38 protein-coding genes and 1 pseudogene (1 of these 39 running past the window's edge) are annotated in these 57,671 nt (G+C 70.7%); 27 read left to right on the top strand and 12 right to left on the bottom strand.

Going from position 1 to position 57,671, the window contains the following annotated elements:
* From Ahu01nite_RS51095 to Ahu01nite_RS45780, 9 genes and pseudogenes are all read left to right on the top strand, one after another.
* Positions 1–2,943, top strand: a pseudogene (locus Ahu01nite_RS51095) (SDR family NAD(P)-dependent oxidoreductase) (its annotated part extends 11,316 nt beyond the left edge of the window); the annotation flags it as partial.
* A 108-nt stretch (positions 2,944–3,051) separates the two neighbouring features.
* On the top strand, positions 3,052–3,897 hold the full coding sequence (locus Ahu01nite_RS45815) for a hypothetical protein (protein WP_203843053.1): 846 nt from the start codon (positions 3,052–3,054) through the stop codon (positions 3,895–3,897).
* Complete coding sequence (locus Ahu01nite_RS45810) at positions 3,894–5,630, top strand: condensation domain-containing protein (RefSeq protein ID WP_203843052.1); 1,737 nt, start codon at positions 3,894–3,896, stop codon at positions 5,628–5,630. The genes Ahu01nite_RS45815 and Ahu01nite_RS45810 overlap by 4 nt, the downstream gene beginning before the upstream one ends.
* Complete coding sequence (locus Ahu01nite_RS45805) at positions 5,627–6,493, top strand: 3-hydroxyacyl-CoA dehydrogenase family protein (protein WP_203843051.1); 867 nt, start codon at positions 5,627–5,629, stop codon at positions 6,491–6,493. Before Ahu01nite_RS45810 ends, Ahu01nite_RS45805 begins: the two co-directional genes overlap by 4 nt.
* Positions 6,490–6,780, top strand: coding sequence for an acyl carrier protein (locus Ahu01nite_RS45800; protein WP_203843050.1), 291 nt, complete (start codon positions 6,490–6,492; stop codon positions 6,778–6,780). Before Ahu01nite_RS45805 ends, Ahu01nite_RS45800 begins: the two co-directional genes overlap by 4 nt.
* The gene (locus Ahu01nite_RS45795; RefSeq protein WP_203843049.1) at positions 6,773–7,882 is read left to right on the top strand and encodes an acyl-CoA dehydrogenase family protein; all 1,110 of its coding nucleotides are present in this window, start codon (positions 6,773–6,775) and stop codon (positions 7,880–7,882) included. The genes Ahu01nite_RS45800 and Ahu01nite_RS45795 overlap by 8 nt, the downstream gene beginning before the upstream one ends.
* Positions 7,883–7,894: 12 nt before the next feature.
* Entirely contained in the window at positions 7,895–8,998 is a 1,104-nt protein-coding gene (locus Ahu01nite_RS45790; RefSeq protein WP_203843048.1) for an HAD-IIIC family phosphatase, read from the top strand.
* An 83-nt stretch (positions 8,999–9,081) separates the two neighbouring features.
* Complete coding sequence (locus Ahu01nite_RS45785) at positions 9,082–21,531, top strand: type I polyketide synthase (RefSeq protein ID WP_203843047.1); 12,450 nt, start codon at positions 9,082–9,084, stop codon at positions 21,529–21,531.
* Positions 21,532–21,546: 15 nt separating this feature from the next.
* Positions 21,547–24,579 (top strand): non-ribosomal peptide synthetase, encoded by a 3,033-nt coding sequence (locus tag Ahu01nite_RS45780; RefSeq protein WP_203843046.1) that lies wholly within the window; start codon positions 21,547–21,549, stop codon positions 24,577–24,579.
* On the opposite strand, the gene Ahu01nite_RS45775 is transcribed toward Ahu01nite_RS45780, so the two are convergent.
* The 3 genes from Ahu01nite_RS45775 to Ahu01nite_RS45765 form a co-directional block, all read right to left on the bottom strand.
* Positions 24,557–25,207 carry an ABC transporter ATP-binding protein gene (locus Ahu01nite_RS45775; protein WP_203843045.1) on the bottom strand — a complete coding sequence of 217 codons (651 nt, stop codon included), beginning with the start codon at positions 25,205–25,207 and terminating at the stop codon, positions 24,557–24,559. The genes Ahu01nite_RS45780 and Ahu01nite_RS45775 overlap by 23 nt on opposite strands.
* A gap of 92 nt (positions 25,208–25,299) precedes the next feature.
* Entirely contained in the window at positions 25,300–25,959 is a 660-nt protein-coding gene (locus Ahu01nite_RS45770) for a LuxR C-terminal-related transcriptional regulator (RefSeq protein WP_203843044.1), read from the bottom strand.
* Complete coding sequence (locus Ahu01nite_RS45765; protein WP_203843043.1) at positions 25,944–27,269, bottom strand: sensor histidine kinase; 1,326 nt, start codon at positions 27,267–27,269, stop codon at positions 25,944–25,946. Before Ahu01nite_RS45765 ends, Ahu01nite_RS45770 begins: the two co-directional genes overlap by 16 nt.
* A gap of 429 nt (positions 27,270–27,698) precedes the next feature.
* Here Ahu01nite_RS45765 and Ahu01nite_RS45760 point away from each other — a divergent pair, with 429 nt between their 5' ends.
* The 3 genes from Ahu01nite_RS45760 to Ahu01nite_RS45750 all read left to right on the top strand — a co-directional run bounded on the left by Ahu01nite_RS45760 (position 27,699) and on the right by Ahu01nite_RS45750 (position 33,752).
* Positions 27,699–29,933 (top strand): MMPL family transporter, encoded by a 2,235-nt coding sequence (locus Ahu01nite_RS45760; RefSeq protein ID WP_203843042.1) that lies wholly within the window; start codon positions 27,699–27,701, stop codon positions 29,931–29,933.
* Between the two features lie 166 nt (positions 29,934–30,099).
* The gene (locus Ahu01nite_RS45755) at positions 30,100–31,881 is read left to right on the top strand and encodes an ABC transporter ATP-binding protein (protein ID WP_203843041.1); all 1,782 of its coding nucleotides are present in this window, start codon (positions 30,100–30,102) and stop codon (positions 31,879–31,881) included.
* On the top strand, positions 31,878–33,752 hold the full coding sequence (locus Ahu01nite_RS45750) for an ABC transporter ATP-binding protein (protein ID WP_203843040.1): 1,875 nt from the start codon (positions 31,878–31,880) through the stop codon (positions 33,750–33,752). Before Ahu01nite_RS45755 ends, Ahu01nite_RS45750 begins: the two co-directional genes overlap by 4 nt.
* An 81-nt stretch (positions 33,753–33,833) precedes the next feature.
* Here Ahu01nite_RS45750 and Ahu01nite_RS45745 read toward each other — a convergent pair whose 3' ends face one another.
* Positions 33,834–35,009 carry a ParB/RepB/Spo0J family partition protein gene (locus tag Ahu01nite_RS45745; RefSeq protein WP_203843039.1) on the bottom strand — a complete coding sequence of 392 codons (1,176 nt, stop codon included), beginning with the start codon at positions 35,007–35,009 and terminating at the stop codon, positions 33,834–33,836.
* 859 nt (positions 35,010–35,868) lie between these two features.
* On the opposite strand from Ahu01nite_RS45745, the gene Ahu01nite_RS45740 reads away from it, so the two are divergent.
* The 4 genes from Ahu01nite_RS45740 to Ahu01nite_RS45725 all read left to right on the top strand — a co-directional run bounded on the left by Ahu01nite_RS45740 (position 35,869) and on the right by Ahu01nite_RS45725 (position 38,796).
* Positions 35,869–36,078, top strand: coding sequence for a DUF5988 family protein (locus tag Ahu01nite_RS45740; RefSeq protein ID WP_203843038.1), 210 nt, complete (start codon positions 35,869–35,871; stop codon positions 36,076–36,078).
* Positions 36,079–36,171: 93 nt separating this feature from the next.
* Positions 36,172–36,999, top strand: a complete 828-nt coding sequence (locus Ahu01nite_RS45735; RefSeq protein WP_203843037.1) for an alpha/beta hydrolase — start codon at positions 36,172–36,174, stop codon at positions 36,997–36,999.
* 67 nt (positions 37,000–37,066) lie between these two features.
* A complete protein-coding gene (locus Ahu01nite_RS45730; protein ID WP_203843036.1) occupies positions 37,067–37,588 on the top strand; it encodes a CGNR zinc finger domain-containing protein in 522 nt (173 codons plus the stop codon).
* Positions 37,585–38,796 (top strand): MFS transporter, encoded by a 1,212-nt coding sequence (locus Ahu01nite_RS45725; protein WP_203843035.1) that lies wholly within the window; start codon positions 37,585–37,587, stop codon positions 38,794–38,796. The genes Ahu01nite_RS45730 and Ahu01nite_RS45725 overlap by 4 nt, the downstream gene beginning before the upstream one ends.
* Here Ahu01nite_RS45725 and Ahu01nite_RS45720 read toward each other — a convergent pair.
* Entirely contained in the window at positions 38,771–39,478 is a 708-nt protein-coding gene (locus tag Ahu01nite_RS45720) for a TetR/AcrR family transcriptional regulator (protein ID WP_203843034.1), read from the bottom strand. The genes Ahu01nite_RS45725 and Ahu01nite_RS45720 overlap by 26 nt on opposite strands.
* Before the next feature lie 143 nt (positions 39,479–39,621).
* On the opposite strand from Ahu01nite_RS45720, the gene Ahu01nite_RS45715 reads away from it, so the two are divergent.
* From Ahu01nite_RS45715 to Ahu01nite_RS45705, 3 genes are all read left to right on the top strand, one after another.
* The gene (locus tag Ahu01nite_RS45715; RefSeq protein WP_203843033.1) at positions 39,622–39,903 is read left to right on the top strand and encodes a hypothetical protein; all 282 of its coding nucleotides are present in this window, start codon (positions 39,622–39,624) and stop codon (positions 39,901–39,903) included.
* Positions 39,900–41,018, top strand: coding sequence for an FAD-dependent oxidoreductase (locus Ahu01nite_RS45710; protein WP_203843032.1), 1,119 nt, complete (start codon positions 39,900–39,902; stop codon positions 41,016–41,018). The genes Ahu01nite_RS45715 and Ahu01nite_RS45710 overlap by 4 nt, the downstream gene beginning before the upstream one ends.
* A 154-nt stretch (positions 41,019–41,172) precedes the next feature.
* Positions 41,173–41,409, top strand: coding sequence for a hypothetical protein (locus Ahu01nite_RS45705; protein ID WP_203843031.1), 237 nt, complete (start codon positions 41,173–41,175; stop codon positions 41,407–41,409).
* Here Ahu01nite_RS45705 and Ahu01nite_RS45700 read toward each other — a convergent pair.
* The gene (locus Ahu01nite_RS45700) at positions 41,402–42,550 is read right to left on the bottom strand and encodes an acyl-CoA dehydrogenase family protein (protein WP_203843030.1); all 1,149 of its coding nucleotides are present in this window, start codon (positions 42,548–42,550) and stop codon (positions 41,402–41,404) included. The two genes, Ahu01nite_RS45705 and Ahu01nite_RS45700, sit on opposite strands and share 8 nt — an antisense overlap.
* A gap of 94 nt (positions 42,551–42,644) precedes the next feature.
* Here Ahu01nite_RS45700 and Ahu01nite_RS45695 point away from each other — a divergent pair, with 94 nt between their 5' ends.
* From Ahu01nite_RS45695 to Ahu01nite_RS45670, 6 genes are all read left to right on the top strand, one after another.
* Entirely contained in the window at positions 42,645–43,478 is an 834-nt protein-coding gene (locus Ahu01nite_RS45695; RefSeq protein ID WP_203843029.1) for a helix-turn-helix domain-containing protein, read from the top strand.
* A gap of 149 nt (positions 43,479–43,627) precedes the next feature.
* Complete coding sequence (locus Ahu01nite_RS45690; RefSeq protein ID WP_203843028.1) at positions 43,628–44,770, top strand: DUF1996 domain-containing protein; 1,143 nt, start codon at positions 43,628–43,630, stop codon at positions 44,768–44,770.
* 89 nt (positions 44,771–44,859) lie between these two features.
* A complete protein-coding gene (locus Ahu01nite_RS45685) occupies positions 44,860–46,194 on the top strand; it encodes a jacalin-like lectin (protein WP_203843027.1) in 1,335 nt (444 codons plus the stop codon).
* Positions 46,195–46,213: 19 nt separating this feature from the next.
* On the top strand, positions 46,214–46,972 hold the full coding sequence (locus Ahu01nite_RS45680) for a thioesterase II family protein (protein ID WP_203843026.1): 759 nt from the start codon (positions 46,214–46,216) through the stop codon (positions 46,970–46,972).
* Positions 46,973–47,029: 57 nt separating this feature from the next.
* The gene (locus tag Ahu01nite_RS45675) at positions 47,030–47,365 is read left to right on the top strand and encodes a hypothetical protein (protein ID WP_203843025.1); all 336 of its coding nucleotides are present in this window, start codon (positions 47,030–47,032) and stop codon (positions 47,363–47,365) included.
* A 46-nt stretch (positions 47,366–47,411) separates the two neighbouring features.
* Positions 47,412–48,341, top strand: a complete 930-nt coding sequence (locus tag Ahu01nite_RS45670; RefSeq protein WP_239159672.1) for a LysR family transcriptional regulator — start codon at positions 47,412–47,414, stop codon at positions 48,339–48,341.
* A gap of 17 nt (positions 48,342–48,358) precedes the next feature.
* Here Ahu01nite_RS45670 and Ahu01nite_RS45665 read toward each other — a convergent pair whose 3' ends face one another.
* Entirely contained in the window at positions 48,359–48,943 is a 585-nt protein-coding gene (locus Ahu01nite_RS45665) for a TetR/AcrR family transcriptional regulator (protein ID WP_203843023.1), read from the bottom strand.
* Positions 48,944–49,056: 113 nt separating this feature from the next.
* On the opposite strand from Ahu01nite_RS45665, the gene Ahu01nite_RS45660 reads away from it, so the two are divergent.
* Positions 49,057–49,791, top strand: coding sequence for an SDR family NAD(P)-dependent oxidoreductase (locus tag Ahu01nite_RS45660; protein ID WP_203843022.1), 735 nt, complete (start codon positions 49,057–49,059; stop codon positions 49,789–49,791).
* 23 nt (positions 49,792–49,814) lie between these two features.
* Complete coding sequence (locus tag Ahu01nite_RS45655; RefSeq protein WP_203843021.1) at positions 49,815–50,438, top strand: NADPH-dependent F420 reductase; 624 nt, start codon at positions 49,815–49,817, stop codon at positions 50,436–50,438.
* 113 nt (positions 50,439–50,551) lie between these two features.
* On the opposite strand, the gene Ahu01nite_RS45650 is transcribed toward Ahu01nite_RS45655, so the two are convergent.
* From Ahu01nite_RS45650 to Ahu01nite_RS45630, 5 genes are all read right to left on the bottom strand, one after another.
* Positions 50,552–51,202 (bottom strand): response regulator, encoded by a 651-nt coding sequence (locus Ahu01nite_RS45650; protein ID WP_203843020.1) that lies wholly within the window; start codon positions 51,200–51,202, stop codon positions 50,552–50,554.
* Positions 51,199–52,476, bottom strand: coding sequence for a sensor histidine kinase (locus Ahu01nite_RS45645; RefSeq protein WP_239159671.1), 1,278 nt, complete (start codon positions 52,474–52,476; stop codon positions 51,199–51,201). The genes Ahu01nite_RS45650 and Ahu01nite_RS45645 overlap by 4 nt, the downstream gene beginning before the upstream one ends.
* A gap of 2 nt (positions 52,477–52,478) precedes the next feature.
* Positions 52,479–53,219 (bottom strand): ABC transporter permease, encoded by a 741-nt coding sequence (locus Ahu01nite_RS45640; RefSeq protein ID WP_203843019.1) that lies wholly within the window; start codon positions 53,217–53,219, stop codon positions 52,479–52,481.
* Positions 53,220–53,221: 2 nt separating this feature from the next.
* Positions 53,222–54,157 (bottom strand): ABC transporter ATP-binding protein, encoded by a 936-nt coding sequence (locus tag Ahu01nite_RS45635; protein ID WP_203843018.1) that lies wholly within the window; start codon positions 54,155–54,157, stop codon positions 53,222–53,224.
* A 110-nt stretch (positions 54,158–54,267) separates the two neighbouring features.
* Positions 54,268–57,671, bottom strand: a 3,404-nt coding sequence (locus tag Ahu01nite_RS45630) for an RHS repeat-associated core domain-containing protein (protein WP_275411840.1), incomplete at its 5' end; no start/stop codon positions are given.

Below are 57,671 nucleotides of genomic sequence, written 5' to 3'. Positions count from 1 at the left end.
CTCGTGTTCGACTACCCCAGCCCGGTCGTGCTGGCCACCCACCTGCGGTCGCAGCTGATCGGAGAGCTGCCCGCCGCGGCGGTGCCGGCGACCCCGGCGCTGGCACTCGCCGACGATCCGATCGCGATCGTCGGGATGAGCTGCCGCTTCCCGGGCGGCGTGACGGGCCCGGAGGACCTGTGGCGCCTGCTCGACGCGGGGGAGGACGCCATCTCCGAGTTCCCCGCCGACCGTGGCTGGGACCTCGAGGCCCTCTACAACCCGGACGCCACCAACCAGGGCACCTCGTACACGCAGTCGGGCGGGTTCGTCACGGACGCCAGCGCGTTCGACGCCGGCTTCTTCGAGATCAGCCCCCGCGAGGCGCTCGCCATGGACCCGCAGCAGCGGCTGCTCCTGGAACTCTCCTGGGAGGCGTTCGAACGGGCCGGCATCGACCCGGCGACGCTGCGCGGCAGCCAGACCGGCGCGTTCGTGGGCGGTTACACCTCCGGGTACGAGCAGGGCGTCATCGCCGACGGCACCGAGGTCGGCGGGCACCTGATGACCGGCGTCGCGACCAGCATCCTGTCGGGCCGGCTGTCGTACGCGTTCGGCCTGGAAGGCCCGGCGATGACGGTCGACACGGCCTGCTCGTCGGCGCTGGTCGCCCTGCACCTCGCCGCGCAGGCGCTGCAGGCCGGCGAATGCTCGCTCGCGCTGGTCGGCGGCGTGACCGTCATGGCGACCCCGGGCACGTTCATCGAGTTCTCCCGCCAGCGCGGGCTGTCGACGGACGGGCGCTGCAAGGCGTTCTCGGCCGATGCCGATGGCACCGGGTTCTCCGAGGGCGCCGGCATGCTCGTCGTGGAGCGGCTGTCGCAGGCCCGCCGCAACGGCCACCAGGTCCTCGCGGTGCTGAGGGGCAGCGCGCTCAACCAGGACGGTGCCTCCAACGGCCTGACCGCCCCGAACGGCCCCGCGCAGCAGCGGGTGATCCGCTCGGCGCTCGCGAACGCGCGGCTCTCGGCCGGTGACGTGGACGTCGTCGAGGCGCACGGGACCGGCACGACGCTGGGTGACCCGATCGAGGCACAGGCGCTGCTGGCGACGTACGGTCAGGACCGTCCGGAGGATCAGCCGCTGTGGCTCGGCTCGGTCAAGTCGAACATCGGGCACACCCAGGCCGCGGCCGGTGTCGCCGGTGTCATCAAGATGGTGCTGGCGTTGCGGCACGGCCGGATCCCGCAGACATTGCACGCGGACGAGCCGTCGCCGCACGTGGACTGGACCGCCGGGGACGTCCGGCTGCTGACGGAATCCGTGCCGTGGCCCGCCACCGGACGGCCGCGGCGGGCGGGTGTGTCCTCGTTCGGCATCAGCGGCACGAACGCCCACGTCATCGTGGAAGAGGCACCACCGGTTGCCGAGCCGGGCGGCCCCGCACCGCAGCCGCGGCCGCAGGTGGTGGCGTGGACGCTGTCGGCCCGCACCGACCAGGCCCTGCAGGCGCAGGCGACCCGGTTGCGCGAATTCCTCGTCGAGCGACCGGAGCTGGACCCTCTCGACGTCGCCCTGTCGCTGGCCACCACGCGGACGGTGTTCAACCGCCGGGCGGTCGTGCTGGGTGGCGACCGGGCCGGCCTGCTCGGTGAGCTGGCCGTGATGTCGGCGGGTGTGGCGGCGAAGGACGTGGTGACCGGCACCGCGGCGGGGGAGCAGAAGCTCGCGTTCGTGTTCCCCGGCAGCGACGCCGGGTGGCCCGGCTCGGTGGCGTCCCTGCTGGACGATTCGCCCGTGTTCGCGGCGCGGATGGCCGAGTGCGAACAGGCGCTCGCGCCGCTCGTGGACTGGTCGCTCACCGAGGTGCTGCGGGGCCCGGCCGTCGAGCGGGTCGAGGTGCTGCAGCCCGTGCTGTGGGCGGTCCTCGTCTCGCTGGCGGCCATGTGGCGGGCGGCGGGCGTACACCCCGCCGCGGTCGCGGGTGACGGTCCCGGCGAGGTGGCTGCCGCACAGGTGGCCGGCATCCTCACCCCCGCCGACGCCGCCCGGATCGCCGTCTCCCTGGCCAGCGGCTCGGAGCTCACGGGCATCCGGGTCAGGCCGGGCACGATTGCGATGTACTCCACCCGGGACGCCGCCCCGGTCGGCGACGCCGAGCTGGATGCCGCCTGGTGGCTCGGCGCCGGGGACGACCCGCAGTGGACCGAGACCGTGCTGGCGCTGGCCGGCGCGGGCATCGGCGGCTATGTCGAGCTCAGCCCGGAACCGGTGCTGAGCGACCGCATCGCCAAGGTGCTCGCCGACCACGCACCGGACGGGGCCACCCGGACGGTGACCGGAGCCCTGGACCGCGCCGGTACCGGCCTGCAGGCGTTCCTGACCAGCCTGGCCACGGTCCACGTCCAGGGCACCACCGTGGACTGGGCCGCCGTGCTCGCCGGGGGACGCAAGGTCGACCTTCCCACGTACGCGTTCCAGCGCCAGCGCTACTGGCCGACGATCCCCGTACAGCGCCCCTCCTCCTCCGACCGGGAACGAAAGTTCTGGGCCGCCGTGGACGGCGGGGACATGTCCGCCCTCGCCGGACTGCTCGGGCTGGCCGGGCACTTGAACGAGGACACGCCGCTCGGCACGGTCCTGGCGAAGCTCTCGCAGTGGCGCGGGCAGGAGCCCGGCACACCGGCGGAGGCCACCGAGGCGCCCGGAGCCCGCGAATGGATGCGTCAGCTGGACGGGCTCGACCCCGCCGAACAGCAGGAACTGATGCGCCGGCTGGTCCGTGAGGGCATCGCCGAGATGCTCGGATACGACTCGCTCGACTGGGTTCCCGGCGACGGTGACGTGTTCGAGATGGGCATGACCTCCATGCTGGCCGTTCAACTGAGAGAAAGCATCAGCGAACGGACCGGCGTAAACTTGCCCGAGGGTTTCATCTATGACTTCTATTCACCGGTCGCCATCGCGGACTTCCTCTGGGCGCAATTGTCGGCGGCGCTTCCCCACAACGATTCCCCGGCTGTCTGACAGTCATGTGCCGCGCCTTTCGATTCTTTACGATGGGATGAATCAGTGCCGAATCCGAACTCCTGGAGCGTCATCTCCGCGCCCGAGTCGAACCGTATTGTGCTGGCCGTCGACTTTCCCGCGGCCGGCCGGAACGAAGCCGGTTTCGGCGAGCTCGCGGCCAAAATGGGAACGGCCTGGTCCGGCCTGGGTTTCCTGCAGACCGTCCCGCCGCCGGTGCGGGTGACCGAGCGGCCGTCCGGTGACTTCTACACCGAGCACTGGATGCGCGACGGCGAGTGGGAGAAGTACGAGGTGGTGGCCGTGCTCGGCTACTGCGTCGGCAGCGTCTACGCCGCGGAGGTCGCGGGCCGGCTCGCCGCGTTCCAGAGCACCGAGCCGCGGGTGATCCTGTTCGACCCGCAGCTCACCGACAGCCAGCTGCTCGCCATGGAGATGCACAAGATGATCGGCATGGCCGGTCCGATCTTCACCGCCGCCGAGGCGGAGAGTGCCCGGCAGAGCGCCACCCGGATCGTCGAGACGCACTCCGGCGGCCTGTTCGACGCCGCCATCGAGATCGTCGGGCTCTACCGCGAGATGGCCGCGATCGCGTTCAAGCGGATCGGCCTCGCCGAGTCCCGCCTCGACGAGGTGGTCCAGCTGTTCGAGTCGTACATGACCTGGCTGGCAGCCGCCGCGCAGGTCGACCCGACGGAGATCTGGAAGCGATCGCTCGCGATCACGTCGACCGACTTCGCGCTGATGGAGAGCCGCGGCGACACCACCGTGGTGAACGCCGCCAAGGTGATCGGCAGCAGGTTCGCGCTCGAGGTCGGCCACGCTGATCTGATGCGCTCGGACTCGGCGGTCGCGGTCCTGGAGGAACACGCCGAATTCCCGGCGTCATGAGCGTAGCCGTCGCGTCGGGTAAGGAAAAAGCGCTGTGGCTGCTCGAGCGGATCGTCCCCGGCACCGGGATCAACAATCTCGGGCTCGCCTTTCAGGTGACCGGCCGGCTGAATCCTCAGGCGTTGCGCGCCGCGCTGACCATTCTGCTTGCCCGGCACGAGGTGCTCCGGACGGTATTTGAGTCCACCGGCGGCGCGGAATTGTCCAAGCGAATCGTCGGCACGGGCGAGTTCGAGGTGCAGATCGAGCCGCTGGGAACCGATCTGACCACATTTGCCGACCGGCCTTTCCCGTTCACCGGCGAGCCTTTGCTGCGGGCGGGGCATGCCAGCCGTACCGACGGTGACGTTTTCTGTGTCGTCGTGCATCACCTAACGTTCGACATGGTCTCCATGGCCCTTTTCATGCGGGAATTCATTCCCGTTTACGACGCGATCTGCGGTGGGCTGCCCATTCCCGCCGCGGCGTCGGCGCAGCCGGTCACCGAGACCGCGCCACGGCCGGCGGACCTCACCTACTGGCGCGAGACGCTGCGCGGTTACACACCGGGCAACCTCGACCTGTGGTGCGGCGCCCCGCGTGGCCGGCAACCCGTGATGAGCGGCGGGAACGCACGCCGCGCGCTCTCCCCGGAGGCCCAGCGGGCACTGTCGAGCCTGCAGCGCGTGGCGCGGGCGCCCGTGGCCGCGGTGCTCCTCGCCGCCTACAGCGCCCTGCTCGCGTCGCACGGCGCCGGGCCCGACCTCGTCATCGGCTCCCCGGTCGACGTCCGGGGCACCAACCCGGCGGGCATCGGCTATCACGTCAACGTGGTCCCGCTGCGGATCCAGGTCGACCTGGCCGCCGGTTTCCGGGTGCTGACCCGCCAGGCCCGCGACGCGTTCCTCGGCGCGATGGCACACGCCGACGTGTCCGTGGACGACCTCACCGGTGAGCTTCCCGGTGTCGGGTCCGCGTGGCAGTCCGCGCTCTTCCAGCACCTGTTCAACTACCTGCCGGCGGCGTCGCTGGGCGAGTTGTCCGTCGACGGCATGCCGGCCCGGCTGCTGACCGTCGACAACCCGTACAGCAAGTTCGACCTCGAACTGGTCGGTACGCCCTCGATGTCGGAGATCTGGTTCCGCTACGCCCGCGACGTGCTGAGCGAGGCGGACGTCGAGGCGTTGCAGCGCCGGTTCGACGCGCTGCTGGTCGCCGCCGCCGCGGACGCCGACCGGCCGCTGCTCGAATACGCGGGCTGGAGTGACCTGGACCGCGAGATCGTCGACAAGGCCGCCGTGGACGCCCCGCGGAGCTACGTCGTCGCACCCGACGGCAGGGAGCTCCCGCCCGGGCTTCGTGGTGAACTGTGCCTGGCCGGCCCCGCGGATGCCCCGGACCGGCTCCACCACACCGGGGAACAGGCCCGCAGGCTCCCCGACGGCACGATCGAGCGGCTGGCCCCGCCCGGCCCCGGCACCCACGGCGACCCGGCTGCCGAGCCGGCACCGGCGCCCGACGACGACCTCGTGCAGGACCTGATCGAGGTGTGGCACCAGCTCCTGAACACCGAGGTGACCGCCCGTACGAGCTTCTTCGAAGCCGGTGGTCACTCGTTGCTGGCGGCAGTACTGGCGCAGAGGATCGAGGATCTCACCGGGATACCGATCGCCCTGCCCGACATTTTCGAGAACCCCACCCCGGCCGCGCTCGCCGCGAAGCTGCGGGAAACAGACCCAGGGAAGAGACCATGACTACTGATTTCGGGGAGCACCGCCTCGCCGTCGTCGGGGCCGGCGTGATGGGTACGAACATCTCGGCACTGGCCCTCGGCCACGGGGTACCCGTCGTCCTGGTGGACGTCGACGAATCCGTGCTGGAAGCCGCCCGGTCCACCGTCAAGCAGAAGCTGCGGCACGCCCAGCTGATGGGCGTGCTCCCGGCCGGCCGCACACCGGGCACGCTGACGACCACCCTGTCGCTCGATGACATCGCCGACGCCACCACCGTGGTCGAGGCGGTCACGGAGGTCGCCGAGGCCAAGGAGAAGGTGCTCAGCGCGGCGTCGAAACTCGTGCGCCCCGGCACCATCCTGATCTCCAACACGTCCTGCATCCCGATCGACGAGATGGCCGAGTGGGTCGAGCGTCCCGCGGATCTCGTCGGGGTGCACTTCATGAACCCGTCGTACCTGATCAAGATGGTCGAGGTGATCCGCGGGCCGCGTACCGATCCCGCTCTGGTCACGGCCGTGACCGACCTGCTGAGCGTGCTCGGCCGGCAGTCGATCGTCATCAACGACTCGGCCGGTTTCGTGATCAACCGGCTCCTGCACCCGCTCATCAATACGGCGGCCATGCTCGTGCAGGAGGGCGTCGCCTCGGTGGAGGACGTGGACGGCCTGCTCGAAGGGTGCCTCGGGCACTCGACCGGGCCGCTGGCCACCGGTGACCTGATCGGCCTGGACAACCTGGTCGACTCGCTTAACGTGCTCTACGAACGCCGCGGCGACGAGAGCTGCAACCCCTGCGACCTGCTGCTGCAGAAGGTGCGGGACGGCCACCTGGGCCGTAAGTCCGGAGAAGGTTTCTACAACTACGCAAAGGGCGCGTCATGACGGCGGAATCGACGACCTCGGCGGCCACCGCCGAGACCATCCGGCACGAACTGCTCGGCTTCCTCGCCGAACGCATCAAGACCACGGTGGAGCCGGAGCAGGACCTCTTCAGCTCCGGCCTGGTGTCCTCGATGTTCGCCATGCAGCTCGTCGTGCACCTCGAGGAGGCCTACGACATCGCGATCGTCGGCCCCGACCTCAAGCTCGACAGCTTCCGCACGGTCGAGTCGATGACCGCGCTGGTGCTGCGGCTCAAGGACGCCGACGACCCGGCCGGCGATGCCTGAGCCACTCGCCGACGAGCGCGCCTTCCTCGGCGAGCTCATCGGCGACCGGGCGGGTGCCTGGGACCTGGCGGGGGAGTTGCCGCTCGATCTGCTCCACAAGGCCGGCGCCCGCGGGCTGCTGTGCGCGCAGGTCCCGGCCTCGTTCGGCGGGCTCGGGGCGACCAGCCAGGACAACGGCGAATTCACGGCGTACGCCGGCAGCCTCGACAGCTCCCTGCGCAGCATCATGACGTCGCAGGGCATCGTGGCGTACACCGTCCAGCGGTTCGGTGACCGCGCCCAGCGCCGGCACTACCTCGCGGAGCTGACCAGCGGGAAGCTGGCCGGGGTCGGGTTCAGCGAGCCGGGCGCCGGCAGTGACCTGTCCTCGATGGAGACCAGCATCGAGCCGGACGGCGACGGGTTCGTCGTCAACGGCGAGAAGAAGTGGCTCACCGGCGCCCGCTACGCCGACTACCTGCTGATCCTGGGCCGCAACGGTGACGCCGCCGCGGCGGCCATGATCCCGGTGGACTCGCCGGGCCTGGAGATCGACCTGGTGGCCGATCCGATGGGCTGCCGGGCCGCCGGGCACGCGAACGTCCGCTTCACCGGCATCCGGCTCCCCGCGTCGGCCGTGCTGGGCGGCGGGGGACAGTCCCTGCCGATGCTGTTCACCACGGCCCTGTCGTACGGCCGGATGTCCATCGCCTGGGGCTGTGCCGGCATCATCCGGGCCTGTCTGCAGGCCGCGGGCACGCACACCAGGAACCGGACCCAGGGCGGGGTGGCGCTCGCCGAGCACCAGCTCGTCCGGCGGCACCTGGCCGAGCTGCTCATCGCCGAACAGACGTCGACCCGGATCTGCGAACACGCGAGCCGCTCGTGGGATTCCGGGTCACCGGACATGGCCGTCATGGCGGTCCTGGCCAAGCACACCAGCGCCGGGCACGCCGCCGGCAGCGCGGCCACGGCCGTGCAACTGCTCGGGTCGGCCGGTGCCCAGGACGGGCACGTGGTGGCCCGGGCGTATCGCGACGCGAAGCTCATGGAGCTCATTGAGGGCAGCAACGAGATCTGCCAGCTCATCCTGGCCGAGCACGCGCTGTCCATCACGGGATGACGGGAGAACCCTGTGGCGGATAAACCGACCATCGTCAAATGCCTGGTGTGGGACCTCGACAACACGGTCTGGAACGGCACGCTGTCCGAGGACCCCTCGGTCGAGCTGCTGCCCGGGATCCGGGAGGCGGTCATCGAGCTCGATGCCCGCGGTGTCCTGCAGTCGGTCGCCAGCAAGAACGATTTCGACCTGGCCTGGGGGCACCTGGAGAAGCTGGGCCTGGCCGAGTACTTCGTGCACCCGCAGATCAGCTGGGGCCCGAAATCCGACGCGGTCACGACGATCGCCGAGCGGCTCAACTTCGCGCTGAGCACGATCGCGTTCATCGACGACCTGCCCACCGAGCGCGCCGAGGTGAACTACCACCTGCCCGAGGTGCGCTGCTACGCGTTCGATCAGGCGACCTCGCTGACCGGCCTGCCCGAGTTCAGCCCGGAGGTCGTGACCGTCGACGCCCGGCGGCGCCGCGAGATGTACCAGGCCGGTTTCCGCCGCGACGCCGAGAAGGACAACTTCAAGGGCGCCGACGAGGATTTCCTGCGCAGCCTGGACCTCGTCATGGCGATCAAACGGGCCGACGAGGACGACCTGTCCCGGGTCGAGGAACTGACGCTGCGGACCAGCCAGATGAACGCGACCGGGGTGCACTACTCCGACGCGACGCTGCGTGAGCTCCTGGCCGACCCCGGGCACGAGGTCCTCACCGTCACGCTCACCGACAAGTTCGGCCCGCACGGGGCGGTCGGCGTGCTGCTGCTGGGTTGCCACCGCGACGTGTGGAACCTCAAGCTGCTCGCCACCTCGTGCCGGGTGGTGACGTTCGGCGCCGGTTCGGTGCTGCTGAACTGGCTGATCGACCAGGCCGCGCAGGCCGGCGCGCACCTGGTCGCGGATTTCAAGCCGACCGACCGCAACCGGATGATGGACATCGCCTACCGGTTCGCCGGGTTCACCGGCGACCCCTGCGACTGCGTCGGCGGGCTCGACCCGCTGGCCGACGACCGCGTCCAGCGCCTGCACCTGGTGCCGGAGCGGCGTGACGGCGCCACCACCATGCAGGTCAGTTCGCCCGAACTGGCCGCCGATCTGGCCCTGCGCGTCAACGGCGTGGCCTGAGCACCTCCGCTCGATGTGCGCTGCCGCCCGGAAGCCCCCGTGGTCGTCCGGGTGGCAGCGCGTGACCAGGAAGGCGTTCCCGGATGGCGAACGAAGACAAACTTCGTGACTATCTGAAGCGGGTCACCACCGATCTGCACCAGACCCGTGAACGCCTGCGTGAGCTGGAGGACCAGCGGCAGGAGCCGATGGCGATCGTCGGCATGGGCTGCGCCTTCCCCGGTGGCGTGGCGTCGCCGGAGGACTTCTGGCGGTTGCTCGTGTCCGGCGACGACGCGGTGGGCCCTTTCCCGACGGATCGGGGCTGGCCCGCCGACGTGTTCGACCCGGACCCCGAGCTGTCCGGCAAGAGCTACACCGATCAGGGCGGATTTCTCTACGGCGCGGGGGATTTCGACGCGGAGTTCTTCGGGATCAGCCCGCGTGAGGCCCTGGCCATGGACCCGCAGCAGCGGCTTTTGCTGGAGACGTCCTGGCAGGCCCTGGAGGACGCGGGGATCGACCCGGAAAAGCTGCGGGGTTCGGCCACCGGTGTCTTCGCCGGCCTGATCTACCACGACTATCTTCAGTACGGCACCACGTCACCCGACGCCGAGGGCTACATGGGTACGGGTGGCTCCGGCGGTGTGGCATCGGGTCGCGTCGCGTACGCGCTGGGCCTCGAGGGTCCCGCGGTCACGATCGACACGGCGTGCTCGTCGTCCCTGGTGGCGCTGCATCTCGCCTGCCAGTCGCTGCGTAGTGGTGAGTCGGATCTGGCGCTCGCCGGTGGTGTGACGGTGATGTCGACGCCGGGCACCTTTGTGGACTTCTCCCGTCAGCGTGGTCTCGCCGCTGACGGTCGTTGTAAGGCGTACGCGGACGCTGCTGACGGTACGGGCTGGGGTGAGGGCGTCGGCGTACTCGTGGTCGAGCGTCTCTCCGACGCCCGCCGTAACGGCCATACCATCCTCGCCGTGGTCGCCGGCACCGCGATGAACCAGGACGGCGCGTCGAACGGTTTGACGGCGCCGAACGGTCCAGCGCAGCAGCGGGTGATCCGGTCGGCGTTGGCCAGTGCGGGGATCGGTGCGGACGGCGTCGACGTGGTCGAAGGACACGGCACCGGCACACGGCTCGGTGACCCGATCGAGGCGCAGGCGTTGCTGGCGACCTATGGTCAGGCTCGGCCGGAGGACGAGCCGGTGCTTTTGGGGTCGGTGAAGTCGAACATCGGGCACACCCAGGCGGCTGCGGGTGTTGCGGGCATCATCAAGATGGTCGCGGCGATGCGGCACGGTGTTGTTCCGGCGACGTTGCATGTGGACGCGCCGTCGAGTCACATCGACTGGGACGCCGGAAACGTACGTCTGGTCACCGAAACCACGCCCTGGCCGGACAGCGATCACCCCCGCCGGGCCGGGATCTCGTCGTTCGGTTTCTCGGGGACCAACGCGCACGTCATCATCGAGCAGGCACCCCCGGAAACACCCGTCGAGGCTTCCGGCACCGAGCCGCGGATCGTGCCCTGGACGGTGTCGGGCCGCTCGGCGGAGGGACTGACCGGGCAGGCGCGACAGCTGGCCGACTTCATCCGGAACCACCCGGACACCGGTACCGCGGACATCGGCTGGTCGCTGGCCACCACCCGCGCGGCGCTGGACCACCGAGCCACGATCGTGGGCGCCGACCAGGCTGAACTCCTCGCCGGGCTCGACGCGCTCGCTGATGCCCGCGAGACACCCTCGGTCGTCACCGGGATCGCCGGCAAGCCCGGCAAGGTCGGCTTCGTGTTCACCGGTCAGGGCGCCCAGCGCCTCGGCATGGGACAGCAACTTTACGACGCGTACCCGGTGTTCGCTGAGGCGTTCGACGCGGTCTGCGCCGGGCTGGACGAGCATCTGGACGGTTCGGTTGCCGCGGTGGTACGCGGTGAAGGTCGTCCGGAATGGATCGGCGGCGGGCAGATCGGCGAGACGGTGTGGGCCCAGTCCGCCCTGTTCGCGGTCGAGGTCGCGCTGTACCGCCTGCTCGAATCGTGGAACCTCACCCCGGCCGCGGTCGCCGGGCACTCCATCGGGGAACTGGCCGCCGCCCACGTGGCCGGGGTCTGGTCCCTCGGGGACGCCTGCGCGGTCGTCGCCGCCCGGGGCCGGCTCATGCAGCAACTCCCCACCGGCGGTGCCATGGTCGCCGTCGAGGCCGGCGAGGATGCTGTCACCGCCGCGCTGGCCGGGCGGCCCCGAGCCGCCATCGCCGCCGTCAACGGACCCCGCGCCGTGGTCGTCTCCGGCGCCGAGGACGACGTCGAAGCCGTCGCCCGGGAGCTCGCCGCGACCGGTGCGCGCACCCGGCGGCTGCAGGTCTCGCACGCGTTCCATTCGCCGCTGATGGACCCGATGCTCGACGAGTTCGCCCGCGTGGTCGCCGCCGTCAGCTACCGGGAACCGCAGCTCAGCATGGTCTCCGCCCGCACCGGGCAACCCGTCACCGCCGAGGTCACCGATCCCGCCTACTGGGTCGGGCACGTCCGCGACGCGGTCCGCTTCGCCGATGCCGTGCAGGCCCTGCGCGAGACCGGCATCCACACGTTCCTCGAGATCGGACCGGACGGGGTGCTGTCCGGCCTGGGCCCGCAGACCGCCACCACCGGCCACCCCGAGCACTGGTTCGCCGCCCAGCGGCGCGGCCGGGACGAGGTCCGTACGCTGCTGACCGCCCTCGCCCGGATGCACGGCCAGGGCCATGCCGTCGACTGGGCGCGTATTCACGAAGCGGGCAGCGCGGGACCGTTCCGGCGGGTCGGCCTGCCGGGTTACGCGTTCCAGCGCGAGCGGTACTGGCTGCCGTACAGCGCGGGGCTGCTCGACGCGACCGGTCTCGGGCAGTTCCCGACCTACCACCCGCTGCTGAGCGCCACCATCGACCTGCCGACGACGGGCGTCCACCTGCTGACCGGCCGGCTGAGCCTCGCCGGACACCCGTGGCTGGCCGACCACACCGTCGCCGGGCACGTCGTTCTGCCGGCCGCCGCACTGCTCGACATGGCCGTCCGCGCCGGCGACCAGACCGGCTGCCCTGGCATCGCCGAGCTCCTCATCGAGACCCCGCTGATCCTGGCACCCGGTGCGGGCACCCGCGTCCAGGTCGTCGTCGAGGCCCCGGACGACGCCGGTCGCCGCCCGTTCGGTGTCTACGCCGGCGACGACGCGGCCGACGGCGACTGGACCCGGCACGCGACCGGTGTGCTCGCCCCGGCGGCAGTGACCGGCCGGCCGGATGCGGCTCAGCCGGATGTGGCGTTCCCCGTGTGGCCCCCCGCCGGCGCCGACCCGGTCGACCTCACCGGCTTCTATCCGGACCTCGCCCGGTCAGGCCTCACCTACGGCCCCGCGTTCCAGGGGGTCCGGGAGGTCTGGCGGCGTGGCGAGGAATTGTTCGCCGAGGTCGCCCTGCCCGAGGGCATGGTGGTCGCCGGTTACGGACTGCACCCGGCCCTGCTGGACGCCGCGATGCAGGTCGCCGGGCTGGCGATCAAGAGTGACGGGCTGATGCTGCCGTTCGCCTGGACCGATGCGACGGTGCACGCCGCCGGTGCGGTCACCGCCCGGGTGCGGATCGCCCCGTCGGCGTCCGGTGACGGTGTCAGCCTCCTGCTCGCCGACGCGGCCGGCGACCCGATCGCCACCGCCGGATCCCTGGTGCTGCGGGCGGTCTCCGCCGACGGCCTGGCCGCCGTCGCGGCACCCGAGGACCTGTACCGCCTCGACTGGATCCCGGCCGCCGGCAACGGCGCAGCGGCTGACGTCGAAATCCTGCGCGTCCCACCGGCGACCGGCCCGTTCGTTGCCGGTGCGGCCCGGGACATCGCGGCGAGCGTCCTGACCGCCGTCCAGGAATGGCTGGCCAAGGACCCACCCGCCGACGCCCGGCTGCTCGTGGTGACCCAGGGTGCGGTCGACACCGGACCCGACGTCCCGCTCGACGTCGCCGCCGCCTCGGTGTGGGGCCTGGTCGGCTCGGCACACTCGGAGACCGGCCGCGTCCTGCTCGCCGACATCGACGATCCGGCCGCCGAGGGCCTCGAGGACACGCTGCGGGCCGGTGCCGCGCTCGGGGAGCCGAAATTCGCGGTGCGGTCGGGCCAGGTGCGGATCCCCCGCCTGGCGCGGGCGACCGCCGGGCTGACCGTTCCCCCGGACGGCGCCTGGCAACTGAGCTTCCGCGACCGGGGCACCCTCGAACACCTCACCCTCACCGCGCCCGAGGCGGACCGCACGCAGCCGCTCGCCGCCGGTGAGGTGCGGGTCGCGTTGCGGGCGGCCGGCGTGAACTTCCGCGACGTCCTCAACGTGCTGGGCATGTATCCGGGCGACGCGGGACGGCTCGGTCTCGAAGGCGCCGGTGTGGTGCTCGAAGTCGGCTCGCAGGTCACCGGCGTGCAGCCCGGCGACGCCGTGATGGGCCTGTTCACCGCCGCGTTCACCGACGAGGCGGTCACCGACGCGCGGCTGCTGGCACCGGTGCCACCCGGATGGTCCATGGCACAGGCAGCTGCGGCACCCGTGGTCTACCTGACCGCCTGGTACGCCCTGGTCGAACTGGCCGCCCTGACCGAGGGCGAGTCGGTGCTGATCCACGCCGCGGCCGGCGGTGTGGGCATGGCAGCGGTCCAGCTCGCCGCGCATCGGGGCGCCGACGTGTTCGCCACCGCCTCGGCGGCGAAGTGGGACACCGTGCGGGAGCTGGGCGTCCGGGCGGACCGGCTCGCGTCGTCGCGCACCACCGAGTTCGAGGCGCTCTTCCGCGGCGCTACCGGCGGGCGGGGTGTCGACGTCGTCCTGGACTCCCTGGCGGGCGAGTTCGTCGACGCGTCGCTGCGGCTGACCCGCCCCGGCGGCCGGTTCATCGAGATGGGCAAGACCGACATCCGCGACGCCGGTGCGGTCCAGGACCGGCACGGGATCGCCTACCAGGCTTTTGATCTGCTGCTGCAGGAACCCGACGCGCTCGCGGCGATGCTGTCGTCACTGTCGCCGTTGTTCGCCCGCGGAGTGCTCAAGCCGTTGCCGGTGGCGTGCTGGGACGTGCGCCGCGCGGCGGAGGCGTTCCGCTTCCTGAGCCAGGCACGGCACATCGGCAAGGTCGTGCTCACCGCTCCCGCTCCGGCCGCCGCCCGGCGCGAGCGGGCCGGCACGGTGCTGATCACCGGTGCGACCGGCGCGCTGGGCGCTTCGGTGGCCCGCCACCTGGCCGCGACCGGTCAGGCACGTCAGGAACTGCTGCTCTCCCGGCGCGGCCCCCGGGCCCAGGGGATCGCCGCTCTGGCCGCGGACCTCGCCGCCTCGGGCGTCACGACGCGGGTGCTGGCCGGTGACGCGTCCGACCGCGGGCAGCTCGCCGCGATCCTCGACGGGATCACGCTGACCGGCGTGGTGCACGCCGCGGGTGTCCTGGACGACGGGGTGATCGGCTCGCAGGACGCGCAGCGGCTCGACCGGGTGATGCGGCCCAAGGTCGACGCCGCCTGGCACCTGCACGAGCTCACCCGCGGACTCGACCTCGACTTCTTCACGCTCTTCTCGTCGATAGCGGGCGTGACGGGCAACGCGGGTCAGGCGAACTATGCCGCCGCGAACACGTTCCTGGACGCGCTCGCCGTACACCGCCGCCGGCAGGGCCTGCCGGCCGTCTCCATCGCCTGGGGGCCGTGGGAGAGCGGCATGGCGGGCGAGCTCACCGACGCCGACCGCGGGCGGATGTCACGCCAGGGCCTTCGAGCCATCGGTACGCCCGCGGGCCTGGCGCTGCTCGACGCCGCCACCGACGCCGCCGACTCCTTCCTCGTAGCCGCCCACCTCGACCTGCCCGCCCTGCGCCGCGCGCCGCACGTCCCGCCCCTGCTGTCGGCTCTCGTGCACGCCGGGCGCGGTGACGGTTCCGCCCGGCGGCTGGCCGGCCGGTCCAGCGGCGGCAGCCAGGCCCTGGCCGCACGGCTGGCGGGCCTCAGCCCCGCGGAGCAACAGGACGCGGTCCGGGAACTGGTCGTCGATCAGGCGGCGCTGGTGCTCGGCATGTCCGGCCCCGGCACCATCGACGCCGGCCGGTCGTTCCGCGACGTCGGCTTCGACTCGCTGACCGCGGTCGAGCTGCGCAACCGGCTGAACGACGCCACGGGCCTGCGCCTGCCGGCCACCACGGTCTTCGACTACCCGACCCCGGCGGCGCTCGCCGCGTTCGTGACCGGCGAAGTTGTCGGCAGCACCGCCGCCACCCCCGCGGAGCCGCTCACCGGCATCGTCCCGGCCGACGACGAACGATTCGTGATCGTGGGCATGGGCTGTGCCTTCCCCGGTGGCGTGGCGTCGCCGGAGGATTTCTGGCGGCTGCTCGTGTCCGGCGACGACGCGGTGGGTGCCTTCCCGGCCGACCGCGGCTGGCCCGCCGACGTGTTCGACCCGGACCCGGACGTGCAGGGCAAGAGCTATACGGATCAGGGCGCGTTCCTCTACGGCGCCGGGGACTTCGACGCGGAGTTCTTCGGGATCAGTCCGCGTGAGGCCCTGGCCATGGACCCGCAGCAGCGGCTTTTGCTGGAGACGTCCTGGCAGGCCCTGGAAGACGCCGGCATCGACCCGATGACGCTGCGCGGCTCGTCCACCGGCGTCTTCGCCGGTCTGATCTACCACGACTATCTTCAGTACGGCGGAGCGCCCCAGGACGCCGAAGGCTATCTCGGTACGGGTGGCTCAGGCGGTGTGGCATCGGGCCGCGTCGCCTATGCACTCGGTCTCGAAGGTCCCGCGATCACCGTCGACACGGCGTGCTCGTCGTCCCTGGTCGCGCTGCATCTCGCCTGCCAGTCGCTGCGTAGTGGTGAGTCGGATCTGGCGCTCGCCGGTGGTGTGACGGTGATGTCGACGCCGGGCACCTTTGTGGACTTCTCCCGTCAGCGTGGTCTCGCCGCTGACGGTCGTTGTAAGGCGTACGCGGACGCTGCTGACGGTACGGGCTGGGGTGAGGGCGTCGGCGTACTCGTGGTCGAGCGCCTCTCCGATGCCCGCCGCAACGGACACACCATCCTCGCGGTGGTTGCGGGCACTGCGATGAATCAGGACGGGGCGTCGAACGGTTTGACGGCTCCGAACGGTCCGGCGCAGCAGCGGGTGATCCGGTCGGCGTTGGCCAGTGCGGGCATCGGCGCGGACGGTGTGGATGTGGTCGAAGGACATGGGACCGGCACACGGCTCGGCGATCCGATCGAGGCGCAGGCGTTGCTGGCGACCTATGGTCAGGCTCGGCCGGAGGATGAGCCGGTGCTTTTGGGGTCGGTGAAGTCGAACATCGGGCACACCCAAGCTGCTGCGGGTGTTGCGGGCATCATCAAGATGGTTGCCGCGATGCGGCACGGTGTCATCCCGGCGACGCTGCACGTGGACGCACCGTCGAGTCACATCGACTGGGACGCGGGAAACGTACGTCTGGTCACCGAAACCACGCCCTGGCCCGACAGTGACCGTCCTCGCCGGGCCGGCATTTCTTCGTTCGGTTTCTCGGGCACCAACGCGCACGTCATCATCGAGCAGGCACCCCCGGAACCGGCCGACGAGATCCCTGACACCGAGCCGCGGATCGTCCCGTGGGTGGTGTCCGGGCGCTCACCCGAAGCGCTGACCGCCCAGGCCGGGCGTCTGGCGCAGTTCGTGGCGGACCTGCCCGGCGCGACACCGGCGGAGATCGGCCGGTCCCTGGCCACCACCCGGGCCGCGCTGGAACACCGGGCCGTGGTCCTCGGCGCCGACCGGGACGAACTGCTCGCCGGGCTGGCGGCGCTCGCCGAGGGCCGCGAGGCAGCCGGTGTCGTCACCAGCGCCGCGCCGGCGGGCAAGGTCGGCTTCGTGTTCACCGGTCAGGGCGCCCAGCGCCTCGGCATGGGACAGCAACTTTACGACGCGTACCCGGTGTTCGCCGAGGCGTTCGACGCGGTCTGCGCCGGGCTGGACGAGCATCTGGACGGTTCGGTCGCCGCGGTGGTACGCGGTGAAGGTCGTCCGGAATGGATCGGCGGCGGGCAGATCGATGAGACGGTGTGGGCCCAGTCCGCCCTGTTCGCGGTCGAGGTCGCGATGTACCGGCTGCTGACGTCGTGGGGGATCACCCCGCAGGTCGTCGCCGGGCACTCCATCGGAGAACTGGCCGCCGCCCACGTGGCAGGGGTCTGGTCCCTGGAGGACGCCTGCGCGGTCGTCGCCGCCCGGGGCCGGCTCATGCAGGAGCTCCCCGCGGGCGGCGCCATGGTCGCCGTCCAAGCGGGGGAGGACCAGGTCACCGCCGCGCTCGCCGGTCATCCGCTCGCCGCGATCGCCGCGGTCAACGCACCCGACGCCGTGGTGGTCTCCGGGGCCGAGGACGATGTGGAAGCCGTCGCCGCGGAGCTGGCGGCGACCGGTGCGCGCACCCGGCGGCTGCGGGTGTCGCACGCGTTCCACTCGCCGCTGATGGACCCGATGCTGGACCGCTTCGCCGCGGTGGTCGCCGCCGTCAGCTATCGCGAACCCCGCCTGACCATGGTCTCCGCCCTGACCGGGCGCGTGGTCACCAGCGAGGTCACCGACCCCGCCTACTGGGTCGGGCACGTCCGCGACGCCGTCCGCTTCGCCGACGCGGCCGTCGCCATGCGGGAGCACGGCGTGCACACGTTCGTCGAGATCGGCCCCGACGGGATCCTGTCCGCCATGGGCCCGCAGACCCGCACCGATCCGGCCGAGACCTGGCTCGCGGCCGCCCGCCGTGGCCGCGACGAGGTCACCACGCTGCTGACGACCGCCGCCAGGCTGCACGTCCGGGGCCGGACCGTGGACTGGGCGCAGCCGCTCGGCGCCGGTGGCACGCGTCGCGTCGCCCTGCCCACCTATGCCTTCCAGCGGCAGCACTACTGGCTCCCGGCCGGCTCCACGCTCACCGACGCCACCGGGCTCGGCCAGACCGCCACCCACCACCCGCTGCTGGGCGCGACCGTGGAACTGCCCGGCACCGGGACAGTCGCCCTCACCGGCCGGCTGTCCCTGGCCGGTCAGCCCTGGCTCGGCGACCACGTGATCAGCGGGCATACGGTCCTGCCCGGGGCCGCGCTCGTCGACATGGTGCTGCGTGCCGGGGACGAGACCGGGTGCCCGTACCTCGAGGATCTCGTCATCGAGACCCCCGTCGTCCTGCCCGCCCGGGGAGCGATCCAGCTCCAGGTCAGCGTCGGCGAGGCCGATCCGGCAGGCCGGCGTGAGGTCACCGTCTTCACCCGTACGCCCGAAGCTCCATGGACGTCTCAGGCCACGGGAACGCTCGCGCCGTCCGGCCCCGGGGACAGCCTGGACGCCGGCGACACGCACTGGCCACCGGCGGGCGCCGAGGCGATCGACCAGGCTCAGCCGGCCTGGCGCCGCGGCGACGAGGTCTTCGCCGAGCTGGCTCTGCCGGAGCGCACGGACGTCGCCGGGTTCGGCATCCACCCGGCCCTGCTCGAGGCGGCACTGCACGTCACGGAAACAGATGCGTTCCCGCTGCGGTGGACCGGTGTCGCCGTGCACGCCACCGGCGCGACCACCGCGCGGGCCCGGATCACCCCGGCGGCCGATGGCGACGGCGTCTCCGTCGTCCTCACCGACACGGCCGGCGGGCTGATCGCGACGGTCGCCTCTGTGGCGCTGGCCCCGATCCCGGCCGGCTCGCTCGACCGGTCCACCGGCCCGGACCGCGAGGCGCTGTTCGGCGTGGAGTGGATCCCCGCCGAGGTGGCAGCCGAACCGGCCGAGGCCGGCCGTCGTTGGGCGGTGCTCGGCGACGACCTCGATCTCGCGGTGCCCGGTGCGGCCCGGTACGACACCGTGGCCGGGCTGCTCGCCGCGGTGCGGGCCGGCGCACAGGTCCCCGACGTGCTGGCGGTATGCGTACCCGGCACCGACGCCGGCGACGTGGCACAGACCGCCCGGCTGGCCGTGGGACGCGTCCTCGACGTCGTCCGGGAATGGCTGGCCGCGGATGTGCTGAGCGGCTCCCGGCTCGTGGTCGTCACCCAGCGCGCGGTGGACGCCGAACCCGGCACGGACGTGTGGCTCGCCGGCGCGGGCGTGACCGGGCTGGTGCGTACGGCGGCGAGCGAGCACCCGGAGCGCGTGGTGCTCGCGGACGTGGACTCACCGGCCGGTGCCGGCGTGCTCGTGCTGGCCGCTGCGGCACTGCAGGAGCCGGAGTTCGCGATCCGGCACGGACAGGTACGGATTCCCCGGCTCGCCCGCCCCGCGCAGCACGTCCTGTCCACACCGGAGGGACAGCAGTGGCGTCTCGAGTCCTCGGGCACCGGGACGGTGGAGGGCCTCACCATGGCGAACGCCGAGGACGCCGCAAGGCCCCTGGCCGCCGGTGAGGTCCGGATCGCCGTCCGCGCGGCCGGGGTGAACTTCCGGGATGTGCTCAGCGTGCTGGGGCAGTATCCCGGTGACGCGGGCCCGCTCGGGCTCGAAGGCGCCGGAACCGTCCTGGAGACCGGGCCGGGCGTCACGACCCCGGCCGTCGGCGACACCGTGCTGGGCCTGTTCCAGGGAGCGTTCGGCCCGGTCGCGGTCGCCGATGCGCGACTGGTCCGGCCCGTGCCGCAGGGATGGACGACGGCTGAGGCAGCCGCGGCGCCGGTGGCGTTCCTGACCGCGTACCACGCGCTGGTGGAGCTCGCCGATCTGCAGCCCGGAGAGCGGGTGCTGATCCATGCCGCGGCGGGCGGCGTCGGCCTGGCCGCGGTGCAACTGGCCCGCAGGCTGGGTGCCGAGGTCTACGCGACCGCGTCCCCGTCGAAGTGGCCGGCACTGCGGGAGCTGGGCGTGGCAGCGGCGAATCTGGCGTCCTCGCGGACCACGGAGTTCGCCGGGCAGTTCGCTCCCGGCTTCGACGTCGTCCTGAACTCGCTCACCGGCGAGATCCTGGACGCCTCGCTGCGGCTGACCCGCGCCGGTGGCCGGTTCATCGAGATCGGCAAGACAGACGTCCGCGACGCCGGTGAGATCCAGCAGCGGTACGGCATCACCTACCGGGCCACCGATCTGCTGCGGCAGGACCCGGAGGCGATCGCGGCGACGTTCACCCGGGTGCTGGAATTGAACCCGGGCCCGTTGCCGGTCGCGTGCTGGGACGTACGCCGGGCGGTGGACGCGTTCCGGTTCCTGGGCCAGGCCCGGCAGGTCGGCAAGGTGGTGCTCACGATCCCGCCGGTGCCGCGGGCCGGGACCGTTGTGGTGACGGGAGCCTCCGGTGCGCTGGGTGCCCTCGTGGCGCGGCATCTGGCGGTCACCGGGCAGACCACGCGGCAATGGTTGCTGTCGAGGCGTGGCGCCGACGCTCCGGGTGCTGCGGTGCTGGCCGCCGATGTGGCACGCAGCGGCACCTCCGTCCACCTGCGCGCCTGCGACGTGGCCGAGCCCGGCGAACTCGCCGCCGTGCTTGCCGGGGTTCCGCTGACCGGGGTGGTGCACGCCGCCGGTGTCCTCGACGACGGGGTGCTCGCCTCGGTGACGGAGGAACGCGTACGGCGGGTGCTGCGGCCGAAGGTCGACGCGGCCTGGCATCTGCACCGGCTCACGCGGCATCTCGCACTCGACACGTTCACCATGTTCTCGTCGATCGCGGGTGTCACCGGTAACGCCGGGCAGGCGAGCTATGCGGCCGCCAACACGTTCCTGGACGCGCTGGTCGCGTACCGTCGCGGCCTGGGTCTTGCCGGTGTGTCCGTGGCCTGGGGTCCCTGGCAGAACGGCATGGCCGGCGGTCTCAGCGACACCGAGCGGCAACGCCTGGACCGGCAGGGCCTGCGCCCCCTGCCCGCGGCCGACGGACTCGCCCTGTTGGACATCGCCGCACGCCGGCCGGAGTCCCTGCTGGTGGCGGCCCGGATCGACCTGCGCGCCCTGCGCCGCCCGGGCGTGACCGGCACCGCCCTGATGTCGGGTCTCGTCCGGCCGGGTCGGCGCGCCGCCGGCCGGCCCGCGGCGCAGGACGGCAAGGAAACCGCGAACCGGCTTGCCGCACTGCCGGAGCTCGAACGGCGCAAGGAGGTCCGGACGCTGATCCTGACCCAGGCCGCGCTCGTGCTCGGCCTGCCGGGACCGGCCGCGGTCGACCCCGGCCGCTACTTCCGGCAGCTCGGCTTCGACTCGCTGACCGCCCTGGAACTGCGCAACCGGATCAGCGACGCGGTGGGGCTGCGGCTGCCCGCGGCCCTGGTATTCGACTACCCCACGCCCGCCGACCTCGCCGAATACCTCGACGAGAAGATCGCCGAGCAGGAGGTCGACTACCGGCCCGTCCTGCGCGAGCTCGACCGGCTCGAGTCGCTGCTGTCCGTGCTGGCCCGGCGCCGGGGCAGGAAAATGCAGATCATCACGCGCCTCGAGTCGATCGTGGAGGAGTTCCGGACGGATTCCGCGGACGACGCGCCCTCCGACGAGGACATCGAGGCGGCGACCGACGACGAGATCTTCGACCTGATCGACAAAGAGCTGGGAATCTGAACAGGGGATGGCGTCATGATCTCTGAGGCCGACTATGCCGAGGTCTCCCGCAAGGAGGAGGCGCTGTGGCTGCTCGAGTCGCTGGCCCCCGGCACACCGGTGAACAACCGGTCGGCCGCGTTCACGGTGGCCGGGGAGCTTGATCCGGACCGGCTCGCCGCGGCGCTGGCCGTGGTGCTGGGGCGGCACGACGCGCTCCGCTCGGTCTACCGCGCCGACGGTATGCGGCTGGTCAAGCGGGTGCTCAGCCCCGGCGAGTTCACGCTCGGCGAGGCTCCGTACGACGCCGGCACGCCGTTCGAGTTCAACGGCGGTCCCATGCTGCGGACGGCGCTGGCCGGCGACACGTTCCACGTCACCGCCCACGAGCTGGTCCTCGACGGGTTGTCCGCCGGGGTGTTTCTCGAGGAGATCGCGGCGGCGTACTCGCACGAGGCCCTCGCGCCGGTCGCGGCCCTCGTTGAGCTGCCACCGCGTACGCCGAGCCTGGAGTTCTGGCGTACCCGGCTGGCGGGCGCAACCGTCGACGGCTCCGAGCTGAAGTGCGCGGCGCCGGAACCGGACCGGCCGACCCTCGCGGCGGCGCAGGTCAGTCGCGCACTGCCCGAGCATGTCGTGACCGGTGTCCGGCGGCTGGGGAGCGACCTGGGAGTGCCGGAGTCCGCGATCCTGCTGGCCGGGTACTACGCCCTGTTGGCAGCGCACGGCGCCGACCCGGATCTCGTCCTCGGCTCCCCGGTCGACGTGCGTCCCGCGGAGAGCGCCCGCGCGATCGGCTACCACGTCAACTATGTGCCACTGCGGGTGCGGATCGACCGTGCCGAGAGTGTGCGCGACCTGATCCTGCGCAGCGCCGACACCCTGCGGACGGCGGTCGCGCATGCCGACGTACCCGTGGACGCGTATCCCGATCTCCTGCCGCGGCCCCGTTCGGCCCGGCGGACCACCCCCTTCCGGTACGCCTTCGAGGTGCTGCCCGGCACCGGCCGTGCCGAGTTCCCGATCGGTGGCATGCAGGCCCGGCGCGTCGAGGTCGAACCAGGTTTCAGCAAGTTCGACCTCGACCTCCGGGTCACCGTTACGGGCACCGCCGCCGAGGTGCGGGCCGTCTACCGCAGCGAGCTGTTCGACGCGGCGGACGCCACACTGCTGATCGCCCGGTACGAGGCGGTGCTGGCGTCGTTCGCGTCCGGCCCCGGCGTGCTTGTCGGCGACGTGCCGGTGTGGAGCCCCCGTGACCGCGAGGTCATCGACGCGGCCAACAACACCGACCGGCCCGTGCAGCCCGGATCCGTCCTGCACGCCGTCCAGGACCGCGTCACCGGGCAGCCCGGCGCCGTCGCTGTCATCGACGGCGACCAGCGGGTCAGCTACCGGCAGCTGTGGAACGCCGCCCACCACCTCGCGAGCCTCATCCGGGCCGCCGGTGTCGAACCGGGCGACGTGGTGGCGGTCGCCCTCCCGCGCAGCGCCGAGCTGGCCGCGGCCGTCCTCGGCGCGTGGCTGGCGGGCGCTGCGTACCTCCCCATCGATGCCGCGCACCCCGAGGAACGGATCCGCTACCAGCTGGCCGACTCCGGGGCGAAGATCCTGCTCGCCACCGCAGACCTGGCGCGGTACGCCGCCGACGACCGTACGGTCCTGACACCACCACCCGTGACCGACGTCCCGGACCCGGCAACGAGCGCGGCCCCGCCGGTCGACCCCGCGGCCTGCGCCTATCTGATCTACACGTCGGGCTCGACCGGCCGCCCGAAGGGCACGCTCGTCAGCCACGGCGCCCTGGCGAACCTGATCGCGCACTTCACCGGCGAGCTCGCCGCGACCGCCGCCGACACGATGCTGTGGCTGACCACGTTCGCGTTCGACATCTCCGGCCTCGAACTGTTCGTGCCGCTGGCCTCGGGCGGCAGCCTGGTGCCCGCACCGGACTCGGCCCGCAGCGACGGCCGGGTGCTGCGCGACCTGGTGCTGCGCCACGACGTGCGGTTCGTCCAGGCGACGCCGACGACGTGGCGCCTCGTCATCGACCGCGCGGGGGAGAGCCTGCGCGGGCGTACCGTCCTGGCCGGCGGTGAGATCGTGCCCGTCTGGCTGGCCCAGCGGCTCGCCGCGGCCGGCGCGGCCTTCCACCACGTGTACGGGCCGACGGAGACGACGATCTGGTCGACGTCGCGGATCGTCACCGACACGTCCGGGGCCCGGCTCGACGTCGGCGCCCCGATCGCCAACACCCAGGTCTTCGTCGTCGACGAGCACGGCGATGACCTGCCGATCGGCGTGCGCGGCGAACTCTGCATCGCGGGCGTGGGCGTGGCGATCGGTTACCACAACCGCCCGGAGCTCACCGCGCAGCGGTTCGGCGAACACCCCCGGTACGGCAGGTTCTACCGTACGGGCGACGTGGCCCGGTGGCGTGCGGACGGCGTCCTCGACCTGTTCGGCCGTAGTGACCGGCAGGTGAAACTGCGCGGCAACCGGATCGAACTGGGCGAGATCGAGGCGACGTTGCTGGCGCACCCGCAGGTCGGCGCGGCGGCCGTGGTCATGATCGGGGATCCGAGCGCGGACGCCGTACTCATCGGATGTCTGGAAGCTGCCGCCAGCACGCTCGATCTCGACAGCGTCCGGAGCCATGCCCGTGCCCAGCTGTCCCGGTCGATGCTGCCCGGTGACCTGGTGACGGTGGAAGCCATGCCGATCAACGGCAGTGGGAAGGTCGACTATCCCGCTCTGGAACGGCTGGTCGCCGAGCGGCGGGCGCAGGCCGTGAGCGCCCCGCTGGAGCTGAGCGGGGCCGGCCTCGACGACGAGCTGACCGGCCGGCTGACCACCCTGTGGGGGACCATCCTGCAGCGCGAGGACATCACCGCGGACACGAACTTCTTCGAGTCCGGCGGCAACTCCATGCTGGCCGCCTGGGCGCTGCAGGAACTGCAGAACCTGAGCGGCGTCTCGCTGGGTCTGGGGGAGATCTTCGAGCAGCCGACCCCGAGGGGCCTGGCCACCCGCGTTCAGGACCTGCTCACCGCGCCGGCGGGCCGGTAACGGTCAGCCGCCCCCGATCCATCAGCGCGACCCGGTCGCACAGCTGCTCGGCCTCCGCCCGGAACGGTGTCACCAGCAGGATCGTGACGCCGCTGGCTCGAACGGATTCGACCGCGGCCCAGGTCTCACGCCGGGACCGCGGGTCCTGCCCGGTGGTGAGCCCGTCGAGCACCGCCACCTGCGGTCGGCCCACGTCGGCGAACGCGACCGACAGCCGGTGCCGGCTGCTGCTGGTGCCGGCCCCCTCGCGGGTCCGGGACGAGGTGGTGAGCCCGAGCGCGGCCATGAGCTCCCGCCAGTCGGCGGGGTCGCGGTAGAACGAGCCGTACAGCGTCAGGGCCTCGGCGACCGCCAGCCGGTCGGGCAGCCGGCCGTCCTGCAACCGGTCGGCGATCCGCCGGGTGACCTCGGCCCGCTCCTGGCGGGGATCGCGGCCGAGCACCTGGATGCTGCCGCTGTCGTGGGCGCGCAGGCCCTCGAGGCACTCCACGATCGTGGTCTTCCCGGAGCCGCGGGGGCCGACGATCCCGAAGATCTCGCCCTCCTCGACGGTGAAGGAGACATCCTCGACCGCCACGAGGTCGCCGAAGCTCTTGTTCAGGTGCTGCACCTCAATCACTGCGGACATGGCCGGTCCCTTCTCGGTATTGGCTGATACCAAGACGGTACGTTTTGGGCCTCGCTGCCCGGTATCCTGCTAGCTCCCCGAATAGTGTGGGTCTAGGCCCACCCGGCGCCCGCGTCGAGATAAGTCAGCACGGCCCGGACGCGGCGGTTGGTGTCCTCGTCGCCGGCCAGGCCGAGCTTGGCGAAGATCGTGGTCGTGTATTTGCTGATCGCGCCCTCGCTGAGGAACAGCTTGCCCGCGATCGCCGTGTTGGACAGGCCCTCGGCCATCAGGGCGAGCACCGAGCGTTCCCGCTCGGTCAGGGTGGCCAGGGGATCGGCGCGGACCGGCCGGCCCAGGAGTTTCGCGACCACCGTCGGGTCGAGGGCCGTGCCGCCACCCGCGACCCGGTCCAGGGCGTCCATGAACTGGTCGGCGTCGAGGACGCGGTCCTTCAGCTGGTAGCCGACGCCGCCGTGCCCGTCGGCGAGCAGCTCGCGTGCATAGAGCTGCTCCACGTGCTGCGACAGGATGAGCACCGGCAACCCGGGTATCACCTGGCGAGCGGCGAGTGCCGCCTTGAGCCCCTCGTCGGAGAACGTCGGTGGCAGCCGGACGTCGACGATCGCCGCGTCCGGCCGAGTGCTGAGCAGGGCCTCCAGGGTTGCCGGTCCGGAGTCGACGGCCGCGACGACGGTGTGCCCGTACGCCTCGACCAGCCGAACCATCCCGTCACGCAGCAGAAACAGATCCTCGGCTACGACAATGCGCACGGTACCGCCACGGTGATGTGAGTAGGGCCGCCGGCGGGACTGGTGATGAGCAACCGGCCGTCGAATGCTTTCACGCGGCGCTCGATCCCGCTCAGTCCGGACCCCGCCGCCGCGGCGGCCCCGCCGGCGCCGTTGTCGGTGACGGTCGCGGTGAGCGTCCGCGACCGGTAGACGAGTTCGATGCGTACCTCGGTGGCGTGGGCGTGTTTCGCGACGTTGGTGAGCAGTTCCGCGACGGCGAAGTACACGGCCGACTCGACCGGGCGCTCCACCCGGGACGGCACCTCGCTGTGCACGGTGACCTCGACCGGCGCGTCGAGCGCCAGCGCCCGGACGGCGTCGACCAGGCCCCGCTCGGCCAGCACGGGCGGATTGATGCCCCGGACCAGCGAACGGAGCTCGGCGAGCGCGGCGGCCGAGGTCGCCCGGGCGTCGGCGAGGATCGCCTTCGCGGCGGCGGGATCGGTGTCGACCATCCGCTCGGCGACCTGCATGGCCATGCCCATCGCGACGATCCGTGCCTGGGCCCCGTCGTGCAGCCCCCGCTCGATCCGCTCCAGCTCCGCGACCTGGGCCTGGGTCTGGTCGGCCCGGATGGCTTCCAGCTGCCGGACCCGCCGGCCGAACAGCGACTGCGGGGTCGTGCCGAGGAACCGGACCGCCACGGGCCGCAGCACCCGCCACGCGAACGGGGCGGCGGCGAGACCGGCGACGATCGCGGCGACCCCCGGCAGGGGCAGGCCGCGGGCCGCGATCAGATAGCCGCCGCCGGCCACCGCGAGCGGCGGCAGGGCCGCGACCGGCAGCACGGTCACCCCCGCGACGACGCCCCACAACCCGTCCCAGTGCAGCTGCGGGTCGTGGAAGCGGGCCTGCATCCGGGCCCGGCGGCGCGCCTCCCGCTCGGACTTCTGGTACTCGACGCCGTCCCACCAGTAGCCGGTGGCCATCCGGGTCACCGGGAACACGGGCCGGTAACTGACCTCGAGCTCCAGAGCAAGCCAGCGCCGCGTGACCCGCCGCGCGGCCTGGGCCAGCTGCCTGCTGGTCAGCAGGTGCACCATCCAGACGCCCGCGGCGATCCACACGACGATCACCAGGGTCTCGCCGAGCGACGCGAGCGCGCGGACGGCGAGGGGTGCTGTCGAGCCCTTGGTCCAGGAGTAGGCCACCAGCGAACCGCCGAAGCCGACGAACCCGGCGACGGTCGGGAGGAGCACGGTGAGCAGGGTCAGGACGACGGACCGGTACAGCCCGAGCGCGATCTCGGCACCCCAGCGCAGGGGGTTGCCGCCGACGGGCACTCTCATGCGGCTGTCCTCTCGTTGCGAAGTTCATTGTGCCAGCCCGGCGGGATACATATGGTGGAGGTGGCTTCACCCCCCGGTCGGCCGGCGGCTCGAATCTACGGCCGCGGCCCGGCAGCCGGTATCCGGCTAGCTCCCCTGGCAGGTGGGCCCAGACCCCGCGATTTCGCGTCCCGGGGTGGGTCTAGCCCCACACTTGACCGGTCGCAGTTGAACACGTGGACCGCGTCGATCGATCATGAAACCGTTGTGCGGTAAGCAGATCCAGGCGACCAACCACGGGCTGGAGGGTACGCCGCGGGGGTACCCGACCGGCCCCGCACCGGTTGCCCGACCGGCGTCCAGGGTGTACCCCTTTGCGGTGAGAAGTCGGCCTCGGCGCCGGGTCGGGGCTTCTCCTGACCACACCGCCTCCATTTCAGGGAGTCCGCGATGCCCTTGTTCACCCGCCGGCGACGCCGTGCGAGCTCGACCGACCGGTTCGCCGTGCTGATACGCCGGCTGCGCTGGCCGGTGGCGATCCTCTGGTTCGTGATGATCGTGCTGCTCAACCCGGTAGCCGGTGGTCTCTCCAAGGCCACCAACGACACGCCCGCGGCCTACCTGCCGCACTCGGCCTCGTCGACCAAGGTCGCCGAGATCGAGGAGGCCGCCGCCGGTGGCAAGGGTGAACCGCAGACCGATGACATGGTCATCATCTTCGAGCGCAAGACCGGCCTGACCGAGCAGGACTCGACGGTTATCGCCGCGGCCCGCACGGCCGTCGCGGGTCTGGTCGGTACGACCGCCGGGCTGACCGCCCCGGGCGACGTCACGGTGTCGGACGACAAGCAGGCCGCCGTCTTCGGGACCGGTGTCACCGCCCCCCAGCAGGACATCACCGACGACGACGCGGCGGCCGTGAAAGCGGTCCGGGACGCGCTCGACAAGGCGACCGCCTCGACGAGCGGCCTGCAGGTCGCGGTGACGGGCGCGGCGGCGGCGACCACCGACAGCGGTAACGAGACCGAGACGGGTCTGCTGCTGTCCGCGGTGATCATCGTCGGGATCGTGCTGCTGCTGGTCTATCGCAGCCCGGTGCTGTGGGCCCTGCCGCTGATCGGCGCCGGGGGAGCGGTCGTGGTGGCACAGGCGGGGGCGCACGGACTCGCCAGCGCCGGCCTCACGATCAGCTCGTTGTCGACGTCCATCCTCATCGTGCTCGTCTTCGGCGCCGGTACCGACTACGCGTTGCTGCTCACGCACCGGTATCGAGAAGAGCTGTCGTTGCACGCGCTGCCGGAGGACGCCATGAGCGTCGCTCTGCGCCGCACGCTGCCCACCCTGCTCGCCTCCGCGGGCACGGTCGTCGCCGCGATGCTCTGCCTGCTGGCGGCCGGCTCCGGTGCCGTACGCGGCCTCGGCCCGGTCGGTGTCGTGGGTGTCCTGGCCGCCCTGGTGGCCGAGGTGACGTTCTACCCGGCCCTGCTGCTGATCTTCGGCCGTGTCGCGTTCTGGCCCCGCGTCCCCCGCGAGGGCAAGGGCGGGCACGAGGAGTCGCGGTTCTGGGCCCGGATCGGCAACGGCGTCGCCCGTCGTCCCGCCCCGGTCACCGCGATCTCCGTGGTGCTGCTGATCGCTGCCTGTGCCGGCCTGTTCGCACTGAACTTCAACAGTGACCCGCTGAACAACGTCAAGGGCAACCCTGGCAGCGTCGTCGGCACCCGCCTGATCAGCCAGCACTTCCCGGTCGGCATCAGCTACCCGCTGGTGATCCTCACCCCGCCGGACGAGGCAGCCGCGACCGAGACCACCGCCCGGGGCACGCCGAATGTCAGCTCGGTCGAGGCCGGCCCCGCGGTGCAGGGCTACTCCAGCTTCTCGGTGGTCCTGTCCGTCACCCCGTTCGGCGACAAGGCCTGGGACACGATCAAACAGCTGCGTTCGGAGCTGGACAGCAGCGCCCCCAAGGCGCTCGTGGGCGGCTTCCCCGCCGTCCAGTACGACTCCGAGCAGCAGGCCCGGCACGACGCCACCGTGGTCATCCCGCTCGTGCTGCTCGTGATCCTGATCGTCATCGGTCTGCTGCTGCGGGCGGTGGTCGCCCCGATCGTCCTGGTGGTCACGACCGCGCTCAGCTTCGCCGCGTCGTTCGGGCTCGCCAGTCTGCTGTGGAAGGACGCGTTCGGCTTCGACGGCATCGACCCCAGCATCCCCATCTACATCTTCGTGTTCCTGGTTGCGCTCGGCGTCGACTACAACATCTTCCTGGCGGCCCGGATCCGGGAGGAGTCGCGTCACCTCGGCACGAAGCGGGGCACGCTGCGGGGGCTCAGTGTCACCGGTGGCGTCATCACCGCGGCCGGGGTCGTGCTCGCCGCGACGTTCGCCGCGCTGGCACAGCTGCCCAGCGTTCAGCTGACCGAGGTGGGCAGTGCGGTCGCGCTGGGCGTTCTGCTCGACACGCTGCTCGTACGCACGGTGCTCGTCCCCGCCTCGATCCTGACCATCGGCGACAAGAGCTGGTGGCCCTCCCGCGAGAAGCTCCCGTCATCGGACGAGCCGGCCTCCGCCACAGAAAAGCCGGCGTCAGAGCCGGAGCCGGAGCCGGAATCTGAATCTGAATCTGAGTCGAAGTCTGAGCCGGCCGTCGCCGAGGAGTCCACGGAGCACCCCGTCAAGGGGTGAGGCTGTTCAACTGCGAGAAAAGCCAGTCGAACAGCGGGGCAATTAATGCACTTGAACGGGGCGGCGCCGACATTGTCGGCGCCGCCTTTCGCGGTTACGGTAAACGGGCCGGCCGTTCGGCCCGCGTGCTTCAATTCGCGACAACAATGAAGCGAGCCGCGCTGCCATGAAATCGCGACGCGCCAGAAAAGCGCAAACATCCAAGGGCTGGTCGGCCCTGACCCGGTTGTTACGCCGTTATATCCGTCCCTATTACCGAGCCTTGAGCGCAGTGGTCGTGCTGATGGCCGCGCAGGCGGCGGGCAATCTTTATCTGCCCAATCTCAACGCCGACATCATCGATGACGGTGTGGTCGGCGGGGACCTCGGCTACATCTGGCGCGCCGGTGCCCTGATGCTCGTCATCACCGCGGGCCTGGGCATCGTCGCCGTGCTGGCGGTGTACCTGGCGTCGCGGGTGTCCATGACGGTCGGCGCCGACCTGCGCGCGGCGATCTTCGCCCGGGTGCAGTCGTTCTCGGTCGCCGATCTGCACCGCTTCGGCGTCTCGTCGCTGACCACCCGCACGGTCAACGACGTCCAGCAGCTCCAGGTCTTCCTGCAGCTGTCGCTCACGCTGCTGATCAGCGTCGTCTTCACGATCGGCGGCGCGCTGATCCTGGCGGTCCGGGCCGGGCGGGAGTTGTCGCTGCTGCTCGTGGTGGCACTGCCGGTGCTGGTCGCGATCATCGCGGTCACCCTGGTGGTCCTGCTCCCGCTGTTCCGCGCGGTGCAGGTGAAGACCGACCGGCTCAATCAGGTCCTGCGGGAACAGATCTCCGGGGTCCGGGTGACGCGTGCGTTCGGCCGCACCGACGCCGAGCGGGTCCGCTTCGGCGCCGTCAACGAGGACATCACCGCGACCGGGCTACGGGCCAACCGGGTCTTCGCGCTGGTCCTCCCGGTGATCTTCGGGATCGTCAACGTGTCCAGCGTGGGGGTCGTCTGGTTCGGCGGCCGGCTGGTCAGCGACGGCACGATGGAGATCGGCAGCATGACGGCGTTCCTGATCTACATCCTGCAGATCCTGACGTACATCGTCGTCGCGGTGACCGTGATCGTGCTGATCCCGCGCGCCGCCGCCGCCGCGAACCGGATCGAGCAGATCCTCACGGTCATGCCGTCGAGCGCCGGGCCCCCGCGCGCGGCACCCGCGTCCACGCAGGCCGGCAAGGTCGAGTTCCAGCAGGTCAGTTTCCGCTATCCGGGCAGCGAACGTCCGGTGGTGAGCGATCTGACGCTGACGTTCCGGCCGGGGCAGACCAGTGCGGTCATCGGGGGCACCGGCAGCGGTAAGACCACGCTGCTCAACCTGATCCCGCGGTTCATCGACGCGACGGACGGCACGGTGCTCGTACACGGGCTCGGCGTTCCTGAGCAGTCCGTCGACGACCTGAGAGCGAGCATCGGCCTGGTGCCGCAGACGGCCCTGCTGTTCGCCGGGACCGTGGCCGGCAACCTGCGGTTCGGCCGTCCCGAGGCCACGGACGACGAGCTGTGGCGCGCGCTGGAGACCGCCCAGGCCCGCGATTTTGTCGCCGCCCTGCCCGGCGGGCTGGACGCACCCGTCGAACGGGGCGGCGCGAACCTGTCAGGTGGCCAGCGGCAGCGGTTGTCCATCGCGCGCGCCCTGGTCCGGCGGCCGTGGCTCTACCTGTTCGACGACTGCTTCTCCGCCCTGGACGCTGCCACCGACGCCCGGCTGCGCGCGGAGCTGCGGGCCGAGACGCGGGGCGCCACCGTGGTGATCGTCGCCCAGCGGGCCAGCACGATCATGCACGCCGACCAGATCGTCGTGCTCGAGTCCGGACGGATCGCCGGTGTCGGCACCCATGAGCGGCTGCTGACCGGCTGCCGGGCGTACCAGGAGATCATCGCTTCCCAGCTCGGCGAAGGGGCCGCGGCATGACCCAGTCCACCCCGCCTCGCCGGTCGGCACTGCCGCGCCTGGCGGCGCGGCTCCGGCCGCAACGGTCGCGGCTGCTGCTCGTGGTCGTGCTCACCATCGCGTCGGTCGGCACCCTGGTCGCCGGGCCGTGGATCCTCGGCCTGGCCACCGACGTGCTGCTCAGCGGTCTGATCGGCAGGGAGCTGCCGGAGATCGGTGGCCGCGACCAGGCCGTGGCCGACCTGCGCGCGCAGGGCCACGACCGGCTGGCCGACATGCTCTCGACCATGAACGTCACCCCGACCCACGGCGTCGATCTCGACCACCTCGGGCGGCTTCTGCTCCTGGCCACGGCGGTGTTTGTGCTGAGCGCCGTGTTCAGCTGGATCCAGGGCTTCCTGATGGCGGGGATCACTCAGCGCACCATCCACGGGCTGCGCCGCTCGGTCGAGGAGAAGATGGGCCGGCTGCCGCTGCGGTACTTCGACCGGAACCCGCACGGCGAGATCCTCAGCCGGACCACCAACGACGTCGACAACATCAACGTCGCCCTGCAGGAGGTGCTCGGTCAGCTGCCGACGGCGGTGCTCACCGTGCTCGGGGTGCTGGTGGTCATGTTCTGGATCTCCCCGCTGCTCGCCGCCGTCTCCCTGATCACCGTGCCGCTGCTGATGGTGGCGCTGGCCGTCTTCGGTAAACGGTCCAAGCCGCATTTCACGGCGCAGTGGGAGCACACCGGTCATCTGACGGCGCTGGCCGAGGAGACGTATTCCGGCCACGCTCTCATGCTTGCTTTCGGCCGCCGGGCGACGGTGATCGAAAGTTTCGGCGAACGTAATGAGAAGCTGCGCCGGGCCAGCTTCTACGCCCAATTCTTCTCCGGGCTGATTCTGCCCGCCGTCCTGCTCATCGGCAATTTGAATTATGTGACGATCGCGGTGCTGGGCGGTTATCAGGTCGCCACCGGCGTCGTCTCGCTGGGCTCGGTGCAGGCGTTCATCCAGTATTCGCGCCGGTTCACCACCCCGATCACCCAGATCGCCGGGCAGCTGGGCCTGATCCAGTCGGGCCTCGCCAGCGCGGAGCGCGTCTTCGAGTTCCTGGACGCCCCCGAGGAGAGCACCACCACGACGACCGTGACCCGCACGGGGAAGACGGCCGGCCGGATCGAGCTGCGCAACGTGTCCTTCAGGTACGAGCCCGGTGCTCCCCTGATCGAGGACCTGACCCTCGATGTGGCACCGGGGCAGAAGGTCGCCATCGTCGGCCCGACCGGAAGCGGCAAGACCACGCTGGTGAACCTGCTCATGCGCTTCTACGAGATCGACGACGGTCAGATCCTGCTGGACGGCACCGACTACCGCGACCTGAGCCGCGACGAGGTGCGCGCCTGTTTCGGCATGGTGCTGCAGGAAACCTGGCTGTTCGGCGGCACGATCCGGGAGAACATCGCCTACGGCCGGCAGGATGTGTCCGATGAGGACGTTCGAGCCGCCGCCAGGGACGCCTTCGTGGACGATTTCGTCCGCACGCTGCCCGACGGGTACGACACCGTGCTCGACGAGGATGCCTCCAGCGTCTCCACCGGGCAGAAGCAGTTGCTCACGATCGCCCGGGCATTCCTCGCCGACCCGGACATCCTGATCCTGGACGAGGCCACGAGCAGCGTCGACACCCGTACGGAGCTGATGATCCAGCAGGCGATGACCCGTCTCTGTGCGGGCCGGACCAGTTTTGTCATCGCGCACCGCCTGTCGACCGTCCGCGACGCCGACACGATCGTCGTCATCGACGCCGGCCGGGTGACCGAGCAGGGTTCCCACGTGGAGCTGCTGGCACGCCGGAGCTTCTACCACCATCTCTACAACAGCCAGTTCGCCGCCACGTCCTGACACCGGGTCCGCCCCGCACGCGGCTGTGCCCCTCGCCGATCCCGGCAAGGGGCACAGTTTTCGTGGTGCGGTGGAGACGGTTCACATGGCGACGTCGGTCATCTTCGCTACCTCGTTCGCGAAGCTCGACCACTCGGCCGCGCACTTGCGGGCCAGATCGGCCACCATGTAGGCGGAATGCGAGGGTACGGTCGGGGCGACCTGGTTCCACGTCGGCAGCGTCGAGGAGACCGTCGACAGCCAGCGCAGCAGTTTGCGGCCGTTGTCGGTGAACCTCAGCGAGGGATCGCGGATCAGGCTGTTGAGCAGCTCGGGTACTTCAGGGATCTGCTCGTCGGCTTCGAATCCGGGGAAGCGGCTGTTACCGGCCAACCGCGGCGAGGTGTTCCTCGCTCCGGTCAGGATGGTGACGTGCTGGCCGGAGCAGGCGGGATCGCCGGCTGCTCCCGCGGTGCATTCGTGCTGATGGTCGGCGGTCGCGCCGGGTTCGTGCAGTCCTTCGGCCTGCGCTGCCGCGAGCCGTCTGTTCGTGCGTTGCATCGGTGGCAGCGGATCCTCGCCGTGCTGCATCCGCTCCCGGACATCGCGGGCCGTGCCCAGTGAGACACCGGCCCGGCGGGCGATCTCCCGCAGCGACGCGTCGGGTTGTTCGGTGACGACCCGGCTCGCCGCCAGCCGGCCCGCCGCCGCGTCGGTGGGGCGCACGCGGCCGTCCCGGCCGACCCGGGCGGCCACCGCCTTGGGTTCACCGCATTCCTTGCGCAGGGCCCGGATGGTCCCCGCGGAAAGACCGGACACCGAGGCGATCAGCCGGTCGGACCAGGTCGAGTGCAGGGAGATGATGCGCCGGGCCGCGGCGGTCCGGTCCGCCCGGGTGAGCGGGAGCCCGTGGCCGACGTTGAGCTGCACGGCCAGGACGAACGCGTCCTCGTCGGAGCCGTCGAAAAAACGGACGTTGATGGTCTCGTGTCCACGCGTCACGGCTGCCTGAAGGCGATGCATACCATCGATCACGCGCATGGTCTGGCGGTGTACGGTGATGGGCGGCAGCTGGCCGTCGGTGGCCGCCAGCAGGCGGACGTGCTCGGCATCCTCTCCGGTCAGTCGCGGCGAGTCCGCGGGGAGCAGCACGCTGATCGATACGCACTCAACCGTCGCGCTCTCCGCGTCCCAGGCGAACTGTGGTGCCTCGTTCTTGGCGGTGTCGCGTGCGGGGCGGGTTTCGATCAATGGCAAACTCCCGTTGCCCTTGCTCATTCGATTCGATCCCCCGTGTCGCTTCACGAATGTGGACATAGCCTTTTCCCTACCGCTTATTAAAGGCTGGTAAATTTTTCTCCTGCGAGAGCCCAGGAGGGGCGGTCGGGGGAAACCCTAGCAAGGCATATCTACTGTGGTCAACATCCCAGTGACAGCTTTGATCTTCATTTGAGCTGTTCAGCAGGCATCTCACAGGAATTGATCGGCCGTGAAGTGAAAATACGACGTCACTGTGGTTGCGCGGTCGTGTCAGGGGCATTGTTTTCCGTCAGAAAAGGCAGGTCATGGCGGTCGGCGCTCGGCGGGGTAACGGGTGGCTGGGCAAATCGGGCATTGCGGTGTGCGCGAACCGCGCGCTCTGCGGAATCGCTTCGACCGGTCTGTCTCTTTGTCGCATTTCGTTATTTAATGGCAGCACTGCCGATGTCCTCCAACTTGTACCTTTTAGGGTGTTCAACCTCGGTCCATCGACGCACTTCGCGTAGTTGTGCAGATGCTCAAAGTGAGGTTTGCTGCCTCGGCTGGGTAGCAACGGCCGTGTTCAACCGAATTGGACTACTCAGTTGAACGTTGAACCAGCCCCGCGTCACGAGTTGTAGCGTGGCAGTCGCCGCCGCTGCCGGCCTCCCCACGAGGGCGGGCGCGCAGCCCGGCTGCGAGAAATTCAGGCTGCGCGTGAAAAGCCTTTCGCATTCCACCGACCGTTGCATCGGTGCAACGGGAGTAGTTGCAGCTCGCGCCGGCGTTAAATACCAGGCTTGTCCCGCCTATCGGGGCCGCCCGCGCACCCGAGAATTGCCGGTCGGAGTCCGCAGCGGTGACTCCGGCGGCGGATGACGTATATCCGGAGGGCGTTATGGCAGCGATCAAAGTCTTTCTATCCGGGGGTCCCGGGCACTTCCCCGAAGAGCATCGCGTCCAGGTGATCGATTCGCTGGAGAGCAGTTACAAGTGTCAGTTCGGGGCGGGCTACGAGCACTTCCGGCACGCCGGCGACTACGTGAGCGTCGAGGGGGAGCGCCTGCCGGTCCTGCTGTGGCACACCCGTACTTTTATCGCTGAGTAATAAGGGCACGATCGACCGGGGTGCGGGCAGACTTGCGGCGTGGGCGTCCGGTGAGCTTTCGCCGGGTGCCCTGCGCCGGATAACGGCCGACCGTTGACCCATGGCGGCCGTTTCGCCGTCACCGAACGCACGGTGCCCGGCCTGCCCGGTGACCCCGGTGTCTCCCTGCTGATCTGTACGCCGATCGGCGTACCCGGGCCCCGCCCGGCGATCTACCACACCCACGGCGGCGGCATGTTCACCGGCGATCACCGCATCGGCCTGGGCGACCTGCTCGGCACCGCCGACCGGTTCGGCGCCACCCTGCTCTCGGTCGGATATCGGCTCGCCCCCGAAAACCCTTACCCCGCACCGATCGACGACGTCTACGCCGGTCTGCTCTGGACCGCGGAGCACGGCGATGAACTCGGCATCGACCCGCAGCGCATCATCGCCGCGGGCACGAGCGCCGGCGGTGGGCTGACCGCCGCCCTTGCCCTGCGGGTCCGTGATCAGGGCGGCCCCCGGCTGCTCGGGCAATGGCTGATGTGCCCGATGCTCGACGACCGCAACAACAGCGGATCGGTACGCCAGATGGCCGGCCGCGACATCTGGGACGCCACCTGGAACGGCGTCGGCTGGACCGCCCTGCTCGGCGACGCCCGCGGTGGCCCGGATGTCCCGCCCTACGCGGCACCCGCCCGTGCCACCGATCTCTCCGGACTCCCGTCCGCGTTCACCGACGCAGGCTCCGCCGAATCCCTGCGGGACGAGGCCATGGCCTATGCCGCCCGCATCTGGCAGGCCGGCGGCCAGGCCGAACTGCACATCTGGTCCGGCGGCTACCACGTCTTCGACTGGACCGCCCCGGACGCCCGCGTCAGCCGGGCCGCCCGCGAAGCCCGCATCTCCTGGCTCGATCGCCTCCTGGCCACGGACTGAAGCGGGCTATCTGTCACTGGCTAAATTTATATAGACAGTAACTGCTGATGATGGCATGCTCGGCGGCATGGAGCTCGACGAGCACTGGATGCTCGCTGTTCAGGATGCGTTTGCGCTGGCCAATGCGGTCGGCCCGGCCTTTGCGCACGGGAAACCGCTCCCTTCGGAGCCGACTCGGTCTCTGCCCGAGGTGGCGGTCCTCGGCGACACGGGTCGCGAGCTGTGGATGATTCTGCGTGCCGTGGCCGCCGGGGATACGGCGGCCGCGGCGGAGCGGTTGAACGCTCTGCTGGACCTGATGGACGCCCGCCCGCGGATGGCGCGGCGCGGGCCGGGCGGCTTCTGGCACCTGCAGTTCGTCTCGTCCACCGGCGGCGAGAGCACCCACCTGGTCATCGCTACGGGGATGCTGCTCGGCAGCGGGGATTTCGTCCGGATCAAGGGGTGCCAGGCGCCCCGGTGCGAGCGGGTCTTCCTCGACAGCACCAGGAACAGGAGCCAGCAGTTCTGCTCGACCCGGTGCCAGGACCGGGTGAAGACGGCCTCGCTGCGGGAGCGGCGCAGGGCGCGGGAGGACACACCCTCGTGACCGTCATCGACGGGCCGCTGCTGCGAAACGCGCCGTTCCTGCGGCTCTGGACCGGCACCGCGGCCTCGGGGCTGGCGACCTGGGCACTGCCCTTCCTGCTCGGGCTCGCCGTGCTCGACCATACGCTGACGGCTACGCAGCTCGGGTTGCTGCTTGCCGTGCGCATCGTGGGGTTTGTCGGTGCCGTTCCGGTGGGTGGGGTGCTGGCCGATCGGTATTCCCGGCGCGGGGTGGTGCTGTGGTCGGGGTTGATGGCGAGCGGGGCGGCTCCCGTGGCCGCGTGGGGGCTGGGGCATTCGCTGGTGCTGGCGGCTGTTGCGGTTGCTGTGACGGGGGTCGGGCAGGGGGCGTGCCGGCCGGCTTTTCAGGCGTTGGCCGCCGAGGTTGTTGCGGGGCCGCAGCGGCAGCAGGCCAATGCGGCGATCACGCTTGCCGTGCGGGTGACAACGTTGCTTGCTCCGGGGCTGACCGCGCTGCTTGCGGTGGTTGTCAGCATTCCCCTGCTGCTGCTCGGGACCGGGTGTCTGTGGCTGGTGGCGGCGCTGGCCCCGAAAGGCGGCGCCGGGGTGCGGGTGGTGGCCGGCGGGCGGCCGGCGGTGCTGAGCGAGTTCGCCGACGGCGTCAGGGAGGCGCGCCGGCATCCCTGGTTCCTCGCGGGGCTGGGGGCGCTGACGGCGGTGATCGCCACCGGATACTCGGCCACGGGGGTGGCGCTGCCGCTGATCAGTCGCGATCGGTACCACAGCGAGACTGTGCTTGCCGCGGCGCTCACGGCGTACACATTGGGGGCTCTCGGGGGTGCTCTTCTGATCGGGCGCTGGCGGCCGCGGACGCCGGGGTGGTCCGCGCTGGCCGGGCTCTCGCTCTATGGTCTTGTGCCGCTGGGGCTGCTGCTGCCCGTGCACCCGGCGTTCATCGTGGCGACCTACGTGGTGGCCGGGTTCGGCATCGAATTGTTCAACGTGCCGTGGTTCACCGCGACCCAGCGCGAGGTGGATCCGGACCGGCTCGCGCGGGTGTCCTCCCTGGACTTCCTGCTGTCCTACGGCCTCGCGCCCGCCGGTCTCGCGCTCATCGCGCCGGCCATCAACACCTTTGGCATGGGTACGGTGCTCGCGGTCTGCGCCGTGGTCTGTTTCGCCGCACCCGCGGCAGCAGCCCTGGTCCCGTCGTCCCGAGGCTTCACAGGCTCGCCGCCAGACCGTTGAGGATCATCGTGAGGCGGCGGTCGAAGGCGGCGTCGGGCTCCTCCGCGGCGCCGTCCGTCTCGGTGATCATCCGTTTGAGGTGCGGGTGGTCGTCGGACTCGACCAGCTGGACGACAAGCGGTGTCACGTGTTGGCGCCACCCGGCCTCGTCCAGGCCGGTGCGGCGCTGCTCCTCCGCCTCGGCGAGCTCCTCCTGCACGAAGCCCCGGGCGAACTGCAGAGGCGTCAATGCCAGGTCGACCATCGCGCCGATCCCGAGACCGAGATCGGCGACGCAGCCGAGCGCGTGGTCCATGACGTTCTGGAAGTTCGGGCCGAAGCTCGGCCGCTGACCGAGCCCGATGATCCAGGGGTGGCGGTGGTGCAGTCGCCGGTAGTCGTGGATCAGCGCGGACAGCCGGGCGCGCCAGTCGCCGCGGGGGCCGCCGGTCAGGTCGAGCTCGCCGAGGACGTCGTCGTACATGAGCTCGATCAGGTCGGTCTTGTTGCCGACATGCCGGTAGAGCGCCATCGCGCTATGGCCCATGCGCGACCCGATCCGGCGCATGGAGAGCGCGTCGAGACCCTCCTCGTCCGCGATCGCGATCGCCGCCTCGACGATCATCCGGTGGTCGAGGGCGCGGGCCGGCCCGCGCCCCTGGCCCGTCAGGCGGGTCCAGATCACGGGCTGCAGTTCGGGCATCCTGGCTGGCCTTCCGATGCGTGACGGGTCGCTTACACCATATCCGGCCCGGAGGTGCAGTCGTTGACGTGTGGCAGTCGTATACGGTGTAATCGACTGGTCGCGTACTACGTATACGACTGTTGCCAAGGGAAGGAATTGTCATGATCGACGGCACCTGGACACTCACTGTCACGCCTCCTCGCGGCGCTGACCGGCAGGCGATCCTGATCTGCCACACCGCCGGGGACGTTCTCACGGGGACCTTCGACGGCACCGCCATCACGGACGGTCACGCCGACGGGGCGGAGATCCGGTTCAAGGCCGCGATCACGTCGCCGTTCGCGATGACGCTGGAATGCACCGCTGCGATCGACGGCGGCACGATGACCGGAAAGGCGAGGGCCTCGATGATGACCCTGCCGCTCACCGGCGTACGCCGATGAGGTCCGTCGCCATTGTCGGTGCGGGACTGAGCGGTCTGGTGCTCGCCCGGGTCCTGCAACTGCACGGCATCGATTGCACCGTCTACGAATCCGATGGCTCTCCGCAGGGCCGGGGCCAGGGCGGGTCACTCGACATCCACGAGGACGCCGGCCAGCGGGCGCTGCGGGAAGCCGGCCTCTACGACCAGTTCCGCGCGCTCACCCACCCGCAGGGCCAGACGGTCCGGGTTCTCGACAAGGCCGCCACCGCGCTCATCAGCTTCGACCCGGGCGACGACCACGGCACCCGCCCGGAGATCGACCGCGGACAGCTGCGTGGCCTGCTGATCGGCTCTCTCGACCCCGGCCGGATCCAATGGGGACACAGGGTGGTCGAGGCGGTCGCGGGCAGGATCACTTTTGCTGACGGTACGAGCACCGCTGCCGACCTGCTCGTCGGAGCCGACGGGACCTGGTCGCGGATCCGTCCGCTCGTCTCCGGGGCAGCGCCGGAATACAGCGGCATCACCTACGCGGGGCTGCGCATCACCGATGCGGCGCAACGGTACCCGGACTCGGCGGCGCTCACCGGGCCGGGGATGTACTTCGCGCTGTCGGACAACCAGGGCATGATCGGCCACGGCGGCCGGGACATCGAGCTGGGCGTGTCGATGCGCGTGCCCGAGGACTGGCTGGCCACCAGCGGCGTGGACTGGAGCGACCCGCACGCCGCACGCGCCTTCCTGCTGACCCGCTTCGCCGGCTGGGACCCCGGTCTGCTGGACCTGATCCGGCGCAGCGACGACACCATCGCCGCTCGCCAGATCCTCGCCCTGCCGATCGGGCACCGCTGGGAGCGCGTGCCCGGCGTGACCCTGATCGGCGACGCCGGGCACGTCATGTCGCCGTTCGCCGGCGAGGGCGCCAACCTCGCCATGCTCGACGGGCTCGACCTGGCGCTCGCCCTCGTCAGACACGGCGACGACGTCGAGGCCGCCCTCGCCGAGTATGAGACGGCGATGTTCGCCCGCGCCGCGGTCTCGGCCGAGGCCTCAGCCCGGGGCCTCGAGAACTGCTTCGCCCCGGACTCGCCCCGGGGTCTCACGAGCTTCTTCGCCACGATGCTCCAGGAGTAACCACAGCGGACAAAAATGTCACTCTCGGCCTCGACGGCAGAGGTCTTCGTCGACCTGCTCGAAATCCCCGGTGCGCTGCCCGCGCCGGAGTCGAGCTACTGCGACGTGCTCGGCTTTCACCGTCGTCGCCAGGCTCGGGACCTTCTTCCTCGCCGTGGGAGTGGCCGAATTCCGGGCGCTGCTCGTCTTCACCAACCGGTTCAGCCTCGGCGGCAGCGAACCCGCTCCCGAGGACGGCGCCCGGCTGCTCAGCGCCGAACTGGTGCTGTCAGACCCGGGCGAGCTCCGCGCACTGGCGGAGCGGGTCGCCGCGACCGGCTACCCGCACGAGCTCAGTGCGGAGACCTTGACCGTACGCGACCCGTCCTCCGACGTGTTGCGCTTCAGCTGACGGCAAGCAGCAGGTCGGCGTACTTCTCGCGGTCGATCTCCGTGATGTACGCGGGGTGGCGCATGGCGGTTCCGAGGTCGCGCCAGATGCGCTGGGCCGGGTCGGACTCGGCGAACCGGCTCGCGCCGCCGACGTCGAGCAGTTTGTCAGCCGCCCGGCGGATCTGGCGTGCGGCGAAACCGTTGTCCATCCGGATGCGGGCGTCGGCGAGCGGGGTCAGCCGTTCGCCGGCGCGGGCTGCCCGGTCGACCAGGCGGGCGGAGCGCGCGGCCTGCAGGATGGCACTGTCGATCAGCATGGCCGCGTCGGCGACATTCGACCGTACGCCGGGAGCGTCGATCGCCCGCGCGTAGGGCCCGGATTTGAGGGGCCGTCCGGCGGTCAGGGTCGCCACGATGTGGTCGTAGAGCGCCATGCCCATGCCGAGGACGGGCGCGGAGAGCGTACCCATCAGGCCTTGAGGTCGTGGCAGGTCGGTGGCGAAGCCGGCATGCTGAGACATCAGCAGGACCTGGTCCTGGGGCACGAAGACGTCGGCGGCGACCAGTGTGTCGCTGCCCGTGCCGCGCATCCCGGCCATGTGCCAGGTTTCCTCGATGGACAGCTCGCCGACCGGGACCAGGGCGAAACCGCGGTCGTCGCCGGCGGTGACGTCGAGGATCGCCCAGGTCGCGTGGTGCGCGCCGGACGCCCAGCCCCAGCGGCCCTTGAGCACGTACCCGCCGTCGGCGGGCCGGGCCGGCACGGCGCCGCCGGACGCACCGCACACCGTGGCGTCCGGGTCGTTGGCCCAGACGCGGCGGCGTACCTCGTCGGGGAACATCCAGACGGCGAGGCCGCCGCTGTAGAACACCGTCAGCACCCAGCCGGCCGAGGAGCAGCCGCGTGCGAGCTCGGCCGCGATGGCGGTGACCGCGGCCGCGCCGGCCTGCGCCCCGCCGTAGATCCGCGGCGTGGCCAGGCGCAACAGGCCCGCCTTGTGCATCGCGGTGAGGTCCTCGGCGGGCAGCGTCTCCGTGCGGTCCGCGACGCCCGCGTTCGCGCTGAGGATCGGCACCAGCGCGGACGCGGCCGCCACGAGCTCGGCCTCCTCGATGGGCAGATCGGCGGTAAACGGGTCGAGCCGGTCGATAATTTCCATCGGGGCAGCCTCGCAGGACCGGATCGGCGCAACCAGACCGGCGCGGGAGGGGTGCCACGAGGGCCACCCTCACCAGCCGTCGTATCGTCATGACATGGCGGACAATCCGGTCGGTGAATACCTGCGGGCCCGGCGTGAGCAGGTGCAGCCCGAGGACGTGGGCATCGCGGTCAACGGCCACCGCCGGGTGCCTGGCCTGCGCCGCGACGAGCTGGCCGTCCTCGCCGGGATCAGCACCGAGTACTACACCCGCCTCGAGCAGGGCCGCGACCGTAACCCGTCGGCACGGGTCCTCGACGCGATCGCCGACGCGCTCGGGCTCGCCCGCGAGGCCACCACCCACCTGCACGACCTCGCCGGCCCGGCACCCCGCCGGCGGCAGGCACCCCGGAGCACCGAACGGGTCCGCGCCGGCGTCGTGCGGCTGATCGAGTCCTGGCCGGCGACACCCGCCTTCGTCCAGGGCCGGTATTTCGATGTTCTGGCGGCCAACCGGCTGGCGTTCGCGGTGTCCCCGCTCTACCGGCCCGGCACCAACCTGCTGCGCGCTGTCCTGCACGACCCGGCCGTGGTGGGGCTCGAGGCGGAGGAACTGGTCCGCACGGTGGTGGCCACCCTGCGGACCGCCGCCGGCGGGGACCTGGGCGATCCGCGGCTGCTCGAGCTCGTCGCCGAGTTCTCCGCGAGCAGTGAGCTGTTCCGCCGCTTCTGGGACCGCCACGACGTACGCCCCCAGCCCAGCAGCGGCATCCATCACCTGCACCACCCGCTGGTCGGCGATCTCGACCTGCACTACGACAAGTTCCAGGTCGCCGGCGCGGAAGGCCAGACCCTCGTCGTCTACCAGGCCGAGCCCGGCTCCCGTTCCGCCAGGGCACTCGCCCTGCTGGTCTCGCCCGAGGAGGCTGTCCGGCCCGGTGCCGGATAACGCTTTTCCGCGCGGATCGGGCAAGGTCTGACCTGACGGGTCCTTCCCCGGGGACGGACGGGCTTTCCCGGCTCCGGGGTCTCACGGTTCACGGCTTTACGTACTTACCCTTTCGACGGTGTTGTTGAGGCTGTCGCAGGGGAGTGGTCGTGTCTCGAGGTAGAACCGGCGCGGGGATCGCTGTCGCTGTCATCGTCGCGGCGGGCCTGGCGTCCTGCTCCGGCTCGGCGACCAGTTCCGCGCCGTCGGACGCGGCGGTTGGTGCTTCCGCGTACGCGGAGCCATCGGTTGTGCCTTCTGTTCTGCCCTCGGCCGCAGTCTCAACGATGCCCAGCACTTCGCCTTCCCCATCGGTGAAGCCGAAGCCGAAGCCGAAACCGACACCCGAGGCGGAAGCCGTCAACGGCTGGATCCCGGTCGGCGACGCGTGGCGCAAGCAGGTCGCCGCGTTCAAGGCGACGAAGGCCGACCCGCCTCCGGCCGACGCCGGCAACCTCCCCGAATTCCGGGCCGACTGCAAGTACAGCCACCGGCTCGCGGACGACCCGATCGTGTTCCCCGGCCTGCCCGGCGCGTCGCACATGCATTCCTTCGTCGGCAACAAGGCCGTCGACGCGGACACCCGGACCGCGGATCTGACGAAGTTCACGGCGACCACGTGCAAGCCGGTCAAGGACCGTTCCGCCTACTGGGTGCCGACGCTCTACGACAACGCGACCAAGAAGCCGGTCGAGACCACGGGTTTCCGCGTCTACTACCGTTCCCTGCAGAACAACTCGGCCGGTCAGATGCCGATGCCGAATGGCTTGCGCATGATCTCCGGCGACGCGAAGAAGAAGGAACCCACCCCGCGTGGCGCGCAGGGCCAGTTCTACTGCGCCTTCTACGGCCCCGGCGACATCGACGGCGTCGCCCGCAGCACCAACGGCAACTGGCCCATCTGCGGCGGCGACGCGACCCTGCACTTCACGCTGCGGTTCCCGGACTGCTGGGACGGCAAGCACCTGGACAGCCCCAACCACAAGGACCATGTGGCGTACGGCTCCGGCAACGCCTGCCCCGCCGACCACCCGGTGAAGATCCCCAGCCTCACCTTCGAGATCCAGTACGGCGTCAAGGGCTCCAAGGCCGGCTACTACCTCTCCTCCGACCCGGCCGGCAAGAGCGCCTCCTCGATGCACGGCGACGCCTTCGTCATGTGGGACGTCAACGCCATGAACCAGCGCACGAAGAACTGCATCGTCCAGCGCCGCACCTGCAACAACGACGGCTACGACCCCTTCTCGTACTGATCGGGGTCAGTGCCGGCGTCACCGCCCGGCGACACGCACTGCCCCCGACGTTCTTCAATCGATCAAATTCAATCTATAAAGTACGCGGTATGCGCCGTGTCCTCAGCAGCGTCGCGGCGGTGGGCCTGACCCTCGCCGCGACGTTCGCCGTCACCAGTTCCCCCGCCTCCGCCGCCACGGGCACGTTCTCCGTGCTCTCCTACAACATCGCCGGCCTGCCCGAGGGGCTGTCCAGCGCGCCGACGCCCCGCCAGTCGAGCACGACGACGATCGGCCGGCGCATCGCCGCGTACAACCTCGTCACGGTCCAGGAAGACTTCAATTACCACAGCTATCTCTACGCCGAGGACGCCCACCCGTACCGCACGCCGACCAGTGGCGGCGCGGGCATCGGCAGCGGTCTCAACACCCTGTCGGGCAACGCGTACGACGTGGACGACTTCGAACGCGGCCGGTGGAACTCCTGCCAGCTCGACTCGGGCGACTGCCTCACCCCGAAGGGCTACACCTTCCAGCGGGTACGCCTCGCGGAGGGCGTCTACGTCGACGTCTACAACCTGCACACCAACGCGGGCACGACCAGCGGCGACCAGACCTCCCGCGCCGACAACCTCGCCCAGCTGACCAGCGTCATCGCCACCCACTCGGCGGGCAACGCGGTCATCGTCATGGGCGACACGAACACCCGCTACACCCGGGCCGCGGACACTATCCGTGGCTTCGTGTCGGCCAACGGCCTCACCGACGCCTGGGTCCAGCTGATCCGCGCCGGCTCCGCCCCGGCCGCCGGCAGCGACGCGCTGGTGTGCGACCCGGCGGCGACCACCAACGCCTGCGAAACCGTCGACAAGGTCCTCTATCGCGGGAGCCGCCTGGTGAACCTGTCGGCGACGGCGTTCAACAACGAGCACGCGAAGTTCCTGGAAACCTCGTCGGGGCTCATGCTCTCGGACCACGACCCGGTCACGGCCGGCTTCTCCTGGTCCACGAACACCGCCCTGCAACTGAGCGACCAGTTCGGTGGCCCCCACGGCACCTACTTCACCGACGTCGCCACCGTCCCGGCCACGGGCCGGGTCACGGCGGTCGCCCTGCGCGCCGGCACCCGCGTCGACCGGATCGCCACCACCCTCTCCACCGGCCTGACGTACGCCCACGGCGGCACCGGCGGCACGGAGTCCACACTCACCCTCGCGACGGGCGAGCACCTGTCATCGCTGTACCTGTGCCGGGGCTCGTACAGCGACACCACCCGCATCTTCTACGCCCGCTGGACCACCACCCTCGGCCGCACCCTCGCCGGCGGCACCACCACCTCGGACTGCACCACCTTCACCGCCCCGACCGGCTGGCACATCACCGCCTTCCACGGCCGCGCCGGCGACGAACTCGACAAGCTCGGCGTCGTCTACACCCGTAACTGACCTGTGGCAGACTCGGCCGATGACCGAGCCCGCTGACGACTTGTGGATCCGCCGGTTCGACCATCACCCGGACAGCCGCGTCACCCTCGTCTGTTTCCCGCACGCCGGCGGATCTGCCAGCTTCTTCCATGCCGTGTCCGAGGCGCTGCGATCGACCGTACGGGTGGTCGCGGTGCAGTACCCCGGCAGGCAGGACCGCTGGCGGGAGACGCCGCTGACCACCATCGGTGCCCTCGCCGACGGAGCGTTCCAGTCGCTGCGCCCGCTGATGGACGAGCCGCTCGCGTTCCTCGGCCACAGCATGGGCGCCACCGTGGCCTTCGAGGTCGCCGAGCGGATGCGCACCGTCGCGGGAATCGCCCCGGTGGCACTGTTCGCCTCCGGTCGCCGGGCGCCGTCCCGGCACCGTGAGGAGGACACCGTCCACCAGCGCGACGACGACGGCCTCGTCCGGGAGCTCGCCACCCTCAGCGGAACCGACCAGCAGATCCTCGCCAACCCCGACCTCCTGGAGATGATCCTCCCCGCGATCCGCGGCGACTACACCGCCGCGGAAACCTACCGCTGGCGGCCAGGCCCGCCACTGACCTGCCCGATCGTGGCCCTGACCGGCGACAACGACCCCCGGGTCACCCTCGACGAGGCCCGCGCCTGGGCGGCCCACACCACCGGCGGCTTCGACCTGCGAACCTTCCCCGGCGGCCACTTCTACCTGACCGCCCACCAGCCCGCGATCACCACCCTGATCAGCCAGCACCTCGCCGCCGCGACCGTCTGAGAGACCCGCTCTCGCTGCCCGGGGATTGGTCTTCGCGGCGGGAGAGAAAATGGCGGCATGCGATTTTCCCTGCTGTACCGCGGCGGCACGGCGTCGACCGTTGACGATGTTTCCGACGAGGAACTTGCCGCCCTGCTCGCCGAACTGGACGAGGGCGAGGTGGACGCCGAGCACGGGGACGTCTGGCTGGCCGAGAACATTTCCGGCTGGTCGGTGGGCGTGTTCGGTGGGCATCGTGGGCTGGTCGTTCTGGAGGACACCGGTCCTGGTGGGGGTGCCTCGCATCGGACGGGTGTCTCCCGGCGGGAAGCGTTCGTGTTGCTCCGGCGGGTCGCGGATGGCGACCTTGACGGGGTCCGCGGTGAGGTATGGACGCCTGGTTACGGTTCCTGAGGGATGGAGAGCTACAACCAGTAGTTGTAGTTATAGGGTCGGCGGCGTGGATTTTGAGGCCGTGCGGACGTTTGCCGCCGTCGTGGAGGCGGGGCAGTTTCAGGAGGCCGCGGCGGAGCTGTCGATCAGTCAGCAGGCGGTTTCCAAGCGCATCGCGGCGCTGGAGCGGATCCTCGGCGTAAGGCTGTTCCACCGCACGCCGCGGGGCGCTGAGCTGACCATCGACGGGCAGGCGTTCCTGCCTCACGCCCGGGAGTTGTTGCGGGTCGCCGAGCGTGCGGTCGCGTCGGTGCGTCCCGGCAGCCGGCCGTTGCGGGTGGATGTGATCGCCTCGCGGCTGGCGACGTCGGGGATGCTGCGGGGCTTTCACCGTACGCATCCGGAAGTCGACCTTGATGTGATGAAGCTGTTCGATGCCGGGACAGCGGTCGACGCCGTCCGCTCCGGCGCGATCGACGCGTCCTTCCGCGCCGTGGCGATGCCCGACCGGCCCGTCCCCGACGACGTCGCCACCGTCCGCGTGCTCGATGAGCCGCTGCAGCTGCTCGCCGGGCCCGGTCACCGGCTGGCGTCGGCCCGGTCGCTGGGCGTGGCGCAGCTTGCCGGGCACCGGATCTGGATGCCCGGCATCGCCCCGGGCACGGAGTGGGGCGCCTACTACGCGGACCTTGCGGCCGAGTTCGGTCTCACGATCGAGGCCACCGGCCCGAACCTCGGCTCCGACGCGCTCCTGGACACGATCGCCGACACCCCGGCGCTGGCCACGTTCATCGGGGAGCACACCCGGCTCGTCTGGCCGACCGGCTACGACCTGCGCCGGATTCCCCTGACCGATCCGACGCCGGTCTACCCGCACTCACTGCTGTGGCGCCGCGACAACCCCCACCCCGCCCTGGCCACCCTCCGCGCCTACCTCGCCGCCACCACAACCGGCCACCGCGCCCCCGGAACCTGGACGCCGAGCTGGGTGGTCTGAGCGCGTCCGTCACCGGGTCAGCGCTGGGCTGCCGCGGGGATGGCGTTGTCGATGAGGACGACGGCGATCGCGGCGGCGGTGGGGAACGAATCGCTGTTGAGGACGCGGGTGCGGGCTGAGGCGCCGTCGATGAGCAGCGCCAGCTGTTCGCCGAGCTGTTCGGGGTTGGTGGCGCCGGCCTCGCGGGCTGTTTCGGTGAGCCGGGCGGCGATGGCGGTTTTGTACTCACGGGCGTACTCGGATGCCGGGTGCTCGGGGTCGTGGAGTTCGACTGACGCCGCGATGTAGGGGCACAGCGGGGTGGTTTCGGGCATCGCGAAGGCGGCGAGGAGTCGTTCGCGGGGTGTGAGGTCGGGGCGGTCGAACACGCCGGGCATGACGTCGGGGTCGAAGCGGCGCAGGTATTCGGCGACGAGTTCGTCCTTGTTCGCGAAGTGCTGGTAGGCCGTGCGCTTGGACACCTGGGCCGCGGCGCAGAGCTGGTCCATGCCGGTGCGGTTGATGCCCTGGTCACGGAACAGCTGCTGGGACGCGCCGATGATGCGCTCGCGGGCGCCCCGGCCACGGCGCTGACCCAGGGGACCCTTCTCCAACTCCGTCATGCCCCCAGCATAGCCGTTCGGTACGGATCGGTGTACCTAGCTTGCGCTCGGGGTCGATCGTGCCCTACGTTAAGTAAACAACTCGGTGTGCATAAAACTCGGACGGAGTAATCGTGGGAAAGCTCGATGGCAAGGTCGCGGTCATCACCGGCGCATCTACCGGTATGGCGCTGGCGGGCGCCCAACTGTTCGTCGAGGAGGGGGCGCACGTCTTCATCCAGGCCCGGCGGCAGGAGGCGCTCGACGAGGCCGTCGCGTTGATCGGCCGCAACGTCACCGCCGTCCAGGGTGACGCGGCCGACCTGGCCGACCTGGACCGCCTGTACGACACCGTCAAGCGGGAGAAGGGCTCGATCGACGTGCTGTGGGCCAGCGCCGGGATGGGCGAACCCGCCGTCCTCGGCGAGATCACCGAGGAGCAGTTCGAGCGCGCCTTCTCGCTCAACGCGCGCGGCACCCTGTTCACCGTGCAGAAGGCACTGCCGCTGATCAACGACAACGGCTCGATCCTCATGACCGGATCCAACGCCTCCCTCGGCGCCTTTCCGGGCTGGAGCCTCTATGCGGGAAGCAAAGCCGTCCAGCAGGCCTGGGCCCGCGTCTGGCTCAACGAGCTGCGCGACCGCAGGATCCGGGTCAACGTCCTGACCCCCGGCCAGGTCGCCACCGCCAAGCAGGAAGAACTGTTCGACGAGGCGACCAGGAGCGCCTTCGAGTCCCTCATCCCCCGCGGAAAGATGGGCCGGCCCGAGGAGATCGCCAGCATCGCGCTGTTCCTCGCCTCCGACGACTCCAGTTACGTCAACGGCCTGGAACTGGTCGCCGACGGCGGCACCACCGCCCTCTGACCCGAGAAAAGAGACCACCCCCAATGAGCACGATCACCTTCATCGGTACGGGCACCATGGCCCGCACCATCGGCACGCTCGCAGTGGCGGGCGGCAACACCGTCGAGGTCATGGGACGCGATCAGTCCAAGGCCGACACCCTGGCCAAAACCCTGGGCGGCGACACGACAACGGGCAGGTGGGGCGCCGTCCCAGCCGGGGAAATCGTCATCACGGCCCTGTTGTACGCCGCGGTCGTCCCGGTCGTCGCGGAGTACGGGAACGCCCTCGCAGGCAAGGTCATCGTCGACATCAGCAACCCGTTCAACGCCACATTCGACGGCCTGGCCCACACCGGGGAGACCTCGATCGCCGCAGAGGCCGCCAAGGTCGCCCCGGCCGACGCCGGCGTGGTGAAGGCGTTCAACACCATCTTCCAGGGCGTCCTGGAAAAGGGCCGCCCCGATGTCTTCATGGCCGGCGACAACGAACAGGCCAAGGCGAGCGTGGCAGCATTCATCAGGACCCTCGGCCTGCGCCCGCTGGACGCCGGCGGCCTGAGAATGGCGCACTGGCTGGAAGGCGTCGGCGTGGTCACGGTGGGCCTCGCCGGTAACGGCGTCGGCCACTGGGACTTCGCCCTCGGCGTCAACGAAGTCACCGGCTGAACCCGCGGGCCGGCAACCCCGCGGCCGGCGGTCGGTGGCCGGCAGCCCTGCGGCCGGCGGTCGGTGGCCGGCAGTCCCGCGACCGGAGGTCGGCGGCGGGCTGGACGGCGTGATCAGCTCTGGTGCCGGTGGGTGTTCGGCGTGGGGGTCAGGTAGCCGCGGGAGAACGCGGTGGCTACGGCGGCGGCTCGGTCGCTGACGTCCAGTTTCGCGTACACGTGCTGGAGGTGGGTTTTGACTGTGGCCTCGCTGATGAAGAGTTGCTTGGCGGCGTCGCGGTTGGTGCGGCCCTGGGCGATGAGCTGCAGGACCTCGAGCTCGCGCTGGGAGAGGGGTTCGGTGGCGGGGCGGCGGAGCTGGCCCATCAGGCGGGTGGCGACGGCGGGGGAGAGGACCGCCTGGCCCTGGGCGGCGGCCTCGACCGCGTGGAACAGTTCCTCCTTGCGGGCGTCCTTCAGCAGATATCCCGTGGCGCCGGCCTCGATGGCGGGGATGACGTCGCTGTCGGTGTCGTAGGTGGTGAGGACCAGGACCCGGGACTGCACGCCGCGGCGGGTCAGCTCCTTGATGGCGGTGACGCCGTCGGTTCCCGGCATGCGCAGGTCCATGAGGATGACGTCGGGGTGCAGCTGCTCCGCGGCGGTGACCGCTTCCGTGCCGTCGGCTGCCTCGCCGAGGACCTCGAAGCGGGGGTCGGCGCTGAACATGCCGCGCAGTCCGTCGCGCACCACCGGATGGTCGTCGACGATCAACAGCGAGATCACTGCGCACCTCCGCCGGGGAAAACGGAAAGCGCGGGGATGGCCGGCACGGTCGCCGAGATCGCCGTGCCGCCGCCGGGTTCCGACTCGATCTCCAGCCGGCCGGCGAGGCGTTGCACCCGCTGGCGCATGCCGGCGAGCCCGAAACCGCCGGTGCGGGAGGCACGAGGGGCGGCCGGGTCGAAGCCCACGCCGTCGTCGCGGACGTCGAGAGTCACCAGATCCTCCATGTACGACAGGGTGAGGCCGACCCGGCCGGCCCGCGCGTGTTTCGCCACGTTGGCGAGGGCCTCCTGCGCTGTCCGCAGCAGCGTCACCTCGACGTCGGTGTGCATCGGGCGGGCATCGCCGGTGGTGGTCAGGGCGGCGTCGATGGCGTTGACCTGGGACCAGCGCCGGGCCACCTCGCCGATCGCGTCGGGGAGGCGGGCGTCGGCGAGCATCGCGGGCTGGACGGCGTACACACTCTGGCGGGCTTCGGTGAGGCTTTCGCGGGCCAGATCCATCGCGTTGATCATGTGCCGGTGCAGTGTCTCCGGCTTGTCCATGGTCTGCTCGGCGGCCTGCAGCTGGGTGAGGATGCCGCCCAGCCCCTGGGCGAGCGTGTCGTGGATCTCGCGGGCCATCCGCTGCCGCTCGTCGAACACCCCGGCCTCCCGGGCCTGCTCCATCAGCCGGGCCTGCAGCCCGGCGTTCTCCGCCAGCGCGTCCTCGAGCCTGACGTTGGCGTGGTGCAGCTCGACGAGGGCCTGGCGCTGCCGGTCGTTGCGGTGGATGGCCATCTCGGCGAAGTAGAACAGAGCGACGGCCAGCACCGCGGAGACCGCCCCGACGCCGAGCCACGCACCCCACAGGCCGTCGGCGTTGATCTCGGCCACTCCGCCCAGGAACGCGGTCGCCGAGATCGTCGCCGTCGCTGCGGCACCGAGGTAACGCCAGCGGCCCCGCAGGTAGTACGCCTGGGAGTAGCAGGCGAACGCGAAGAACCCGTACCAGGGGGCGATGGCCACCAGTGCGGCGGTCAGCGCCAGGAGCCCGGCGTAGTAGAGAACCATGACCGGTCGCGGATGCAGCGTGTGGAACCAGAGCATCCAGCACGCGACCGTGACCGAGAGCCCGAGCGCGGCGAACAGCTGGGCGCGGGAATGCCCGAACGGCTGCAGAAGGCTGATGGTGACGCTGACCGCGAGCAGGAAGTAGGGCACCAGCTTGAGAGCGGTGTTCCCCTTGCTCTCCCAGCGGTCGAACTCCTCGCGCAGCTCGGCCTCGATGCCCACTCTCACTCCCAGCGAAAGTAGCGTGCGGCCAGGCCGCCGGCCACGACGGTCCAGGCGAGCAGGACGGCGAGGTGCAGCGGTTGCGGCCACTGACCTGCGGTGGCGTCCTGCAATGATTGCACGCCGGCGCCGAGCGGGGTCAAGTCGCTGATCGTACGCAGGGTGCCGCTCATCGCCTCCCGCGGCAGCCAGAGCCCGGCGAAGAAGATGAGCGGGAAGAACACGAGCGACCCGATGGCACTGGCGCTTTTGGAGCTGGGGGCGAGCGCCGCGACGAGCAGACCGATGGCGAACATCGCAAGAGCGACAAGCAGATAAGCGATGAGGTACGCCGTGAGCTGCCCCGGGAGCCGCACGTCGAACGCCAGCCGCCCGATCGCGAGGATGACCAGCATGGTCAGCACCGACATGATCGTGGCCATCAGCAGCTGGGCGCCGATCAGGACCACGGGCCGGACGGGAGTGGTGCGCAGCCGCCGCAGGACGCCCTTCTCCCGGTAGGACGCGAACAGCTGCGACAGGCCGCTGAGCGAGAACAGCGCGATGCCCATGGACACGACGATCGGCAGGTAGATGTCGATCATCCGCAGCCCGCCGAGCTCCGGGACGGGTTCGCGCATCGACGGGATCAGGCCGAGGACGATCAGCAGGATCGGGGCGAACGCGACCGCGAAGAACACGACGATCGGCTCGCGCAGGAAGAGCCTGGTCTCGGTGACGGTGAGTCTCGACAGTGCGGACATGATCAGATCTCCTCAGAGCCGGCGGAGTTGGTGGCGTCGATGCGGCGGCCGGTGAGCGCGACGAACGCGTCGTCCAGGGTTGTCTGCTCGACCCGCAGGTCCCCGGCGACGATCTGCTCCCGGGCGAGCGCGGTGGTCACGGCGAGCAGCAGGTTGCCGGTGCCGGTCACCACGAGCTGGCTCCCGGCCCGTTCCACCGAGCTGACCTCGGGCAGCGCGGTCAGCACCGCGTGCTCCAGCGGCGCGGACGGCCGGAACCGGACCCGCTGCCGCCCGTCGACCCGCGCGACCAGCCCGGCCGGGGTGTCGAGCGCGACGAGCCGCCCGGCGTCGATCACCGCGAGCCGGTCGCAGAGCCGCTCGGCCTCCTCCATGAAATGGGTGACCAGGAGGATCGTCACGCCGCGGTCCCGGATCCGCTCGATGAGATCCCAAGCGTCCCGGCGGGCCTGCGGGTCGAGCCCGGTGGTGACCTCGTCGAGCACCGCCACCCTCGGATTGCCGACCAGGGCGAGCGCGATCGACAGGCGCTGCTTCTGCCCGCCGGACAGCTTGCGGAACGGCGCGTTCAGCTTGCCGGTCAGGTGCAGGGTCTCGATCAGCTCCCGCCAGTCGGCCGGGTCGCGGTAGAAGGAGCTGTAGAGCTCCATCGCCTCACCGACCCTGAGCTTGTCGGGCAGCTCGCTCTCCTGCAGCTGCGCGCCGAGCACCTGCCGCAGCTCGCCGTCACCGCTCTGCGCGTCGATGCCGCAGACCCGGATGGACCCGCCGTCAGCCCTGCGCAGGCCCTCGATGCACTCGACGGTGGTGGTCTTACCGGCCCCGTTGGGACCCAGGATGCCGAAGATCTCGCCCGGCTCGACGGCGAAGCTCACCCCGTCGACCGCGGTGTGTCCGCCGTACCGTTTGACGAGGCCGTCTACCTCGATGATTGCCATACGAGAAGCCTGCCGCCCGGCACGGGGGCACCGAATCGCCTCCGTGGCTACGGCCGCATGCGGCCGGGAGTGACCCCGGCATCAACCGATCGGTTGACGCCGGGATCCGCCTACTTCTTCAGCTGGGCCAAGGCGGCGTCCACGTCCGCGGTGGAGTCGAAGGTGAACTCCACCTTGATGTTCTCGCCGTTCAGACCATTGATGATCTTGGCAGCGAAGTCCTTCTGGAACTGTTGCAGCGTGTCGATCGCGTCCATCGGCCGCAGCGCGACGTTGCCCAGTGCGTCGTTGACCTGGACCGGACTGATGTCGAGCTTGTCGGCCAGGTTGGAGAGGTTGGTGAAGCGGTCGCCGGAGCCGGCCGGTTTGGCGATGTCCGTGTTCCAGTGCACCGAGTTGTCGCCGAAGATCGAGCTCGAGGTCTGGTTCTTCGTGATGGTCAACTGCTCCTTCAGCGGCCGGGCGGTCAGGTGGAAGTCGGAGATGTGGAACTTGGCGATGCCCTCGGTGTTGCTGATCATGTCGAAGCCGGTCTGCTTGACCATCACGTTGAGGTGCACGGCGATGTTGTCGGTCGCGCCGATATTCAGATTCTTGACGTCGACCACCCGGTGCTCCGAGATCAGGTTGGTCTTGCCGTTGCCCCATTTGAAGAGTTGGGAGTTCGTGTCGAACTTCGCCGGGCTGGGGAACTTGAAGCCACCCATGGTGATGCCCTTGGTCGGATCACCGTCCGGCACCTTGCGGAAGACAAGGTTCTTCAGGACGGTGTTGCCCATCGCTCCGTCCGTGATCTTGTCGAACTGCTTCTCGAAGGAGAGGTTCTCGAACTTCAGGTCCTTTGCCAGGTTGCACGCGGGCATCAGGCCCAGCGGATCGAAGTCGGCGATGGGGTTGCCTACGTAGGCGGCCGGGTCGGGTGCCGGGACGAGACCCAGCGGGTCGGGGCTGAGGTAACGCGCGGTCGCCGGGTCGTAGTAGCGGTGCACGTTGTAGTGCAGCCCGGTCTCCGCGTCGAAGTACTGGCCGGGGAAGCGCAACGGCGTGGCGGGCTGATGCGGGCCACGCTGGCGGCCCCACAGGTCGAAGTCACCCGCCGGGACGGCCTTCCCGGCCACGACCAGATCGGTCGGTGTGCCCACGGCGTCCGTCACGACGACACCGAGCACGTCGTCGCGTACCTGGGCCACGCAGTAGTCGTCGTCGGGGTGATGCTCCCAGGTGGTGACCCGGACGACGCCGTCAGCGCCGGTGTGGATCTCCTCGACGAGCGCGGCGCCGTTCCAGACGAACTCGGTCTGCTCCAGGACCCGTGAGGTCGCCGGTTCGACGCGCTGCTTGGCGACGCGGCGCAGCAGCGGGTCGTAGAGGTAGCGCCACTGGTCGCCCCCGGGGGTCAGCACCCAGGCGATCTGGTTCAGGTCGTTCCAGGCGAACCGCCAGGTCCGGTCGTCGACGGTACGGGTGACCGCCCGGCCACGGGTGTCGTACTCGTATCCGATGTCACCCGCCTGGCGCAGCAGAGTGCCCTCGTAACGGAACTCCCGGTCTCCCGCGGCGGCCAGGTTGCCCGCCGGCCCGAAGCGGTAGAACTCGTCCCTGCCCGCGCCGCGAACCGCGAGAACCCGCCCCGCCGGGTCCAGTTCCAGGCTCGTGATCCCGGAGCCGTCGGTCACCGACTCGGGCTTGCCGTCCGCGCGGTATCCGAAGGTGCGCAACCGGTCGCCGATGATCCGCTGCATGGCGAGCCGGTCCTCGTCGTCGAAGATCTGTTCGAGCACGACGTCGCCGCCGACGCTGCGCCGGACCTCCCGGCCGTCCTCCTGGTGGTCCAGGGTCAGCTCGTGCCCGCCGACGGTCAGCCAGGCGGCGTGGCCGAGGATCATCTCCCACTGCCACGAGCTGGCCACGGCCGACGGGGTACGCCGGTGCCGGGTCATCATCATGTCGTCGTACTCGAACGTCAGAGCGCTGCCGTTCGTACTCTGCCGTACGAGCCGGCCCCGCTCGTCCCGGCTGAGGACGAGCTCGGTGTCGTTGTTGCGCGCTTCGAGCAGCAGCCCCGCCTCGTCGTAGCGGAACGTCGCCGTGTCCGTGGCCGTACGCCGTTCGGTCAGCCGGCTCCACGCGTCGTACCCGAACTCGGTGATCGCGCCGTCGGTGTCGACGAGGCGGATGACCCGTCCCGCGGCGTCGTACTCGTACCGGCGTTGCCGCCCGTCGAAGTCGACCTCGGCGATGAGCTGGCCGGCGGCGTCGTACGCGTAGCGCCACACCAGGCCGCGCGGGTCGGTCACCGAGGTGAGCTGCAGCTCCGCGTCGTAGCCGAATTCGGTGCGCGCACCGGCGGGATCGGTCCAGGCGGCGACGGTGCTGAACGGCCCGTACTCGATCTCGCCCCGCTCGGGATCGATCCAGGCGTAGATCAGGTCGTGGTCCGCGGGGGTCTCCTGCTCGGCGGCGTTGCCCAGGGGGTCGGTCGTGGACAGCAGGCGGCCCCAGTTGTCCCAGTCGTACGCGGTGACGCGGCCGAGGGGGTCGACGCGGCTGCTCGTACGTAGCTGGGGGCTGATGTGGTAGACGGTGGTGTGGCCGAGGGCATCGGTGAACGTGGTGGTGCGCTGCTCGTCGTCGTAGGCGATGCGCCCGTCGAGGTAGCCGTTGCTGCTGACGGTCTGGACACAGCGGCCGCGGTCGTCGTACTCGTATCGATAGGTGCCGCTCCAGTCGTGCCAGGCGGCGATGCGGTCGTCGGTGTATTCGAAACGTTCCGGGCCGCGCTCGGTGACGACCTCCGTCAGCCGCCGGTCGTCGTCGTAGCCGTAGGCGACGTCACCCACGGCGGTGACCAGCCCGTCGGTGACGGTGATGTCGAAGGACTCGCCGCCGGGGAAGGCGATCCGGACCGGCGTCTCTCCCTCCCAGGTGATCTCGGTACGCCCGGCGGGGCCGATCACCGCCGTCAGCGCCGACACCGGACCGGCCGGGCGGAACAGCAGCGTCGCACCGGTCTCCGGGTCGTGCATCTCCGCGCCGCCGTCGGAATACCAGGTCAGCGGGCGGCGCGGGCCATCGAGGGGCAGCACCTGCTCGCCGGGCTCCGCCTGTGGGTAGGCCAGGATCATGCCGTCCGGCGCGAAGTAGCAGCTGCCCTCGTCGTCCAGCTCCAGGCGCTGGTCCAGCACCGAGGTCCACAACGGCCCGAACCAGCGGCCGGCGCGGTACGACGAGACGTGCGTGCGCTCCAGCAGCCCCAGGTCGTTGTCGGTCAGCACGACCTCGCCCGTCGCGACGTCCACGGGGTCGGTCACGCAGTCGCGGATCTTCAGCTCGGTCGCCGTGAACTTGATGTCGGGCGGGCGGTTCCCGAGGTTGCGGAGCAGGTCACCGATCTTCCCGACGCCACCCTTGAGCGTGTCGCCGAGACCCTTGGTGATCGTGGAGAGCCCGGAGCCGAGCCCCTTGAGGGCGCCGAGCATGCCCTTGGCCATGTCCTTCATGCCGGTCAGCGCGG

This window comes from Winogradskya humida, assembly GCF_016862215.1.
GTDB lineage: Bacteria > Actinomycetota > Actinomycetes > Mycobacteriales > Micromonosporaceae > Actinoplanes > Actinoplanes humidus.
The sequence above is the reverse complement of the archived record's forward strand: the minus strand, read 5'-3'. Positions and strand labels throughout refer to the sequence as shown.

Coding starts and splice junctions, on each gene's coding strand:
- Ahu01nite_RS45695 (WP_203843029.1), top strand. CDS start 42,645: ATGGCGGACAATCCGGTCGGTGAATACCTGCGGGCCCGGCGTGAGCAG.
- Ahu01nite_RS45680 (WP_203843026.1), top strand. CDS start 46,214: ATGACCGAGCCCGCTGACGACTTGTGGATCCGCCGGTTCGACCATCAC.
- Ahu01nite_RS45750 (WP_203843040.1), top strand. CDS start 31,878: ATGACCCAGTCCACCCCGCCTCGCCGGTCGGCACTGCCGCGCCTGGCG.
- Ahu01nite_RS45755 (WP_203843041.1), top strand. CDS start 30,100: ATGAAATCGCGACGCGCCAGAAAAGCGCAAACATCCAAGGGCTGGTCG.
- Ahu01nite_RS45775 (WP_203843045.1), bottom strand. CDS start 25,207: ATGTCCGCAGTGATTGAGGTGCAGCACCTGAACAAGAGCTTCGGCGAC.
- Ahu01nite_RS45700 (WP_203843030.1), bottom strand. CDS start 42,550: ATGGAAATTATCGACCGGCTCGACCCGTTTACCGCCGATCTGCCCATC.
- Ahu01nite_RS45800 (WP_203843050.1), top strand. CDS start 6,490: ATGACGGCGGAATCGACGACCTCGGCGGCCACCGCCGAGACCATCCGG.
- Ahu01nite_RS45715 (WP_203843033.1), top strand. CDS start 39,622: ATGATCGACGGCACCTGGACACTCACTGTCACGCCTCCTCGCGGCGCT.
- Ahu01nite_RS45730 (WP_203843036.1), top strand. CDS start 37,067: ATGGAGCTCGACGAGCACTGGATGCTCGCTGTTCAGGATGCGTTTGCG.
- Ahu01nite_RS45665 (WP_203843023.1), bottom strand. CDS start 48,943: ATGACGGAGTTGGAGAAGGGTCCCCTGGGTCAGCGCCGTGGCCGGGGC.
- Ahu01nite_RS45675 (WP_203843025.1), top strand. CDS start 47,030: ATGCGATTTTCCCTGCTGTACCGCGGCGGCACGGCGTCGACCGTTGAC.
- Ahu01nite_RS45640 (WP_203843019.1), bottom strand. CDS start 53,219: ATGTCCGCACTGTCGAGACTCACCGTCACCGAGACCAGGCTCTTCCTG.
- Ahu01nite_RS45760 (WP_203843042.1), top strand. CDS start 27,699: ATGCCCTTGTTCACCCGCCGGCGACGCCGTGCGAGCTCGACCGACCGG.
- Ahu01nite_RS45710 (WP_203843032.1), top strand. CDS start 39,900: ATGAGGTCCGTCGCCATTGTCGGTGCGGGACTGAGCGGTCTGGTGCTC.
- Ahu01nite_RS45740 (WP_203843038.1), top strand. CDS start 35,869: ATGGCAGCGATCAAAGTCTTTCTATCCGGGGGTCCCGGGCACTTCCCC.
- Ahu01nite_RS45720 (WP_203843034.1), bottom strand. CDS start 39,478: ATGCCCGAACTGCAGCCCGTGATCTGGACCCGCCTGACGGGCCAGGGG.
- Ahu01nite_RS45635 (WP_203843018.1), bottom strand. CDS start 54,157: ATGGCAATCATCGAGGTAGACGGCCTCGTCAAACGGTACGGCGGACAC.
- Ahu01nite_RS45810 (WP_203843052.1), top strand. CDS start 3,894: ATGAGCGTAGCCGTCGCGTCGGGTAAGGAAAAAGCGCTGTGGCTGCTC.
- Ahu01nite_RS45805 (WP_203843051.1), top strand. CDS start 5,627: ATGACTACTGATTTCGGGGAGCACCGCCTCGCCGTCGTCGGGGCCGGC.
- Ahu01nite_RS45795 (WP_203843049.1), top strand. CDS start 6,773: ATGCCTGAGCCACTCGCCGACGAGCGCGCCTTCCTCGGCGAGCTCATC.
- Ahu01nite_RS45685 (WP_203843027.1), top strand. CDS start 44,860: ATGCGCCGTGTCCTCAGCAGCGTCGCGGCGGTGGGCCTGACCCTCGCC.
- Ahu01nite_RS45765 (WP_203843043.1), bottom strand. CDS start 27,269: ATGAGAGTGCCCGTCGGCGGCAACCCCCTGCGCTGGGGTGCCGAGATC.
- Ahu01nite_RS45745 (WP_203843039.1), bottom strand. CDS start 35,009: ATGAGCAAGGGCAACGGGAGTTTGCCATTGATCGAAACCCGCCCCGCA.
- Ahu01nite_RS45785 (WP_203843047.1), top strand. CDS start 9,082: ATGGCGAACGAAGACAAACTTCGTGACTATCTGAAGCGGGTCACCACC.
- Ahu01nite_RS45655 (WP_203843021.1), top strand. CDS start 49,815: ATGAGCACGATCACCTTCATCGGTACGGGCACCATGGCCCGCACCATC.
- Ahu01nite_RS45780 (WP_203843046.1), top strand. CDS start 21,547: ATGATCTCTGAGGCCGACTATGCCGAGGTCTCCCGCAAGGAGGAGGCG.